Annotated in this window: 56 protein-coding genes, 1 other RNA gene and 1 other annotated feature (2 of these 58 running past the window's edge); of the genes, 23 read left to right on the forward strand and 34 right to left on the reverse strand. The window is 52.3% G+C overall.

All coding sequences use genetic code 11. The features are described from left to right. Window positions 1-757, reverse strand: the 5' portion of a protein-coding gene (gene gsk / locus ACU8YC_RS11025; RefSeq protein ID WP_151218776.1) for an inosine/guanosine kinase. 548 nt of this gene lie to the left of the window's left edge; the window shows 757 of its 1,305 coding nt (coding positions 1-757); the start codon lies at window positions 755-757; its stop codon lies off the left edge, out of view. A gap of 151 nt (window positions 758-908) precedes the next feature. Here gsk and aes point away from each other — a divergent pair, with 151 nt between their 5' ends. Continuing rightward, entirely contained in the window at window positions 909-1,868 is a 960-nt protein-coding gene (gene aes / locus ACU8YC_RS11030; protein ID WP_286540120.1) for an acetyl esterase, read from the forward strand. Here aes and hemH read toward each other — a convergent pair. From hemH to ACU8YC_RS11070, 8 genes are all read right to left on the reverse strand, one after another. Beyond that, window positions 1,865-2,827, reverse strand: coding sequence for a ferrochelatase (gene hemH / locus ACU8YC_RS11035; protein ID WP_446895333.1), 963 nt, complete (start codon window positions 2,825-2,827; stop codon window positions 1,865-1,867). The two genes, aes and hemH, sit on opposite strands and share 4 nt — an antisense overlap. Window positions 2,828-3,007: 180 nt before the next feature. Then, entirely contained in the window at window positions 3,008-3,652 is a 645-nt protein-coding gene (gene adk, locus ACU8YC_RS11040; protein ID WP_003021773.1) for an adenylate kinase, read from the reverse strand. Between the two features lie 177 nt (window positions 3,653-3,829). Continuing rightward, window positions 3,830-5,704 (reverse strand): molecular chaperone HtpG, encoded by a 1,875-nt coding sequence (htpG, locus tag ACU8YC_RS11045; protein ID WP_151224877.1) that lies wholly within the window; start codon window positions 5,702-5,704, stop codon window positions 3,830-3,832. A gap of 110 nt (window positions 5,705-5,814) precedes the next feature. After that, window positions 5,815-6,420: a recombination mediator RecR gene (gene recR, locus ACU8YC_RS11050; protein ID WP_003021767.1), complete on the reverse strand. Its 606-nt coding sequence runs from the start codon at window positions 6,418-6,420 to the stop codon at window positions 5,815-5,817. Continuing rightward, window positions 6,420-6,749: a YbaB/EbfC family nucleoid-associated protein gene (locus tag ACU8YC_RS11055; protein ID WP_003021764.1), complete on the reverse strand. Its 330-nt coding sequence runs from the start codon at window positions 6,747-6,749 to the stop codon at window positions 6,420-6,422. The genes recR and ACU8YC_RS11055 overlap by 1 nt, the downstream gene beginning before the upstream one ends. A 57-nt stretch (window positions 6,750-6,806) precedes the next feature. Then, entirely contained in the window at window positions 6,807-8,735 is a 1,929-nt protein-coding gene (gene dnaX, locus ACU8YC_RS11060; RefSeq protein WP_151218652.1) for a DNA polymerase III subunit gamma/tau, read from the reverse strand. Continuing rightward, window positions 7,410-7,474, reverse strand: a sequence feature (DnaX frameshifting element). It overlaps the preceding gene by 65 nt. A 118-nt stretch (window positions 8,736-8,853) precedes the next feature. Continuing rightward, window positions 8,854-9,405 (reverse strand): adenine phosphoribosyltransferase, encoded by a 552-nt coding sequence (gene apt / locus ACU8YC_RS11065; protein WP_005125198.1) that lies wholly within the window; start codon window positions 9,403-9,405, stop codon window positions 8,854-8,856. Window positions 9,406-9,599: 194 nt separating this feature from the next. Continuing rightward, window positions 9,600-9,977 carry a DUF454 family protein gene (locus ACU8YC_RS11070; protein WP_003847534.1) on the reverse strand — a complete coding sequence of 126 codons (378 nt, stop codon included), beginning with the start codon at window positions 9,975-9,977 and terminating at the stop codon, window positions 9,600-9,602. Window positions 9,978-10,046: 69 nt separating this feature from the next. Between ACU8YC_RS11070 and priC the strand changes: the two genes are divergently transcribed. Further along, window positions 10,047-10,574, forward strand: coding sequence for a primosomal replication protein N'' (gene priC / locus ACU8YC_RS11075; protein WP_187252903.1), 528 nt, complete (start codon window positions 10,047-10,049; stop codon window positions 10,572-10,574). 13 nt (window positions 10,575-10,587) lie between these two features. Continuing rightward, window positions 10,588-10,749 carry a pleiotropic regulatory protein RsmS gene (rsmS, locus tag ACU8YC_RS11080; RefSeq protein WP_151218650.1) on the forward strand — a complete coding sequence of 54 codons (162 nt, stop codon included), beginning with the start codon at window positions 10,588-10,590 and terminating at the stop codon, window positions 10,747-10,749. A 73-nt stretch (window positions 10,750-10,822) separates the two neighbouring features. Here rsmS and mscK read toward each other — a convergent pair whose 3' ends face one another. Together mscK and acrR are read right to left on the reverse strand one after the other, a co-directional pair. After that, window positions 10,823-14,188, reverse strand: coding sequence for a mechanosensitive channel MscK (gene mscK, locus ACU8YC_RS11085; RefSeq protein ID WP_210904728.1), 3,366 nt, complete (start codon window positions 14,186-14,188; stop codon window positions 10,823-10,825). Window positions 14,189-14,314: 126 nt separating this feature from the next. Continuing rightward, window positions 14,315-14,965, reverse strand: a complete 651-nt coding sequence (acrR, locus tag ACU8YC_RS11090; RefSeq protein ID WP_003021744.1) for a multidrug efflux transporter transcriptional repressor AcrR — start codon at window positions 14,963-14,965, stop codon at window positions 14,315-14,317. A gap of 141 nt (window positions 14,966-15,106) precedes the next feature. Here acrR and acrA point away from each other — a divergent pair, with 141 nt between their 5' ends. From acrA to ACU8YC_RS11120, 6 genes are all read left to right on the forward strand, one after another. Beyond that, complete coding sequence (gene acrA / locus ACU8YC_RS11095; RefSeq protein WP_151218648.1) at window positions 15,107-16,300, forward strand: multidrug efflux RND transporter periplasmic adaptor subunit AcrA; 1,194 nt, start codon at window positions 15,107-15,109, stop codon at window positions 16,298-16,300. A gap of 22 nt (window positions 16,301-16,322) precedes the next feature. After that, window positions 16,323-19,472 carry an efflux RND transporter permease AcrB gene (gene acrB, locus ACU8YC_RS11100; protein ID WP_187252904.1) on the forward strand — a complete coding sequence of 1,050 codons (3,150 nt, stop codon included), beginning with the start codon at window positions 16,323-16,325 and terminating at the stop codon, window positions 19,470-19,472. Between the two features lie 488 nt (window positions 19,473-19,960). Beyond that, entirely contained in the window at window positions 19,961-20,335 is a 375-nt protein-coding gene (tomB, locus tag ACU8YC_RS11105; protein ID WP_151218646.1) for an Hha toxicity modulator TomB, read from the forward strand. Window positions 20,336-20,362: 27 nt separating this feature from the next. Continuing rightward, window positions 20,363-20,581: an HHA domain-containing protein gene (locus tag ACU8YC_RS11110; protein ID WP_002892050.1), complete on the forward strand. Its 219-nt coding sequence runs from the start codon at window positions 20,363-20,365 to the stop codon at window positions 20,579-20,581. Between the two features lie 178 nt (window positions 20,582-20,759). After that, the gene (gene maa / locus ACU8YC_RS11115; protein ID WP_187252905.1) at window positions 20,760-21,311 is read left to right on the forward strand and encodes a maltose O-acetyltransferase; all 552 of its coding nucleotides are present in this window, start codon (window positions 20,760-20,762) and stop codon (window positions 21,309-21,311) included. A 116-nt stretch (window positions 21,312-21,427) separates the two neighbouring features. Continuing rightward, window positions 21,428-21,895 carry a YlaC family protein gene (locus tag ACU8YC_RS11120; RefSeq protein WP_187252906.1) on the forward strand — a complete coding sequence of 156 codons (468 nt, stop codon included), beginning with the start codon at window positions 21,428-21,430 and terminating at the stop codon, window positions 21,893-21,895. Between the two features lie 81 nt (window positions 21,896-21,976). Here ACU8YC_RS11120 and ykgO read toward each other — a convergent pair whose 3' ends face one another. Both ykgO and ACU8YC_RS11130 read right to left on the reverse strand, forming a co-directional pair. Continuing rightward, window positions 21,977-22,117, reverse strand: a complete 141-nt coding sequence (ykgO, locus tag ACU8YC_RS11125) for a type B 50S ribosomal protein L36 (protein ID WP_005125190.1) — start codon at window positions 22,115-22,117, stop codon at window positions 21,977-21,979. A gap of 1 nt (window position 22,118) precedes the next feature. Next, window positions 22,119-22,379 (reverse strand): type B 50S ribosomal protein L31, encoded by a 261-nt coding sequence (locus ACU8YC_RS11130; RefSeq protein WP_016152070.1) that lies wholly within the window; start codon window positions 22,377-22,379, stop codon window positions 22,119-22,121. A 188-nt stretch (window positions 22,380-22,567) separates the two neighbouring features. On the opposite strand from ACU8YC_RS11130, the gene ACU8YC_RS11135 reads away from it, so the two are divergent. Beyond that, window positions 22,568-24,121 carry an EAL domain-containing protein gene (locus ACU8YC_RS11135; RefSeq protein ID WP_446895334.1) on the forward strand — a complete coding sequence of 518 codons (1,554 nt, stop codon included), beginning with the start codon at window positions 22,568-22,570 and terminating at the stop codon, window positions 24,119-24,121. Window positions 24,122-24,172: 51 nt separating this feature from the next. Here ACU8YC_RS11135 and ACU8YC_RS11140 read toward each other — a convergent pair whose 3' ends face one another. Together ACU8YC_RS11140 and yczE are read right to left on the reverse strand one after the other, a co-directional pair. Continuing rightward, complete coding sequence (locus tag ACU8YC_RS11140) at window positions 24,173-24,526, reverse strand: DUF1428 domain-containing protein (RefSeq protein WP_151218644.1); 354 nt, start codon at window positions 24,524-24,526, stop codon at window positions 24,173-24,175. 64 nt (window positions 24,527-24,590) lie between these two features. Further along, on the reverse strand, window positions 24,591-25,220 hold the full coding sequence (gene yczE, locus ACU8YC_RS11145; RefSeq protein WP_151218643.1) for a membrane protein YczE: 630 nt from the start codon (window positions 25,218-25,220) through the stop codon (window positions 24,591-24,593). Between the two features lie 87 nt (window positions 25,221-25,307). Between yczE and yczR the strand changes: the two genes are divergently transcribed. Next, window positions 25,308-26,735 carry a MocR-like transcription factor YczR gene (gene yczR / locus ACU8YC_RS11150; protein WP_446895335.1) on the forward strand — a complete coding sequence of 476 codons (1,428 nt, stop codon included), beginning with the start codon at window positions 25,308-25,310 and terminating at the stop codon, window positions 26,733-26,735. A 59-nt stretch (window positions 26,736-26,794) separates the two neighbouring features. Here yczR and ACU8YC_RS11155 read toward each other — a convergent pair whose 3' ends face one another. From ACU8YC_RS11155 to ffs, 3 genes are all read right to left on the reverse strand, one after another. Further along, window positions 26,795-27,013: a hypothetical protein gene (locus ACU8YC_RS11155; RefSeq protein ID WP_151218641.1), complete on the reverse strand. Its 219-nt coding sequence runs from the start codon at window positions 27,011-27,013 to the stop codon at window positions 26,795-26,797. Beyond that, window positions 27,010-27,261 carry a hypothetical protein gene (locus tag ACU8YC_RS11160; RefSeq protein WP_278238044.1) on the reverse strand — a complete coding sequence of 84 codons (252 nt, stop codon included), beginning with the start codon at window positions 27,259-27,261 and terminating at the stop codon, window positions 27,010-27,012. The genes ACU8YC_RS11155 and ACU8YC_RS11160 overlap by 4 nt, the downstream gene beginning before the upstream one ends. A gap of 198 nt (window positions 27,262-27,459) precedes the next feature. Next, window positions 27,460-27,556: signal recognition particle sRNA small type (ffs, locus tag ACU8YC_RS11165), an RNA gene on the reverse strand. Between the two features lie 162 nt (window positions 27,557-27,718). Between ffs and ACU8YC_RS11170 the strand changes: the two genes are divergently transcribed. Continuing rightward, the gene (locus ACU8YC_RS11170) at window positions 27,719-28,030 is read left to right on the forward strand and encodes a methylated-DNA--[protein]-cysteine S-methyltransferase (protein ID WP_151218774.1); all 312 of its coding nucleotides are present in this window, start codon (window positions 27,719-27,721) and stop codon (window positions 28,028-28,030) included. 31 nt (window positions 28,031-28,061) lie between these two features. Here ACU8YC_RS11170 and ACU8YC_RS11175 read toward each other — a convergent pair whose 3' ends face one another. Continuing rightward, window positions 28,062-28,631, reverse strand: a complete 570-nt coding sequence (locus ACU8YC_RS11175; protein ID WP_446895336.1) for a YbaY family lipoprotein — start codon at window positions 28,629-28,631, stop codon at window positions 28,062-28,064. A gap of 212 nt (window positions 28,632-28,843) precedes the next feature. Between ACU8YC_RS11175 and tesB the strand changes: the two genes are divergently transcribed. Continuing rightward, window positions 28,844-29,704 carry an acyl-CoA thioesterase II gene (gene tesB, locus ACU8YC_RS11180; protein ID WP_151218638.1) on the forward strand — a complete coding sequence of 287 codons (861 nt, stop codon included), beginning with the start codon at window positions 28,844-28,846 and terminating at the stop codon, window positions 29,702-29,704. A gap of 72 nt (window positions 29,705-29,776) precedes the next feature. Here tesB and amtB read toward each other — a convergent pair whose 3' ends face one another. The 5 genes from amtB to ACU8YC_RS11205 form a co-directional block, all read right to left on the reverse strand. After that, complete coding sequence (amtB, locus tag ACU8YC_RS11185; RefSeq protein WP_151218637.1) at window positions 29,777-31,063, reverse strand: ammonium transporter AmtB; 1,287 nt, start codon at window positions 31,061-31,063, stop codon at window positions 29,777-29,779. Window positions 31,064-31,094: 31 nt separating this feature from the next. Continuing rightward, window positions 31,095-31,433: a P-II family nitrogen regulator gene (gene glnK, locus ACU8YC_RS11190; protein WP_003021657.1), complete on the reverse strand. Its 339-nt coding sequence runs from the start codon at window positions 31,431-31,433 to the stop codon at window positions 31,095-31,097. Between the two features lie 202 nt (window positions 31,434-31,635). Then, window positions 31,636-33,414: a SmdB family multidrug efflux ABC transporter permease/ATP-binding protein gene (locus ACU8YC_RS11195; protein ID WP_187252910.1), complete on the reverse strand. Its 1,779-nt coding sequence runs from the start codon at window positions 33,412-33,414 to the stop codon at window positions 31,636-31,638. Continuing rightward, window positions 33,407-35,179 (reverse strand): SmdA family multidrug ABC transporter permease/ATP-binding protein, encoded by a 1,773-nt coding sequence (locus tag ACU8YC_RS11200; RefSeq protein WP_151218634.1) that lies wholly within the window; start codon window positions 35,177-35,179, stop codon window positions 33,407-33,409. The genes ACU8YC_RS11195 and ACU8YC_RS11200 overlap by 8 nt, the downstream gene beginning before the upstream one ends. A 44-nt stretch (window positions 35,180-35,223) precedes the next feature. Then, entirely contained in the window at window positions 35,224-35,682 is a 459-nt protein-coding gene (locus ACU8YC_RS11205) for an Lrp/AsnC family transcriptional regulator (protein ID WP_003021649.1), read from the reverse strand. A 116-nt stretch (window positions 35,683-35,798) separates the two neighbouring features. Between ACU8YC_RS11205 and ACU8YC_RS11210 the strand changes: the two genes are divergently transcribed. After that, window positions 35,799-36,854 (forward strand): PLP-dependent cysteine synthase family protein, encoded by a 1,056-nt coding sequence (locus ACU8YC_RS11210; protein ID WP_219608505.1) that lies wholly within the window; start codon window positions 35,799-35,801, stop codon window positions 36,852-36,854. Window positions 36,855-36,904: 50 nt separating this feature from the next. Here the strand turns inward: ACU8YC_RS11210 and cof are convergent, their stop codons facing one another. After that, window positions 36,905-37,723: an HMP-PP phosphatase gene (gene cof / locus ACU8YC_RS11215; protein WP_187252912.1), complete on the reverse strand. Its 819-nt coding sequence runs from the start codon at window positions 37,721-37,723 to the stop codon at window positions 36,905-36,907. Between the two features lie 145 nt (window positions 37,724-37,868). On the opposite strand from cof, the gene ACU8YC_RS11220 reads away from it, so the two are divergent. Then, complete coding sequence (locus tag ACU8YC_RS11220; protein ID WP_187252913.1) at window positions 37,869-39,569, forward strand: SgrR family transcriptional regulator; 1,701 nt, start codon at window positions 37,869-37,871, stop codon at window positions 39,567-39,569. Window positions 39,570-39,633: 64 nt separating this feature from the next. Beyond that, on the forward strand, window positions 39,634-40,329 hold the full coding sequence (gene queC / locus ACU8YC_RS11225) for a 7-cyano-7-deazaguanine synthase QueC (RefSeq protein ID WP_003021638.1): 696 nt from the start codon (window positions 39,634-39,636) through the stop codon (window positions 40,327-40,329). 57 nt (window positions 40,330-40,386) lie between these two features. On the opposite strand, the gene fadM is transcribed toward queC, so the two are convergent. The 9 genes from fadM to bolA all read right to left on the reverse strand — a co-directional run bounded on the left by fadM (window position 40,387) and on the right by bolA (window position 50,807). After that, window positions 40,387-40,785, reverse strand: coding sequence for a long-chain acyl-CoA thioesterase FadM (gene fadM / locus ACU8YC_RS11230; RefSeq protein ID WP_003021636.1), 399 nt, complete (start codon window positions 40,783-40,785; stop codon window positions 40,387-40,389). A gap of 106 nt (window positions 40,786-40,891) precedes the next feature. Beyond that, window positions 40,892-41,266, reverse strand: coding sequence for a helix-hairpin-helix domain-containing protein (locus ACU8YC_RS11235; RefSeq protein ID WP_151218629.1), 375 nt, complete (start codon window positions 41,264-41,266; stop codon window positions 40,892-40,894). Between the two features lie 146 nt (window positions 41,267-41,412). Beyond that, the gene (gene ppiD / locus ACU8YC_RS11240; RefSeq protein WP_370618840.1) at window positions 41,413-43,287 is read right to left on the reverse strand and encodes a peptidylprolyl isomerase; all 1,875 of its coding nucleotides are present in this window, start codon (window positions 43,285-43,287) and stop codon (window positions 41,413-41,415) included. Between the two features lie 267 nt (window positions 43,288-43,554). Then, window positions 43,555-43,845 (reverse strand): nucleoid-associated protein HU-beta, encoded by a 291-nt coding sequence (hupB, locus tag ACU8YC_RS11245; protein ID WP_219352570.1) that lies wholly within the window; start codon window positions 43,843-43,845, stop codon window positions 43,555-43,557. A 190-nt stretch (window positions 43,846-44,035) separates the two neighbouring features. Then, a complete protein-coding gene (lon, locus tag ACU8YC_RS11250; RefSeq protein WP_016152052.1) occupies window positions 44,036-46,390 on the reverse strand; it encodes an endopeptidase La in 2,355 nt (784 codons plus the stop codon). A gap of 184 nt (window positions 46,391-46,574) precedes the next feature. Further along, entirely contained in the window at window positions 46,575-47,849 is a 1,275-nt protein-coding gene (gene clpX / locus ACU8YC_RS11255) for an ATP-dependent protease ATP-binding subunit ClpX (protein WP_003831013.1), read from the reverse strand. A gap of 126 nt (window positions 47,850-47,975) precedes the next feature. Beyond that, complete coding sequence (clpP, locus tag ACU8YC_RS11260) at window positions 47,976-48,599, reverse strand: ATP-dependent Clp endopeptidase proteolytic subunit ClpP (RefSeq protein WP_003021624.1); 624 nt, start codon at window positions 48,597-48,599, stop codon at window positions 47,976-47,978. Between the two features lie 247 nt (window positions 48,600-48,846). Further along, a complete protein-coding gene (gene tig / locus ACU8YC_RS11265; protein WP_446895337.1) occupies window positions 48,847-50,145 on the reverse strand; it encodes a trigger factor in 1,299 nt (432 codons plus the stop codon). Window positions 50,146-50,489: 344 nt separating this feature from the next. Then, a complete protein-coding gene (bolA, locus tag ACU8YC_RS11270; RefSeq protein WP_003021619.1) occupies window positions 50,490-50,807 on the reverse strand; it encodes a transcriptional regulator BolA in 318 nt (105 codons plus the stop codon). Between the two features lie 306 nt (window positions 50,808-51,113). On the opposite strand from bolA, the gene ACU8YC_RS11275 reads away from it, so the two are divergent. The 7 genes from ACU8YC_RS11275 to cyoE all read left to right on the forward strand — a co-directional run. Then, on the forward strand, window positions 51,114-51,692 hold the full coding sequence (locus ACU8YC_RS11275; RefSeq protein WP_151218626.1) for a lipoprotein: 579 nt from the start codon (window positions 51,114-51,116) through the stop codon (window positions 51,690-51,692). A gap of 44 nt (window positions 51,693-51,736) precedes the next feature. Continuing rightward, window positions 51,737-53,212: a muropeptide MFS transporter AmpG gene (ampG, locus tag ACU8YC_RS11280; RefSeq protein WP_151218625.1), complete on the forward strand. Its 1,476-nt coding sequence runs from the start codon at window positions 51,737-51,739 to the stop codon at window positions 53,210-53,212. A gap of 458 nt (window positions 53,213-53,670) precedes the next feature. Beyond that, window positions 53,671-54,618 (forward strand): cytochrome o ubiquinol oxidase subunit II, encoded by a 948-nt coding sequence (gene cyoA, locus ACU8YC_RS11285; RefSeq protein WP_151218624.1) that lies wholly within the window; start codon window positions 53,671-53,673, stop codon window positions 54,616-54,618. Between the two features lie 19 nt (window positions 54,619-54,637). After that, a complete protein-coding gene (cyoB, locus tag ACU8YC_RS11290) occupies window positions 54,638-56,629 on the forward strand; it encodes a cytochrome o ubiquinol oxidase subunit I (protein ID WP_151218623.1) in 1,992 nt (663 codons plus the stop codon). Further along, window positions 56,619-57,233: a cytochrome o ubiquinol oxidase subunit III gene (locus ACU8YC_RS11295; protein ID WP_003021608.1), complete on the forward strand. Its 615-nt coding sequence runs from the start codon at window positions 56,619-56,621 to the stop codon at window positions 57,231-57,233. Before cyoB ends, ACU8YC_RS11295 begins: the two co-directional genes overlap by 11 nt. Beyond that, entirely contained in the window at window positions 57,233-57,562 is a 330-nt protein-coding gene (locus ACU8YC_RS11300; protein WP_003021607.1) for a cytochrome o ubiquinol oxidase subunit IV, read from the forward strand. The genes ACU8YC_RS11295 and ACU8YC_RS11300 overlap by 1 nt, the downstream gene beginning before the upstream one ends. Window positions 57,563-57,573: 11 nt before the next feature. Continuing rightward, a protein-coding gene (cyoE, locus tag ACU8YC_RS11305) for a heme o synthase (RefSeq protein ID WP_286543130.1) crosses the window boundary here: on the forward strand, window positions 57,574-57,671 show its beginning. It continues 793 nt past the right edge of the window; only the first 98 of its 891 coding nucleotides appear in the window; it begins with the start codon at window positions 57,574-57,576; its stop codon lies beyond the right edge, outside the window.

Here is a 57,671-nt window from a genome sequence, read left to right on the forward strand (position 1 = left end):
TCGCCAGAATAGAGACATGCTCTTTCAGAAATGCTTGCCACCACTGCGGATTATCGGCAATAACGAATTTGGTGCCCAGCGTCAGTACCACCGGCACATTGTGTTTTTTGGCATATTCAATCGCCTTCATGGTTGCTTCCGGCATCGGCTCGCCCGGTTCGCAGCGCACCAGATAGGACGTCAGCACCAGCGCGGACGCACCAGCAATGACGGATTCAGGGATGCTATCCGCTCGCAGTTTGTTCATATGTCCGGGGCTGATGGCGAAGGTACGCTCTCCGGATTCGCCAATCAGCGTAAAGCAGCGGCCAATCGGTCCATTAACGCCTTGCAGGTAGTTCAGATCGGTACGGCTGGAGGTATTGCACAAATAGCGGTACGCATAGCTGCCGATCTCGATATTGCTGCACATCACGCCCAGTAGCACCGAGCGGTCATCCGCCAACACGGAGTAGTTGTGCATAGTGTTACCGATAGTACCGCCCGCAAACTGATGGGTGATCAAATTTTCGCGCACCAGCTCCTGGTAGAGCGCTTCAGCGACATCATCGGCAATTACCAGAGAGTGCCCGGCGCTTAATCCATAACGTTTGACAAAGCCATCATCCACTTTGGCTTCAATATCCACCAGCGTCTGGTCGATGCCCACCACCCAGGCAGCGCTGGTTTCATTTTCTGGTTGAATTTGTTGCAGCAACGGATCGCGCGCGCTGACGGGAAAATAGTGTTTGGATTTACGTTTACCGGGAAATTTCATGGTCGATTTTAGGGTGGTTAACTGAGCGAAGCATGGTAGCACATTCCCTGCTGCGCATGCGATGCGGCGCTGAGTTTCAATATCGGACGGTGAGATCGCAGTTTGTCCAGGATTAATTTCTACAATAACTCACCTTTACAAGGAGTGTTTTATGAAACCGGAAAACAAAATCCCCGTACTCGACAAAATTTCGGATGAAATGAAAAGCGTGGTGAATTTTCATCGCGACGATTTGCCGCCATGGCCCGCTGCCGATGACTTCGTGGCTCAGCGCCAACACTACATTCATGAGCGGCAACTGTGGAATGCCGATGCCCCGCAGATGGATACCCGAGAATGCGTGATTTCTACCGCGTGCGGTCCCGTTGCCACACGAATTTACGCTCCGCAGCCCCAAAGCCAGGCGACGCTGTATTACCTGCACGGCGGCGGTTTTATTCTCGGTAATCTGGATACCCACGACCGTATTATGCGCTTACTGGCGCACTACACCCAGTGCACGGTGATCGGCATTGACTATTCGCTGGCGCCGGAAGCCCGCTACCCGCAAGCCATTGAAGAGATAGTCACCGTTTGCCAGTACTATCATCAACACGCTGGCGACTATTCCCTCAATGTAAATACGATTGGTTTTGCGGGCGATTCCGCCGGAGCGATGCTGGCGCTAGCCAGCACTCTGTGGCTGCGAGATAAAAACATTGCCTGCGGCAAAGTCGCTGGCGTGCTGTTGTGGTATGGCCTTTACGGCCTGCAAGATTCACTAAGTCGACGGCTGATGGGCGGCGCGTGGGATGGTTTAACCCGCGAAGATCTGCAGATGTACGAAAACGCGTACCTACGCAGCGCTGACGATCGCGAGTCACCGTACTATTGCCTGTTTAATAACGATCTGACGCGCGACGTACCGCCATGTTTTATCGCCGGTGCGGAGTTCGATCCACTGATCGACGATAGCTGCTTATTATTCCAGACGTTACAAGCGCATCAGCAGCCTTGCCAGTACAAAATGTATCCCGGCACGCTGCACGCCTTCCTGCACTATTCGCGGATGATGAAAACCGCCGACGATGCCCTGCAGGACGGCGCGCGTTATTTCAGGGCGCAGCTTTAAAGGTAGGCGGCGGTCAGTTTAACCATCATTTCGATATGTTCCGGTGTGGCATTCAACGCCGGAATATATTCATATTGCTTACCGCCAGCCTCAAGGAAAATCTCCTGGTTTTGCACCGCTATCTCTTCCAGCGTTTCGAGACAATCAGCCGCGAAGCCCGGACACATAACCTGGATATGTCGGGTTCCTTTCTCCGCCAGCATTTTTAACGTTTCATCGGTATACGGCGTCAGCCACGGTTCGCGGCCAAAGCGAGACTGGAAGGTCATCATGACTTTTTCCGGCGGCAGACCAAGCGCCGAAACCAGCTCACGCGTCGTGTCGCGACAGCGCTGCGGGTAGTCATCGCCCTCATCGGCGTAGCGCTGCGGAATGCCGTGGTAGGAGAGCAGCAGCAAATCAGGTTCGCCATGTTGAGCGAATGAATCCCGGGCACTTTTGGCCAGCGCATCAATGTAGCTGCTATCATCGGCGTAATCTCGAATAAATGAGACACCAGGAATAGCGCGTTTGCGCGCTAAGATGCGCGCCAGCTCATCCCAGACTGCTGCAACCGTCGAACAGGAATATTGCGGGTACAGCGGTAACACCACCATGTGTTCCACTCCGCTTGCCAACAGTTCATCAACCGCGCTTTCGAGCGACGGCGAACCGTAGCTCATCCCCAGCGCGACAGGCGTATCAGGCAGACGTTGTGCCAACGCCTGCTGTTGCGCCTTGCTGTAGACCATTAGCGGGGAACCGTCTTCCATCCAGATTGACTGGTACAGCTTTGCCACACGCGGCGCTCGCAACGGCAAGATCACACCACGCAGCAACGGCCACCACAGCGCAGGGGACGTATCGACTACGCGTTGATCGCTTAAAAACTGGCGAAGGTAGCGCTTAACGGCTTCGGGGGTTGGGGCATCGGGAGTGCCGAGGTTTGCCAGCAGGATACCGGTTTTCGTCTGACGCATTACCGCCTCTTATCGATTCAAATTGTTGATAATTGTAGCGGAAAAGCGGTAAAGAAGAACTAATTGCTGTGAAAGGTAAGACGAGAATTTGCCTGATGGCGCTACGCTTATCCGGCCTACAAAGAATCGTAGGCCGGATAAAGTGTATCCACCGCCATCCGGCATTAACTGCGTTAAAAATTAACCGAGGATTTTTTCCAGCGCTGCGCGAACGTCAGCCACGGCCTGAGTGCCGTCAACTTTCGCGTATTTAGTGTTACCCGCCTGTGCTTCTTTCGAGTAGTAGCCGATCAGCGGTGCGGTCATCTGATGGTATTCCACCAGGCGCTTACGTACGGTCTCTTCCTGATCGTCTTTACGGGTGGTCAGCTCTTCGCCGGTCACGTCGTCTTTACCTTCAACCTTAGGCGGATTGAATTTGATGTGGTAAACGCGGCCAGAAGCAGCGTGTACGCGACGACCTACAATACGGTCAACGATCAGCTCGTCCGGAACGTCGAATTCCAGAACGTAGTCCACGTTGATACCCGCTTCCTTCATGGCATCTGCCTGCGGAATAGTGCGCGGGAAGCCATCAAGCAGGAAACCATTACGGCAGTCTTCCTGAGCAATACGCTCTTTTACCAGCGCGATCACCAGCTCATCAGTCACCAGCTTACCGGCGTCCATGATGTCTTTCGCTTGTTTGCCCAGCTCGGAGCCAGATTTCACGGCGGCACGCAGCATATCACCGGTGGAGATTTGCGGAATACCATACTTCTCCATGATGAACTGAGCCTGAGTTCCTTTACCCGCGCCCGGAGCGCCAAGCAGAATGATACGCATTACGAAAATCCCCTTAAAGGTTGTCGATATTTTTTAAAAAGCGCTAAACGATACCACCATCACGCAATTGGCTCAAGGAAGGTGCCTGCGCTGAAACGGTTAATGATGGAAAATTGAGTTCAGAAGGCGAAAAAAAGCCGGATGGCGCTAGCGCCATCCGGCATCACATTATCGCTATCAGGATACCAGCAACTGGTTCATACGGCGGATGAACTGGTTCGGATCTTCCAGCGTGCCACGCTCGGCAAACAGCGCCTGATCCAGCAGCAGTTCAACCCACTCTTTGAACTGCGCTTCGTCCTGAGTATCCGCCGTGCGTTTTACCAGCACGTGGTCCGGGTTCAGTTCAAAGATATATTTCACTTCCGGTACCGCCTGGCCCGCAGCGGCGAACAGTTTCGCCATCTGGGTGCTCATTTCATCCGCATCGGTGGTGACGATAGCCGGTGTGTCGGTCAGACGGTGAGTTAGACGCACTTCTTTTACGCGATCGCCCAGCAAGGTTTTCACGCGCTCAACAAACGGCGTCAGCGCTTTTTCCGCTTCTTTTGCCGATTCGTCAACTTCATCCGCCAGTTTGTCGATGGACTCGTCGGCTTTGGCCACGGACTGGAATGGTTTGCCATCGAACTCGGTCAGGTAGTTCATCATCCACTCATCGATGCGGTCAGAAAGCAGCAGCACTTCGATGCCTTTCTTACGCAGCAGTTCCAGGTGCGGGCTGCTCTTCGCCGCCGCATAGCTGTCTGCGGTGATGTAGTAGATTTTCTCCTGCCCTTCTTTCATCCGCGCAACGTAGTCTTCCAGCGACACGGTCTGTGCGGAGGAGTCAGTATGCGTAGACGCGAAGCGCATCAGTTTGGCGATAGTTTCCTGATTAGCATGGTCTTCCGCCGGGCCTTCTTTCAGAACCAGACCAAACTGTTTCCAGAAGGTCTGGTATTTTTCCGCGTCGTCTTTCGCCAGTTTTTCCAGCATCTGCAGTACGCGTTTGGTCAGCGCGCTGCGCAGGTTACGGGTGACGGTGCTGTCCTGCAGGATCTCACGGGAGACGTTCAGCGGAAGATCGTTAGAATCTATCAGACCACGGACAAAGCGCAGGTAGTTCGGCATGAACTGCTCTGCATCGTCCATGATGAATACACGCTGGACGTACAGTTTCAGACCATGCTTGTGATCGCGGTTCCACATATCCCACGGCGCCTGCGATGGGATATACAGCAGGCTGGTGTACTCCTGCTTACCTTCCACACGATTGTGGCTCCAGGTCAGCGGGTCGGTGAAATCGTGGGCGATATGCTTATAGAATTCGTTGTATTCGTCGTCTTTGATTTCCGACTTGTTACGCGTCCACAACGCCTGCGCCTTGTTGATCTTTTCCCAGGAAACCACGGTCTCGCCGTCTTTCTCTTCGGTTTTTTCGATCTCTACCGGCAGCGCGATATGGTCGGAATATTTGCTAATGATGGAACGTACGCGCCAGTCATCGAGGAACTCGTCTTCGCCTTCGCGCAGATGCAGAGTGATTTCGGTGCCGCGATCGTCTTTGGTGATATCAGCAACGGTGTACTCACCCTCGCCCGCAGACTCCCAGAACACGCCGTTTTCCGGTTTATCACCCGCAGCACGGGTACGCACGGTGACTTTGTCCGCCACGATGAAGGCTGAGTAGAAGCCAACCCCGAACTGACCGATCAACTGGCTGTCTTTCGCCTGATCGGAACCCATGGATTCGAGGAAAGATTTGGTGCCGGATTTCGCAATGGTCCCCAGATGATCGATAACGTCATCACGGTTCATCCCCACGCCGTTATCGGCAATGGTCAACGTACGCTTATCTTTATCGAAGGAAACACGCACACGCAGCTCACCGTCACCTTCATACAGATCCGGGTTAGACAGTGCGCGGAAACGCAGCTTGTCTGCCGCATCCGAGGCGTTAGAGATAAGCTCACGCAGGAAGATTTCTTTATTGGAATACAGAGAATGGATCATCAGGTGCAGAAGCTGTTTTACTTCTGACTGAAAACCACGAGTTTCTTGTCCTTTCATGTAGATCTACCTCAACAATGCCATTTTCAATGGTAAAAACACGTTGAGGGTGAAATGGGGACAAGCGGGAAGGATTTCAAGCGGAAGCCGCCGTCGCGGCCTCCGTTTGTTCAGAATTTAATCTTGTGCCGTCCTGCCAGAGAGTGCGATAGCGTGGTGCCATCGACCATTTCCAGCTCGCCGCCGACCGGAACGCCATGGGCGATACGGCTGGCTTCAACGCCATACTGCATGCAAAGCTCAGCAATATAGTTGGCGGTCGCTTCTCCTTCGACCGTGGGATTAGTCGCAAGGATCAGTTCGTTGATTTGCTCAGACGCCAGTCGCTGTTCAAGACGATCCAGCCCGATGTCATCCGGCCCGATACCGTCCAACGGCGACAGGTGTCCCATAAGCACGAAGTAACGTCCGGAAAATTGCCCGGTTTGCTCAATGGCGTAGATGTCCGCCGGACTCTCCACCACGCAAATCTGACCGTTTTCCTGGCGACGCGGGTTCGAGCAGATGTTGCAGACGTCCTGCTCGGTGAAAGTGCGGCAATCGGCACAGTGGCCGATTTCCGACATCGCCTTCGTTAACGCCTGCGCCAGACGCATCCCGCCGCTGCGATCGCGCTGAAGCAGCGTGAACGCCATGCGCTGCGCAGACTTCGGACCAACGCCCGGCAGACAGCGCAGTGCTTCCATAAGCTGAGTTAACAGCGGGCTGGTTTGCATCAGAACGGCATCTTAAAGCCAGGCGGCAGCTGCATTCCGGAGGAAACAGAAGCCATCTTCTCTTTCTGCGTCTCTTCAATACGACGCGCCGCGTCGTTGAATGCCGCAGCAACCAGGTCTTCCAGCATCTCTTTGTCGTCTTCCAGCAGGCTTGGATCGATCTCCACGCGACGGCAGTTATGCGCGCCGTTGATGGTCACTTTTACCAGACCCGCGCCAGATTCGCCGGTCACTTCCAGCTTGGCGACTTCTTCCTGCATCTGCTGCATTTTTTCTTGCATCTGCTGGGCCTGTTTCATCAGGTTACCCAGACCGCCTTTACCAAACATAGGCTTCTCTCTCAATCACGTTAAGGGATGACGACCGTCAAACCATTTGGCTGACGATCAAATGGGGCGAATACTTTCTTCATCCAGGTCCGCATCGAAAAAACGACGCAGCGTCTGGATGTTATTATCCGCAATAATCGACTCACGCGCCTGCGCGAGCTTCTCTTCATAGATGGCCTGACGCCACTCCAGCGGCGTGCGCACCGCAGGATTATCATCTTCAACGATGGTCAATTCAACCGTTGACCCCGTTAAGGTACTCAATGCTTCGGCCAGTTTTTGCTGCGCGCCACTGGAATTAAGGTGCCGCTGCGTGGAACGCAGGTGCAGGCGCACCATGTTGCCATCCTCTTCTTTCCAGGCATTAAGCGCCACCTGCTCCACAAGTTTAGGTAGCGAGAGCTGGCTTACCTGGGCGGCCCACGGATCGCGTTCAATAGCTTCAGCCGCAAGCTTTGCCGCCAGTTCCGGCGTTTTTTCATGCTCAAGCGCTTTTTTCAGTGCTTTCGGCGTGGCAACGACGTCTTTAACTTCTGCAACAGGATTGGTCGCCTTCCAGCGATACGCTTCTTTCTTCGCCGGAGCCTTTTCCAGCGCAGAGACCGCCGGACGCGCCTGAACACGTTCCGACACCGAAGCCAGTCTTTCCAGCGCAGCATTATTCACCGGCCGCGCGCGGGAAGCGGCTGCCGGTTCACTCTTTTTTGGTTTGGTTGCTCCCTGGGCGCGTTGCAGCTGGCTACGTGCAGCCAGCACCTGGCTGGTAGCATCGGAGAGCGGCACATTCTGTTGCTGTTGCGCTGACGCAGGCTGCTGCGGCACCTGCGTTGGGGTTATCACCGCAGTGGGTGCGACCGGGGCAAACGACTGACGCGGAACTTCAGGTTCCGGGAGCGGCATGCGCGGATGAAAAGCCAGCGCACGCAGCAGCGTCATTTCGACGCCCATTCGTCTGTCCGGCGCATACGGCAGCTCTTTGCGCCCGATTAACAGGGTCTGATAATAAAGCTGCACATCGGTTGGCGGGACGATTCGCGCCAGTTCACGCATACGCTGTTCAATGGCGGCCATATCGCTGCCGAGCGCGGCAGGTGAAAGCTGAACCATGGCAATACGATGCAGTAAAGCCGACATTTCTACCAGCAACGCTTCCCATTCAATACCGCGCGCGGCAGCGTCGTTAACTAACGTCATCACGCGTTCGCCGTCGGCGGCCACAACCGCTTCAACAAGCGAGAGTGCCTGGTCGTCGTCCAGCGTGCCGAGCATGGTGCTGACCGCGTCGGTCGAGACCTGACCATCGCCGCTGGCGATCGCCTGATCGGTCAAACTTAGCGCATCGCGCAGGCTGCCGTCCGCGGCGCGAGCCAGCAGTTGCAGCGCACGCGGTTCATGGGCGATATGCTCTTCTTTGAGAATATGCTCAAGCTGATGGCGAATCTGTTCGACATCCAGCGCTTTAAGATGGAATTGCAGACAGCGCGACAGGATGGTCACCGGCAGCTTCTGCGGATCGGTAGTCGCCAGCAGGAACTTGACGTGCGCGGGCGGCTCTTCGAGCGTTTTCAGCAAGGCATTAAAGCTGTGGCGCGACAGCATGTGCACTTCGTCGATCAAATAGACCTTAAATCGCCCGCGCGCAGGCGCGTACTGGACGTTATCCAGCAGATCGCGAGTGTCTTCGACTTTGGTGCGTGAGGCGGCATCGATTTCAATCAAATCGACAAAACGCCCCTGCTCAATTTCCCGGCAGTTATCGCACACGCCGCACGGCGTCGCGGTGATGCCGGTTTCACAGTTTAATCCCTTCGCCAGCAAGCGGGCGATAGAGGTTTTTCCGACGCCACGGGTGCCGGAAAACAAATAAGCATGATGAATACGCCCTAACGACAAGCCGTTCGCCAGTGCCGTCAGCACATGTTCCTGGCCGACGACGTCAGCAAAGGTTTGTGGGCGCCATTTTCGGGCTAAGACCTGATAACTCATTGGCAGGCTCTGAAAGGCTGGAGGGTGGATTCACAGGAGGGTAATGCTAACACAACCTCGCAGCGACGGCGAGGTTGTGTGTCTCGGTATTACTTCAGACGGGAAAAGATAGCCCGACTTAGTGGCCCGGGAATGGTACCAGGCTGTAACAGGTCAGCCCCTGCTTTTCCAGACGCTGTTCGCCGCCCAGATCAAACAGGTTAATGATAAAGGCAGCATCGGTCACTTCGCCACCCAGACGGCGGATCAACTTCACGGTCGCTTCAATCGTGCCGCCGGTTGCCAGCAGGTCGTCTACAACCAGGACTTTATCGCCCGGTTTGATGGCATCAACGTGAATTTCCAGCTGATCGGTGCCGTATTCCAGCTCATAGCTCTCAGCTATCACCTCACGCGGAAGCTTACGGGGTTTACGTACCGGAACAAAGCCGACGCCCAGACCCAACGCTACCGGCGCGCCAAACAGGAAGCCACGCGCTTCGGTGCCAACCACTTTAGTGATACCCGCATCTTTATAGCGTTCAACCAGCAATTCAATGCTGAGGGCGTAGGCTTTCGGATCTTCCAGTAAACTGGTGACATCACGGAAAAGAATGCCCGGTTTTGGGTAATCGTGGATGCTTTTGATGCTATTTTTGAGAAACTCAAGCTGCTGTGCAGTCGCGGTCATAAGTTTGTGCCTGATTGATACAGTATTACTTCACGGCGCACTATAGACTTCATCTTCGACGTATCTTGAATGATTTTGTGTCTATATTAAGGGTCAGGGTTACACTTGCTTAACCTTTGACCATCTGCGCCTGTGCTCGAAAACGGTCGAATTTACTGGCTGCGAGAGACAATTGCAACAGCGATTATTGCGGTTTACTGCTTTTGTTGTTTTTCATCAATCACCGGGATCCGCCACATAAAAATCAGTAAACAGGCGAGAATAACCAGCAGCAGGCCGCGCACCCACATCATATTGACCAGCCAGAGTGAAATAGCAAACGTCACCAGGATTAACAAAATTGCGCGTGGCTTCGCTCCAGGCGGCATCGCGCGGTGTTTTTGCCAGTGACGCAGATACCCGCCGAACCACGAACGGTACAGCAGCCAGTCGTGAAAGCGCGGCGATGAGCGGGCAAAACACCAGGCGGCCAGCAGGATAAATGGCGTCGTGGGCAGCAACGGCAATACAACGCCCAGCGTGCCTAACACTACCGCTATCCAGCCAATGATGATTAGAATAATGCGTTGCATAATATCAGTACTTAACACAGAGAATCGCTACTTTAGCATAACAGTTCTCATTTTCATCGGAGTGTTGTCGTGAAAACCGTCATGCTGCTACAGACGCTCGAAAACCAGCTTAACCGCCTGCGCCAGCAGTGTGCCCCGCTGGCGCATCACGCCACGCTGAGCGCCCGCTTTGACAGGCATCTGTTTCACACTCGCAGCACGTTGCTCCAAGCTTATCTGGTTGAAGCTGAAGATAATCTCGCAGCCTTGCGGCGCGCAGTTGAACAGCAACAACTACCACAAATTAGCTGGCTGGCGGAACACCTTGCCTCACAGTTAGAGGCGATTTCGCGTGAAACCGCCAGTTGGTCACTCCGCGAGTGGGACTGCGCATCTCCAGGCCTGGCGCGCTGGCAGCGCAAGCGAGTTCAACACCAGGAGTTTGAACGCCGACTGGTGGAAATGACGCATGAACGCAAAAAGCGTCTGGCTCAGGCAACGGGTTTTGAAGAACAGCAAAAACTGCATCGTGAAGTAGAAGCATTCGAGGCGCGACTGGCACGCTGTCGCCATGCCCTGGCGAGAATAGAAAACGTGCTGGCGCGTTTAACCCGTTAATCCCGGAGAATTTATGTCATTAGAGAACGCCCCGGACGAGATCAAACTGGCCGTCGATCTGATTGTCCTGCTTGAAGAGAATCAGATGGAGCCTGAAATTGTGCTGAAAGCGCTGGAGATTGTGAAGCAGGATTACGAGAAGAAACGGCTCTCTTTATCTAAAAAAGATCTGTAACTGAAAACCTGATGGCATTGCACTTATCAGGCCTACGAATGAATCGAAGCTCGCAGGCCTGATGATTTTTCTATTAACCTACCGAAGGCGTCGGGTCATCACCTTTAATGATGTCACGCTTAACCTCGGTCACGGTGTCGCCCTTCGCGTTGTGCAGGTGCACTTCGAGCTGGTTAAAGGCAATATCAATGTCGTTTTCACGGCACAAACGATCGACCGCACGGTTAAGCTCATCAACCGTATGGCTACGATCGCGCAATTCGCGCACGTATAAACGCAGCTCATGATCCAGCGTGCTGGCGCCGAAGGCGGTAAAGAACACCGCTGGTTCCGGATCGTGCATCACTTTCGGGTGCTCCATCGCCGCCTGCAGCAGCACCTTCTTAACTTTGTCCAGATCCGAACCATAGGCCACGCCAATGCGAATCACCAGGCGCGTGGTAGTATCGGAGAGCGACCAGTTGATCAAGCGCTCCGTCACGAACGCTTTGTTCGGGATAATCACCTCTTTGCGATCGAAGTCGGTAATGGTGGTGGCACGAATTCGAATCTTGCTGACCGTTCCTGAGAACGTACCGATGGTAACGGTATCGCCGATGCGGACCGGGCGTTCAAACAGGATAATCAGGCCGGAAACAAAGTTACCGAAAATTTCCTGCAAGCCAAAACCCAGACCAACCGACAGGGCGGCGGCCAGCCACTGTAGCTTATCCCACGAAACACCGAGCGATCCGAAGACCGTCATTGCGCCGATGGCGATGATCGCGTAGTTAAGGATCGTAGTGATCGCATAGGAAGCACCCTGGCGCATTTTCAGTCGCGACAGCACCAGCACTTCCAGCAGCCCTGGTAAGTTGCGGATCAACGCCCACGCCACCATTGATGCAATAATCGCAAACAACAGGCTGCCCATGGTGACGTCTTTCACCACTGCCGCACCCGCTTCGGTGCCGTTGTAATGCCAGAGCGTAATGCTGTCGAGATAGCTGAACACGGTGATCAAATCAGACCAAATGGCCCAGAACAAGACACCAAACAGGGCAACCATTACCAGCATAGTTATACGCAGCGTTTGTTGGTTAACCTGCTCCAGCGCGATGGTCGGCTCTTCCTGCGGCTCTGCACCCTCCGCCCCTTCTTTCACCAGGTTCTGACGACGCGCCAGCGCGCGACGCCAGGCGATACGACGTGCCGCGACGCTCAACCCACGCAGCACGGTCTGGTACAACAGGTTCCAGAGAATGACCAGATAAACCGTTTCAATCCAGCGTCCCGCCAGGCGCAGCGTGGTGTAGAAATAGCCGGTCGCCGTCAGCACCATTAATGCTATCGGGATAATAGACAGCACGGTAATCGTCACCAGACGCAGACCATGCGACTCTTTATCACGCCAGCTTTCGCGGCACATTGGCCATACCAGGAAGGCGATCAGCAGCAGGTTGAGGAAAATGACCGCCTGCCCAAGCACATCGTCCATTAAATTAAGCGGCGACAACTCAGCAATAACCGACCAGAAGTTCAACGGCAACAGTGCGAGGCTGATGCGCACAATCTGACGACGCCAGTGGCTGGTCTGCTTCGCAGGCATGCCAAAATGACGAATCGCTACGCCATCCTTTTCCAGCACCTTCCAGCACAAACCAAACACCAGCCAGAAGACAGTCATCTTCTTGCTGAACGCCCACAGCAGGTCGCTGATATTCAACTGCATAGTCAAAAGAATCAGACCTACCGCGAGGATAATCAGGCACGCCGGCAAGGCTCTGATGAGATCGATCAGAATCGCTTTTGGTGTATTGAGCTGACTGTCATTACGCAGGTTACCCACCGCAGCGGCTAATTTCGCCTGATACTCTTTCAACCATTTCAGACGCCAGCGGATTAACCCGGCAATGAGCAATAGCGGCAATCCCGCCAGGAACGCAATAAACACCGCGGGCCATGCTTTCTCCCAGTTAACCGTGATTTTCATCGACTTAAACTGGTCTTTAAGCGTTTGCGGGAAAGCTTTGATCCAGTCCCAGTCCATCGGACGGTTACTGTTAACCCAGAAAATCTGCTGCGTGAGGATCCCTCTCAGGTTTTTCGACACACTCATTAACTGCTGCTGGTTAATTTGCAGATTAATCGCCATCATCAGCTGATTGCCAAGCTGCTTATTTAGCTGATCCAACAGTTCACGACGCATATCCACGACCTGCAGTAAGGCATCATGGACTTCGCCGTTCACTTCGTTGCGGTGCCCTTCTTCCAGTTTGGCGACAAACGCATCATTCTGGAAAAGCGCGTCGCGCTGCTGGTTGACCTCAAACTGCTCCAGACGCAAGTCGGCGATCCGGTTGGTCATATCGGCAAGTTCATCCGCAGACGGCAGTGTTTGTTGTTGCTGATACAGAATACGCGACAGCAGCAGACTGCCCTTCAGAACGGCGATCTGTTCTTTAATGTTGCGTTCGGATTGCAGCGCGCGGTCAAGCCAGTTTTTAACTTTGATATTTTGCTGCATCAGGCTGTTGCCATTTTCGGTCGCGGCAATCAGACGCTGGCTGAGCTGATGGTTAACATCAAGCTCCTGCTTCACTAACGGATTGGATTGAATACGCTCGGCCTCGTCAGGATTGACCGCTTCCTGCGCCGTTTTTTCGGTTAACGTCAGTCGCTTGCTGTTCACCGCTTCCTGCAGGAGCTGGAGCTGATGCTCAAGGCGGTTACTGTTCGCCGTCACGTAATCACGTTGTTTTTGCAAGGTATCCTGCAAAATCGTATTCCCTTCGAGGCTCTTACGCTGTTGGTCGATCTGCGCATTCAGCAGCGCCTGCTGCGCCTGTAACAGCACCTGCTGGCTGGGGCGTAAAGCTCCTTCGCCTACATTAGTGCCATCAAGTCGGTTGCGGATTTGCTGCATCTGCTGTGACGCGGTGTACATCGCATTTTGTACGCGCTCTGGCTGGGTCTGCAGTGATACCAGTTGGCTGTTATACGTGGCCAGATCGTTTTGCGAGCTTTGCAGGTCATCCAGGACCTGCGCTACGCGCGACTCAAGTTGTCGTAAGGAAAGCGTGCTCAGCGTTTTTCGCGTTTCGTCGTCATTATCGACATCGCTGAGTGAATTTAGCGCATCCGTCGCCTGGCGCATTTTCTCTGGCGCCTGGGCCACTTTCTGGCGAAGCTGTACGGTTTCATCTTTCACGCGATCGATTTTATCCAGCGTGGCAATGGTATCGATGAGATCCTGTTGGACCAGCTTATCCTGCGCGGAGAGATCTTTTTGTTTATTCAGCGTGTCTAACTGGCTCTGAATATCAGCTTTCGTCGGCAGTTCACCACTCTGTTGCGCCCGCGCAAACGCAGATGACTGGCAGGATAACAATAGAATGAAGAAAAGAATGCTAATAGCAATTACATGCTGTGAACGTTTATAGAGCTGCAACATAGTCATGAGAATGAATGTTTCTGAACCAGGAAAGTGACCGGAAATAGTCAAGTGACAAGAATATCACGGCTGTGAACAGCAGAATAGCAGAAGGCAAAATGACCAGGAGAATTCCTGGTGCAGAATGGCAAACTAGCTTGTCTCTCCTGCCTGCAGACGCAAGCTTGGACAAAGCAGACACATCTCCAGCAGTACCGCCACGTACTGGCGAGCCTCATTCTTCAGATCAAATGATTCGGGAGCAAATAACCAGTTCTCCATGATCCCGGAAATATAGCTACGCATTAACACCGCTACACGACGTGTGTTCAGGTTTTCCGGCAACATGTTGACATCCATACAGTGGCGTAACGTTTTCTCTATGCGGTCATAGTTTTCCAGACACAGGCTACGTTCGACTAACTGAACTGATGCTATTTCCCCGACAAATTCGCATTTGTGGAATATAATCTCCATCAATAAACGTCGGCGTTCTTCTGTCACGGTAGTTTCAAGAACGTAAATTAAAATTTCTCTTAATACTGATAGTGGATCGTCAGGGAATTTTGCCTGATACTCAGTCTCTAACTCATCAATGTTAGGTTTTGCTAGCTCCCAGATTTCACTGAATAAATCCGATTTGTTTTTGAAATGCCAATAGATTGCACCGCGCGTCACACCAGCGGCTTTTGCGATCTCAGCCAGCGAGGTGGATGAGACCCCTTGTTGCGAAAACATACGCAGAGCGACATCGAGAATGTGTTGTCGTGTTTCCTGTGCTTGTTGTTTGGTTTTTCGTGCCATAGGTCAGTGAATTTACAGGCGTTAGATTTACATACATTTGTGAATGTATGTACCATAGCACGACGATAATATAAACGCAGCAATGGGTTTATGGGCTTTAAGCCATTGATCAATTTGAAATCGGACACTCGAGGTTTACATATGAACAAAAACAGAGGGTTAACGCCTCTGGCAGTCGTTCTGATGCTCTCAGGCAGCTTAGCGCTAACAGGATGTGACGACAAACAGGCCCAACAAGGGGGCCAGCAAATGCCAGAGGTTGGAGTTGTTACGCTCAAAACTGAACCTCTACAGATCACAACCGAACTTCCGGGTCGCACCAGTGCGTTTCGTATTGCTGAAGTTCGTCCTCAGGTTAGCGGGATTATCCTGAAACGTAATTTCACGGAAGGTGGTGACATCGAAGCGGGTGTATCTCTCTATCAGATTGATCCTGCTACTTACCAGGCCGCTTATGAAAGTGCAAAAGGTGATCTGGCCAAAGCACAAGCCGCAGCAAATATCGCTCAACTGACGGTGAAACGTTATCAGAAACTGTTGGGTACGAAATACATCAGCCAACAGGACTACGATAGCGCGCTGGCTGACGCACAGCAGGCAAACGCCGCCGTTGTTGCCGCGAAAGCCGCGGTAGAAACTGCACGCATCAATCTGGCTTACACCAAAGTGACGTCGCCGATCAGCGGTCGCATTGGTAAATCATCCGTTACGGAAGGCGCTCTGGTACAAAACGGTCAGGCGACCGCACTGGCGACCGTTCAGCAGTTGGATCCCATCTATGTAGACGTGACGCAGTCAAGTAATGACTTCCTGCGCCTGAAACAAGAGCTGGCCAACGGCACGCTGAAGCAAGAGAACGGTAAAGCGAAAGTTGAGCTGGTGACCAATGACGGCATTAAATACCCGCAGTCCGGTACGCTGGAATTTTCTGATGTGACGGTAGATCAAACCACTGGGTCGATTACGTTACGTGCAATTTTCCCGAACCCGGATCATACCTTACTGCCGGGTATGTTCGTCCGCGCACGTCTGGAAGAAGGGATTAACCCAACTGCATTACTGGTTCCACAGCAAGGCGTTACCCGCACACCGCGTGGCGATGCCAGTGCATTGGTTATCGGTGCTGACAACAAAGTTGAAACGCGTCAAATTGTCGCCGCACAAGCGATTGGCGACAAATGGTTAGTCACTGATGGACTTAAGCCAGGCGACCGCGTGATTGTTACTGGGCTGCAAAAAGTACGTCCTGGCGCGCAGGTAAAAGCGCAGGAAATAACCGCAGATAACAACCAGCAAGGCGCAAGCGGTAGCCAGTCTGAACAGTCCAAGTCTTAACTTAAACAGGAGCCGTTAAGACATGCCTAATTTCTTTATCGATCGCCCAATATTTGCGTGGGTGATCGCCATTATCATCATGTTGGCAGGGGGGCTCGCGATCCTCAAATTGCCGGTGGCGCAATATCCAACTATTGCACCGCCAGCAGTGACGATCTCCGCGACCTACCCTGGCGCTGATGCCAAAACAGTACAGGATACTGTTACGCAGGTTATCGAACAGAATATGAACGGTATCGATAACCTGATGTACATGTCCTCTAACAGTGACTCAACCGGTACGGTTCAGATCACCCTGACTTTCCAGTCAGGCACTGATGCTGACATTGCGCAGGTTCAGGTGCAGAACAAACTGCAACTGGCGATGCCGCTGCTGCCGCAGGAAGTACAACAACAGGGCGTGAGCGTTGAGAAATCGTCCAGTAGCTTCCTGATGGTTGTCGGCGTTATCAACACCAACGGCACCATGACGCAGGAAGATATTTCCGACTATGTGGGCGCCAACATGAAGGACGCGATCAGCCGTACTTCAGGTGTGGGTGATGTGCAGCTGTTCGGTTCCCAGTACGCGATGCGTATCTGGATGGATCCTAACAAACTGAACAACTTCCAACTGACCCCGGTTGATGTGATCAGCGCCATTAAAGCGCAGAATGCCCAGGTTGCAGCCGGTCAGTTAGGCGGTACGCCGCCGGTGAAAGGCCAGCAACTTAACGCGTCGATCATTGCGCAAACCCGTCTGACCTCCGCAGATGAGTTCGGCAAAATTCTGCTGAAAGTAAATCAGGATGGTTCCCAGGTGCGTCTGCGCGACGTCGCGAAAGTCGAACTGGGTGGCGAAAACTACGACATCATTGCGAAGTTCAACGGTAAACCGGCTTCCGGTCTGGGTATCAAGCTGGCGACAGGCGCGAACGCCCTCGACACCGCTAACGCTATCCGCGAAGAGCTGAAGAAGATGGAACCGTTCTTCCCGTCAGGTCTGAAGATCGTATACCCGTATGACACTACGCCATTCGTAAAAATCTCTATTCACGAAGTAGTGAAAACGCTGGTTGAAGCAATCATCCTCGTATTCCTGGTTATGTATCTGTTCCTGCAGAACTTCCGCGCGACGTTGATTCCGACTATCGCTGTGCCAGTAGTGTTATTGGGTACGTTTGCCGTCCTTGCGGTTTTCGGCTTCTCGATAAACACACTGACGATGTTCGGTATGGTGCTCGCCATCGGCCTGTTGGTGGATGACGCCATCGTTGTGGTCGAGAACGTTGAACGTGTAATGGCTGAGGAAGGTCTACCGCCGAAGGAAGCAACGCGTAAATCAATGGGCCAGATTCAGGGCGCACTGGTGGGTATCGCGATGGTACTGTCAGCGGTATTTATCCCGATGGCGTTCTTCGGAGGGTCTACCGGTGCAATCTACCGTCAGTTCTCCATCACCATTGTTTCGGCAATGGCGTTGTCAGTGCTGGTGGCATTGATTCTGACCCCTGCCCTGTGTGCGACCATGCTCAAACCGATTGCAAAAGGCGATCACGGAGAAGGTAAAAAAGGCTTCTTCGGCTGGTTTAACCGCATGTTTGATAAGAGCACGCACCATTACACCGACAGCGTAGGCGGTATTCTGCGCAGCACCGGTCGTTATCTGGCGCTGTATCTGATCATCGTCGTGGGCATGGCCTATCTGTTCGTTCGTCTGCCAAGTTCGTTCCTGCCGGATGAAGACCAGGGGGTATTCCTGTCAATGGCTCAGCTGCCAGCGGGTGCAACGCAAGAGCGTACCCAGAAGGTGTTGGACGAGATGACGGATTACTATCTGACCAAAGAAAAAGCAAACGTTGAATCGGTGTTTGCCGTTAACGGTTTCGGTTTTGCGGGTCGTGGTCAGAACACCGGTATCGCGTTCGTCTCGTTGAAAGACTGGAGTGAACGTCCCGGCGAAGAGAACAAAGTTGAGGCCATTACTCAACGTGCGATGGGCGCATTCTCGCAGATTAAAGATGCCATGGTCTTTGCCTTCAACCTGCCAGCAATTGTGGAGTTAGGTACTGCTACCGGTTTCGACTTCCAGTTGATTGACCAGGCGGGCCTGGGCCATGAGAAACTGACGCAGGCACGTAACCAGCTGTTTGGTGAAGTCGCGAAGCATCCTGACCTGCTAGTCGGCGTACGTCCTAACGGTCTGGAAGATACGCCGCAGTTCAAGATCGATATCGATCAGGAAAAAGCGCAGGCTCTGGGTGTTTCCATTAGCGACATTAATACAACGCTGGGTGCGGCATGGGGCGGAAGCTACGTGAATGACTTCATTGACCGTGGTCGTGTGAAGAAAGTTTACGTCATGTCTGAAGCGAAATACCGTATGTTGCCGGAAGACATTGGAAACTGGTATGTCCGCGGCAGCGATGGACAAATGGTACCGTTCTCTGCCTTCTCGACCTCACGCTGGGAATACGGTTCACCGCGTCTGGAACGCTACAACGGTCTGCCTTCCATGGAAATCTTAGGCCAGGCCGCACCGGGTAAAAGTACCGGTGAAGCCATGGCAATGATGGAGCAACTAGCCAGCAAACTGCCATCTGGTATCGGCTATGACTGGACCGGTATGTCCTACCAGGAACGACTGTCCGGCAACCAGGCCCCTGCCCTGTATGCCATTTCACTGATTGTCGTATTCCTGTGTCTGGCGGCATTGTACGAGAGCTGGTCCATTCCGTTCTCCGTTATGCTGGTGGTACCGTTGGGGGTAATCGGCGCATTGCTGGCAGCAACATTCCGCGGCCTGACCAACGACGTTTACTTCCAGGTGGGCCTGCTCACAACCATTGGGTTATCGGCGAAGAACGCGATACTTATCGTCGAATTCGCCAAAGACTTGATGGATAAAGAAGGCAAAGGTCTGATAGAGGCGACACTGGACGCGGTCCGCATGCGTTTACGTCCGATCCTGATGACCTCGCTGGCCTTTATTCTGGGCGTAATGCCACTGGTAATCAGCTCCGGCGCAGGTTCCGGCGCGCAGAACGCCGTTGGTACTGGCGTAATGGGCGGGATGGTGACGGCAACCGTGTTGGCTATATTCTTTGTGCCGGTGTTCTTTGTGGTGGTACGCCGCCGCTTTAGCCGTAAAAGCGAAGATATTGAGCATAGCCACTCAGTAGACCATCATTGATACCTTTCTAAACATAAGGCCGCGCAAGCGGCCTTTTTTCTGAAAAATCATAAAATTCACGTATTGCGATTTCGTTTATTTTCTCCAGGTTAAATAATCGATATAATCCTTGTAGCCTTAAAGGCTATTCTTAAAAAATGATTAAGAGTACTTATTAACCTTAATAAATATTAAGATTATTCCTGGTAAGCAGCTCACATTGTTGGCAGTGGCCTTGCATTTGTTAACCTAATCAAGATAACCCGATGATTGCCCGAAGAATAAAGAAGTTGTCCCATTTCGAATAGCGGCAGAGATCTGTTAAAATGTAAAAATGACCCTGCATCATAATTTTGCATAATTGTAATTTTTCGTGATATGACGATGAAATCTTTTTTAGAGTAGATTATAGTTAAATCATCAGGAGTCGCGGGCAAGTTCCAGGTAGTTTGTTGTATCCATCCCGAAAGGTGTTCGGTTAGTTTAAGCCACTAAGAAGGGGATGCGTTATGGATGAATACTCACCCAAAAGACATGATATCGCACAGCTTAAATTTCTCTGTGAAACCCTGTATCATGACTGTCTTGCAAACCTTGAACAAAGTAACCATGGCTGGGTTAATGACCCTACCTCTGCCACCAGCTTGCAGCTCAATGAACTGATAGAGCATATTGCAACCTTCGCACTTAATTATAAAATTAAGTACAATGAGGACAATAAGCTGATTACGCAGATAGATGAATATCTGGATGACACTTTTATGTTGTTCAGCAGTTATGGTATTAATATGCAGGATCTGCAGAAATGGCGGAAGTCAGGTAATCGACTGTTTCGCTGTTTTGTCAATGCCACCAGGGCTAATCCTGTTAGTTTGTCTTGTTAAAAATTATTACAATCATAGGTAAGAGTTATGTCCGATAAACCATTAACTAAAACTGATTATTTGATGCGCCTGCGACGTTGCCAGACAATTGACACCCTTGAGCGCGTTATTGAAAAAAATAAATATGAATTGTCCGACAACGAACTGGCTGTATTTTACTCAGCAGCAGATCATCGCCTTGCTGAATTGACCATGAATAAGCTCTACGACAAGATTCCAACTTCTGTTTGGAAATTCATTCGCTAATACTCACAGGTTAAGTCAGGTATCGCGGCACATTTGTCTGGCTGACCATTTTCGTATTTACAATGATTATTTAATTCAAATCACGTGACTACGATCACAGCGAAGAAACGGGAACGTTCCCCTTGAGTGCATTGCGTTTTACTGTGTTGAAATGACTACCAGACACAGGGAATTCGTAATGAGTAATGAAAAGCAAAAAATGATCGCTGGCGAACTTTATAGCCCTGCAGATGAAACGTTACGCCACGACCGGCTACGCGCTCGTCAGTTGACCTGGCGCTACAATCTTACCGCTCCTGATGAAAAAAGTGAGCGACAGGCTATTCTGCATGAACTGTTGGGCCAGAGTAAAGGCGCTTACATTGAACCCTCTTTTCGCTGTGATTACGGCTACAACATCTATCTCGGTAAAGAATTTTACGCCAACTTCGACTGCGTTATGCTCGACGTCTGCCCAATCCATATTGGCGACAACTGCATGTTAGCTCCAGGAGTCCATATCTATACCGCGACCCATCCGCTGGATGCCACCGAGCGAAACAGTGGCATGGAGCTTGGCAAACCTGTGACTATTGGCAACAACGTATGGATAGGTGGATGCGCGGTGATAAACCCTGGCGTAACGTTGGGTGATAATGTGGTTGTGGCCTCAGGCGCGGTGGTTACGAAAAGCGTTCCAGCAAATAGCGTGGTCGGGGGCAATCCCGCCAGGATTATCAAAACGCTGTGATCTTAAATGTAACTGTTATGCTAAATTGTGGTTAATCTGTTACTTTCATCAAAAGGTATCCCCTTTTAAAATAGGGCGATCGTACCTGAACATCGCAGACACCACGAAGGCAAGAGATGACAGAAATACAGCGCCTGCTTACCGAAACCATCGACGACTTAAATATTCGCGAAAAACGCGACAACAAACCGCGCTTTAGCATCAGCTTTATTCGCAAATATCCTGGCCTGTTTATCGGCATGTATGTTGCGTGGTTTGCCACGCTGGCGGTGATGCTACAGTCAGAAACGTTAGTCGATTCAGTATGGCTGCTGGTGGTTCTGTTCGTCATACTCAACGCGTTTTTCTTTTTCGACGTTGCGCCAAGATACCGCTTTGAAGATATCGACGTACTGGATTTCAGAGTTTGCTATAACGGCGAATGGTATAACACGCGCTTTGTTCCCTCTTCACTCATAGATACCATCATGCACTCACCTTCCGTCGATAGCGAACATAAAACGCAGTTGCAAAAGATGATATCCCGTAAGGGCGAGCTCTCTTTCTACGATGTGTTTACGCTAACCCGGTCCCAGAACAGTTAGTAAGGGCGTCTCAGCGCAGATAAAAAAAGTGCGTCCCTGTAAAGGGAACGCACTTTATTCCCTGAAATGCTGGCAAAGAAACTAACGTCTTTTTTTACGTCCTTGAACCGCTTTAAAGCGCGGATTCGTTTTGCAGATAACGTACAAACGCCCTTTGCGTTTCACTATCTGGCAGTCGGGATGACGCTGTTTTGCACTACGAAGTGAATTAAGTACCTGCATCTTAACCTCGCTTAGTGCCAATAAAATGACCAAAACGCTTCTGGAAACGTGCTGCACTGCCTTCGTTATCAAAGGTTTTTTGTTTCCCGGTGTAGTACGGATGCGATTTGGAAGAGATATCCAGAGTCACATACGGGTACATTTTCCCCTCAAACTCAATCTCACGCTCCGTTTTGATGGTCGAACCGACCTTAAAGAATTCATTGGCGCTGGTATCGTGAAACACCACGGTACGGTAAAAAGGATGAATATCCGGTTTCATGGTAACCTCAAATTGTTATGTTATAACATACAAACAAAAATACACCACTCTTGTACGAATCTCAACCCGATTTACGTTGTGGTTTTTTTAACGGGACGATAAATGGCCGTAAATATATGATGCCAATCGGATTGCTTTTTCGGCTTTCAGATATACTTTCCCTACGCTGTGTAAATAAGGATATCACCGTGACAACACGACATCTGATAAGCCTGGTGACAGGGGTACTGTTTCTTTCCATCCTCGCCCCCGTAGGTTTAAGCCTGTGGCTGGCGCATCGTCAGGTTGAAACGAAATTTATCGATGAACTCGATATGTTCTCCATGCGCGCTGCATTACGTACGGAACGCGTTGGCGAACAGGCCAAAAAAGCCTTACGCAGTATCGAGTCCTTTCAGGGCGTGCCATGCAGCGACGAACACTTGCTGGAAATGCGTCGTTTATCATACAGTTACCGTAACATTCAGGAAGTGCTGTACCTTAAAGATAACGTTCCACAATGCTCATCCCTGGAAAAAAGAAGCCAGGCGGTCGCGTTTCCTCCGGCAATGAAAGTCACGCCAGATGGATATCGCGCGTGGCTGACCACGCAAAACGATTTGGGCATCAAACGTTTTATGGCGGCATTAGGTAGCCAGCATTACGTCGTGATGATCGATCCCGGTTCTTTTATTGACGTCATCCCGTTTGGATCCTGGCCGATTGAAGTCGCCATCATTGGCACCGCGCGTAACATGGTGGTAGCCAGTAGCGCCGATCTGCCATCGGACGTTTTACACCATGTGCAACAAGAGCGTTCGATTACCCATTTTCAGAAAGATGGCAGTATTTATAACGCCCGCCCTTTCCCCGAGTTGGGCATTACGGTTGTAACATGGGCATCCACATTACCTGTGCAAAAAAGCTGGCATAGACAGGCGCTGATCTGGCTGCCGGCAGGGATTCTTATCGGTTTACTCACCGCCGCCTTTATTCTGCGTATTTTACGCCGTTTACAGTCTCCCCATCACCAATTGCAGGACGCTATCCAGCATCGGGATATCAAGGTTCACTACCAGCCGATTATCTCGCTTAAAATGGGCAAAGTGGTCGGGGCAGAAGCGCTGGCTCGCTGGCAGCAAGCCGACGGAAGCTATCTGTCGCCGGAAATTTTCGTCGCAATGGCACAAGAAACCGGGCTTTCTGAGCCGCTTACTCTTTTGATTATTGAAAGCGTATTTGACGATCTTGGAAGATGGCTGCGTCAACATCCTGACCAGCATATCTCCATTAACCTTGAGTCAGCCGATCTGACCTCGGAAACGCTTCCTGCGCTGTTGAGCCGCAAGGTGAATCAATGGCAACTAAAGCCTGAGCAAATCGCGCTGGAGCTGACCGAACGCGAGTTTGCCGACCCGAAAAACAGTGCGCCCTTTATTGCCAAATACCGTCAGGCTGGTCATTCAATTTATATTGATGACTTTGGCACCGGCTATTCCAGTCTGAGCTATTTGCAGGATCTGGATGTGGACATCCTGAAGATAGACAAATCGTTTGTCGATGCGCTGGAGTACAACAACGTCACACCGCATATCATCGAGATCGCGAAAACACTGAAGCTGGAGATGGTGGCTGAAGGTATTGAAACCGAGAAGCAGGAAGCCTGGCTACGCCAGCATGGCGTACAGTATGGTCAGGGCTGGCTTTATAGCAAAGCGCTGCCGAAGGCGGCATTTATTCTGTGGGCGGAAAAACGGCTTTAACGTAGCGGTTGATACTGAGATGGCTGGCGGCACGCCGCACAGCCAGTCACATCACTCTTCCATGATGGGCGCAAATCCACCGTAGATCATCCGCTTGCCATCAAATGGCATAGATTCCCCGAATTCCTTCATCCGGGGATCGGACATCATCTTCTGATTCGCCGCGTCACGGACCTCTTTGGAAGGGTATTCAATCCAACTGAATACCACCTCTTCATGATCCAGGGCTTTCACTGCCATGCGAAAATCGGTCAGTTTGCCGTCGGGAACATCATCTGCCCAACACTCCACCACGCGCAATGCGCCGAACTCCTTGAAAAGCGGAGCTGCTTTTGCCGCCATCGCAATGTACGCCTCCTTGTTTTCAGCGGGTACGGCAACCACAAAGCCATCAACATACTTCATGAGAAAAACCTCCGAAGTGTACTGCGCGGCAAGCCGATTCCGGCCGCGTCAGTCGAGACTAAGTTTAGTCGCCAGCAGACGATCGTGCCCCAGGCGCATTCCTGGGACGGATTCGCGACTGCGGCTGATGGCGAAACCACGGCAGGCAAATCTGAATGAGCGGCCCGATAGCCAGCGCATACAGCACCGTCCCAACCCCGACGGTTCCCCCCAGCAGCCAGCCGATAAGCAGAACAGACACTTCAATTGCGGTGCGAATTCGTCGTACTGGCCAGCCGGTACGCGCGTGAATACCAGTCATCAGACCATCACGCGGGCCTGCGCCAAAACCGGCGCCAATGTACAGACTGGTGGCTAACGCATTCAGGATCACCGCTGACACCAGCAGCCCGCTGCGCGCCATCAGGGATTCAAATCCCGGTATCACCACCAGTGCGACATCTGCCGCCAGCCCGATCATAATCACGTTGCTCAACGTGCCAAACCCCGGGCGCTGGCGTAGCGGTATCCATGCCAGCAGCACCATTACGCCCACGGCGATAATCACGACACCGATATTCATCGACACTAAATTTGCCACGCCCAGGTGAAATACGTTCCACGGATCGGCCCCTAGATCGGCACGGACAAACATCGCCGTCGACACACCGTACAGCGTCAGCCCGATAAACAGCTGAAGTAAACGACGCAGCATGTTATTTCCCTCTTACTCTCAGATGGCTTTCATCTTCACCGCAATTGGCACTATGATTAATGTCCAGTTTTCAAAAAGTGGACTGTTATGTCATCTCGCCGTTACGGAAGTCAATCTTTGCAGCGCCTGCTCGGGCACTGGCAGGAAAGCCCCTCACGAACGCCTATCTGGCGACAGCTGGCGGAAGCATTACGTCTGCTGATCCTTGATGGTCGACTGGCGCTGGATAGTCGCTTGCCCGGTGAGCGCGAGCTCGCCGCCGTTCTGGAAGTAAGTCGAACCACCGTCGCCAGCGCCATGGCGCAACTGCGTGAAGAGGGATATCTGGAAAGTCGTCATGGGAGCGGCTCACGGGTGATCCTGCCGGAACACATTCGCCATGTGCCAACGCGAACCAGCACCGGCACAGCGCTTGATTTGTCCACGGCGGCACTGAGTGCTGGCCCTGAAATTCACCAGGCTTACCAGCAAGCGCTGTTTGCGATGCCGCAGCATTTGCTCAGCTCTGGGTATCTGCCACAGGGACTGGCTGTTTTGCGTGAATCCATCGCCCGGCATTATTGCGAACGCGGACTCCCGACACAGCCCGATGAAATAATGGTCGTGAACGGCGCGGTCAGCGGACTGGCGCTGATCCTGCGTTTACTCACCGGTCCCGGCGATCGCGTAGTGGTCGATCATCCCACTTATCCGCTGGCGATTGCAGCAATACAAGGGGCGTCATGTCGCCCCGTCGGCGTGTCGCTGCCTGAGCACGGTTGGGATACGGCGGGTCTGGTTGCCACTCTCGCGCAAACCGCCCCGAGAATGGCCTATCTGATGCCGGACTTTCACAACCCGACCGGCCGCTGTATGGACGCCGCAACTCGCCAGGTCGTGGCGGATATTGCTGAAAGGACACGCACCACACTGGTGGTCGATGAGACCATGGTGAACCTGTGGTATGACGCCCCGCCTCCACCGCCACTTGCTGCATTCAATCGCGATGCACCGATAATTCTGCTGGGTTCGGCAGGGAAAAGTTTTTGGGGCGGATTACGTCTGGGCTGGATTCGGGCCTCGTCGCGTACCATTGCCGCGCTGGTACAAACCCGCGACACCTTCGATTTGGGCTCTCCGGTGCTGGAACAACTCGCCACCAGCTGGTTGCTGGATAACGCCGCCGACTTTCTTCCTGGCAGAAGACGCCTGCTCACATCGCAGCGAGACTTGTGCTCGAGCCTGATGAACTCACATTTCCCGGAGTGGCAATTTACCCAGCCACAGGGAGGACTCTCTTTCTGGGTTGAACTACCCGATACGCTGGCAACGCTCTTTGCCACGCGCGTCGAAAGCGCTGGCATCCAGTTGGGTACCGGTACGCGATTTGGCCTTAATGGCGCATTCGATCGCTTTTTGCGTATGCCCTTCACGTTACCGGATGACACTGCGCGCGCCGCCTTCAGAGTATTGCAACCCATTTGGGATAATCTGCGTTTACAGGCCAGCAGCGGGAAAATGCGTAAAATAATCTAAGCCACGAGTCAACGGACTCGCCCAGGAATGCCGCAATGGACGAGGAAGTCCCGGCAATATTACCGCTGAGGGGGAACCGGAAATCCCTTCAGCGAAATGACGAAATTCTCACCATCTTTTTTAATTTTTGCCCCTGCATCACACCAGTCGGAGGCAATACGAAAGAACTCATCGCTGCCGACATTCCAGCTCAAACGAACATGTTTCACATAACCGGAGCGCAGCATTTCACAGGCTTCGCTGTAATTACAGGCGGTTGAGAGCGGTTGTTGTTTCATTTTTTCTTCTTCAGCAATCTTCGCAATGCTTTGATTTCTTTAGGAGTCAGAGCGTCAACTACGGATTCTTCCGTATGCTGGCTATCGATATCCTCAGCAGAGACTCCTGCCTCTTCAACGGCGGAAAATGCGATTAGCAGCAGTTTTTCCGTTGCGATACTTAAATTCTCGTTATGTACTTCAGCGTAATGGCGAAGCTTTTCTTTTAGCGCCTCATCAATTTTGACATTCAATACAGCGGTCGACATCGTAAAAAATCCTTGTGGTCAGCCAAAAGACATCGGATGTAGGGCCCATGGCATTACAACGCGATGGCAGCGGCAAAAGCATCAAATAACATCCCCGAAACACATTGACAGCATTTGATGACATTAAAATGACAATACGATGACAAAAAAAGTAGATAAGCAGAAGGAAAATTGCCGGACGGCAGAATTGGGTGGGGGCCCTGCCAGCTACATCCCGGCACACACGTCATCTGCCTTGGCTGCTTCCTTCCGGACCTGACCTGGTAAACAGAGTAGTGTTGCGGGAGAACCAACAGAGCCCCCATTGAGAGCGTTGTTAACCAACGCGCAGGCGCATTATCACTGCTGCACCCTGTAATTGCAACCCATCCAGCACCGGATGCTGTTTTCTTGCGCAATGCGGCTTCACTCCTTCACCATTCGGCATTATGCTGAAGGATTAGCGCAGGAATAAATGATGGATATACAAGACACTTTCCCCCAACGCGTCTGGCAAATTGTCGCGTCAATTCCCGAAGGTTTCGTCACCACTTATGGCGATGTGGCCAGGCTTGCGGGATCGCCTCGGGCTGCGCGTCAGGTAGGCGGCGTGCTTAAACGTCTTCCCGAAGGGAGTAGCCTGCCCTGGCATCGGGTGGTCAATCGCCATGGTATTATTTCGCTGACTGGGCCTGACCTGCAACGCCAACGTCAGGCGTTACTGGCAGAAGGGATCGTGGTTTCAGGAAGCGGACAGATCGATTTACAGCGCTATCGCTGGGTGTACTAACCCTCCCCAGGCGGAGAGGGTTATGAAAACCTTAGTACTGCGTGGGAGCAGGAACCGCAGAAGACGGATTCATCTGGGTTGGTGACGTTGACGGCACCGTGGTTGCAGAGCCACCACCCGCCTGAACCGGTACTGCCGTTTGCTGCACAGGCACCAGCGTCAGGTCGGCTTTCTTACCACCCTGATTAATCACCGGCTGAACGGTATCGGTGATAAAGACCAGTTTGTCATTAACCGTAATGGCCGCACTCAGCAGGATACGCGCGTTAGGCTGAATATCTGCCGGGTTAAACGGTAATACGAAGCTGAACGGTGCTTGCTTACCTTCAGTACGAACCGCTTTTTGCGACAGCACTTTTGACGGCGCATCAGCCAGTGACGCATCCGACAGCGTCACGGTCAGCACCGCATCAGGTGGCAAGGCCACTTTCTGACGGATCCATACTGTACCGGAGACATTCGGCTGTTGAATTTTAGACTGTGCGTCAGCAATTGACGTATTAGGGCTTGGCGCAGGTGTCTGAATATCCGCGCTTTTATCAGCACAGGCCGCTAAAGCGACCGCAACCGCTAAACCACTTACCATGTGCACGAGTTTCATTAAATTCTCCTTATCATCTATGCACCAGCGAGAACTTTCCTCGCCAGAAGAGTGGTTAACAAAAACATAACGTGACTAAGTGTGGCACAAGACAGCTGGTTTTGCCTGTAATCGGCCAGTAATTCAGACAATTGCACCCATCGGACCACTTTTAAAATTGCGTTATACTCTGCCTACCTCGCTGCGACATCGATATCACCTGGAGAGCACGTATGAGTCTGGCACTGAAAAATTTGCTGACATTGTTAAATCTGGAAAAAATTGAAGAAGGACTCTTTCGGGGCCAAAGTGAAGACTTAGGGTTACGTCAGGTTTTTGGGGGACAGGTTGTCGGTCAGGCGCTATATGCCGCAAAAGAAACCGTACCGGAAGAGCGCCTGGTGCACTCCTTTCACAGTTATTTTTTACGCCCCGGCGATAGCCAAAAGCCGATCATCTATGATGTGGAAGTCCTGCGTGATGGTAACAGCTTTAGCGCACGTCGCGTTGCCGCGATCCAGAATGGTAAACCCATTTTTTACATGACTGCTTCGTTTCAGGCACCGGAAGACGGATTTGAACATCAGAAAACCATGCCAAAGGCACCGGGTCCCGATGAGCTGAAATCAGAAACGGAAATTGCCCGCTCAGTGGCGCATTTGCTGCCGCCGTTGTTGAAAGAAAAATTTATTAACGATCGTCCGTTGGAAGTGCGACCAGTGGAGTTTCATAATCCCTTAAAAGGTCACGTCGCACCTCCGGCGCGTCAGGTGTGGATCCGAGCCAACGGAACACTACAAGACGATCTGCGCGTTCATCAGTATCTGCTGGGGTATGCCTCAGATCTGAACTTCCTGCCTGTTGCGCTGCAGCCCTACGGGATTGGCTTCCTGGAGAAAGGGATTCAGATCGCCACCATTGACCATTCCATGTGGTTCCACCGTCCGTTCAATATCAATGAGTGGCTGCTGTATAACGTCGAGAGTACTTCGGCCTCCGGTGCCCGGGGCTTTGTTCGCGGAGAGTTTTATACCCAGGACGGCGTGCTGGTCGCTTCTACCGTCCAGGAAGGGGTAATGCGTAATCGCAATTGATGTCTTATCCGGCCTACAGACTAAATCATCGTAGGCCGGATAAGCGTTTAGCACCATCCGGCAGTTTGAGATTCAGGCGTTATAAGCGTTCTCACCATGGCTGTTCACATCCAGACCTTCGCGCTCCTGCTCTTCCGGTACGCGCAGACCAACCGTCATGTCCGCCAGCTTATAACCAATGAAAGCCACCACACCGGACCAGACGATGGTGATCGCCACGCTTTCCAGTTGTATCAGCAGCTGATGCCCCATGGTCACACCCTCGGCAAAGCCCACGCCTCCCAGAGAACTTGCAGCGAAAACTCCGGTCATGATGCAGCCGACAATGCCGCACACACCGTGAACGCCAAACACGTCACACGGGTCATCCACGCGCAGAAAACGCTTCAGCATGGTTACGCCCCACAGACCTGCCAGCCCCGCAACGACACCAATAATCAGCGCACCGCCAACACCGATATAGCCACATGCAGGTGTTACGCCTACCAGACCGGCAATGGCGCCAGAACACGCGCCCAGCAGAGACGGTTTGCCACGCAGCGCCCATTCGCCGAAGATCCATCCGAGGATGGCGGCCGCGGTGGCAACCACGGTATTGACGAAGGCCAGTGCAGCGATTTCATTCGCCATACCCGCAGAACCAGCGTTAAAGCCAAACCAACCAATATAAAGGATAGCGGTACCGGTGAAGACCATCGGCAGATTGTGCGGTTTAAAGGCTTCTTTACCAAAACCGACGCGTTTGCCAATCAGATACGCCCCCACCAGGCCGGCAATCGCCGCGTTGATGTGCACCACTGTTCCACCTGCAAAATCCAAGGCGCCATGGGAAGCCAGCAAGCCGCCGCCCCAGACCATATGGGCAATGGGAATATAGGATAGCGTTAGCCACACCACCACAAAAATCAGCACCGCAGAGAAGCGAATACGTTCAGCCAGTGCCCCAACGATAAGTCCCACGGTGATGCAGGCGAACGAGCCCTGAAAAGCAACGTGAATGTACTGGTAGAAGCTCCCCGTGACCGCCGTCAGCGCGATGTTCTTCAGCAATACCCAGTTAAAGTTGCCGAAGAAATTATTCCCTTCACCAAAGGCCAGTGAGTAGCCATAAACCACCCATAAAATACAAACCAGAGCAAATGTCACTGTAACCTGGGTCAGCATCGACAACACGTTCTTACCGCGAATCAAACCGCCGTAGAACAGCGCAATGCCTGGGATAGTCATAAACAGCACCAGTGCGGTACAGATCATCATAAAAGCATTATCCGCTTTATCCGCAACAGCCGGTGCCGCCATCGACAGCCCCGGCAGCAGCGCCAGTGAAGCAATACCCGTTTTCATCGTCGCTATCTTCATTTTTTGGTTTCCTATCACTGTGTGCCAGAAATTACAGTGCGGCTTCGTCGGCTTCGCCGGTACGAATACGAATCACACGTTGCAGTTCGGCGACGAAGATTTTGCCGTCGCCAATTTTTCCGGTGTAGGCCGCCTTACTGATGACATCAATCACGCCATCCAGTTGGTCGTCGGCAATCGCCACATCAATCTTCACCTTTGGCAGAAAGTTGACGCTATATTCTGCCCCACGGTACAACTCAGCATGACCTTTCTGTCGGCCAAACCCCTTCACTTCGGTGACGGTTAGCCCCTGAATACCAATAGACGACAATGCTTCACGGACGTCTTCGAGTTTGAACGGTTTGATTACCACGGTAACCAGCTTCATAGATCCCCTCCAGTCAGAATTCAGTAGTGGCTGCAGATACACCTGTTGAATGTTGCAAGGGATGTGCCAGGAATGAAAAATGCGGAATAGTTCAGGCTTACAGGGTACTGTCGAGGGAGAAAAAGAAAAAACGCACTATGGCGGTGCATAGTGCGTTACATTTTTGCACCAGATTGTTGATTGTCGTATCAGAGCTACGCTATCAGGCGAGCACAGAATCCTCTTGCGTGCTGGCGGCTAACTCCTCACCCGCCAGCTGCAGCTGGTACATCTGCCAGTAACGGCCTTGTGCCGCGAGTAATTGCTGGTGCGTACCACGCTCAACCGCCTGCCCACGATGCAGCACCAGAATGGTATCCGCATCGACAATCGTCGATAACCTATGCGCAATCACCACCAGCGTGGTGTGTTCACGTATCGCCGCCAGCGCGTGCTGTATGGCCTGTTCAGTGCCGGAGTCAATACTGGCCGTGGCTTCGTCGAGGATCAGCACCTGCGGCGTTTCAACCAATACCCGTGCCAGCGCCAGCAGCTGTTTCTGCCCAACAGAGAGATTATTGCCCTGCTCGCCCAGCCGGGTATGAATCCCCTCACTTAGACCCCGCGCCAGTTCCGCTAGCTGTACGGTTTCCAGCGCCTGCCACACCCGTTCTTCTGAGATATCACGACCCAGCGTGACGTTTGCCAGGAAAGTATCTGCCATCACCACCGGATCCTGCTGCACCATCGCGATGCCCTGACGCAATGCACTGTGGCTCAGTGAAGACAACGGCCGTCCATCAAGACGGATTTCACCCTGCGTCAGAGGGTAGTACCCCATCAGCAGGCTGGCGAGCGTACTTTTGCCGCTGCCAGTGTGTCCGACCAAAGCCACAAAACTGCGCGATGGTACGGACAGGCTGATGTTTTGCAGCACCAGATTGTCGTCACGATAGGCAAATGAAACGTTATCCACCTCAATGTCCCCGCTCTTCAGCGGTCGCTCATCGTCACCATAGCGCTGACGTGGTCCGTCCATCAGCTCGAACACTCGCTCACCGGCGACAACCGCCTGTTGCAACATGGATTGCTGGGTAGTCAACTCAATCAGCGGTTCGTTCAAACGGCCAAGATAGCTGATAAACGCGTACAGCACGCCAACCTCGATGGCGCTGCCAGAGGTAAAGCTGAACAACATCAGCAAACCGCAGAGGATCAGCGCCGAGAAAAGGCTCAACAGCGGACGCAGCAAAAAGCCATCCAGGCGCAGAGTCTGCATACGCGCCATATAGTGCGAACGGCTGGCCTCGCCCATTCTCTCGCCAAATCGCGCCTGCTGGCGGAACTGTTGGATAACGCTCATGCCGTTGATAACTTCGTTAAAGCCATCGTTAATATCCGCCAGATAAGCGCGAACCCGGCGCACAATCGGGGTGCTGTAACGTTGATAAATCACCATCACCACCAGCACAGCCGGGAAAATGGCCATCGCCACCAGCGCCATACGCCACTCGAGGCTAAACATCGCTACCAGCATGGCGCCGATTAAGGCCGCGCTGCGCAGCACCGTTGCAACCACCGTCACGTACAAATCGCGAATAACTTCGGTGTCATTGGTCACGCGGGAGATAAGCTGCCCGACAGGTTGCGTATCAAAGGCGCTCAGCGGCTGGCGTAACGCCGCGTCCATTACGTCGGTGCGTAACTGTTGTACTACGCCAACCGCCGCCTGGTTAAACAGCAATGACTGTGCGTAATGCAGGCCTGCCGCCAGCAGTTGCAGGCCGATATACGCCGTAACCAGCCCGGCGACCATTGCCAGCGGCAGATTATTCTTCGCCACCATGTTATCGATAAAATAGCTAATCAGCAGCGGGCCGCTGACTTCCGCCGCCGCCGCCACCCACAGCATGACCACCGCAATTGCCAGCTGTTTTCGCCACGGAGAGCCGTACGCCAGTAGTCTTTTCAGGGTCGGCCATAGCTGCCCAAAACTACGCATTAGCCGCCTCCTCGTTTATTTCTGGTGTATCAGACAGCGCCGCTTCCAGTTGCTGATAGCGGTACATATCGCGATACCAGCCTGGCTGTTGCACTAAGGCCTCATGTTCGCCGCGCTGGGCAACATGCCCATGTTGCATCACAATAATCTCGCTGGCCTCCGTCAGGGCGGATAAGCGGTGGGCGCTGATAATCACGGTTCGGCCTTCGCCCCACTGGCGCAGGTTATGCAGGATCTGATGCTCGGTACGACCATCTACTGCCGACAGCGCATCATCCAGAATCAGGATTTCAGCGTTCAGCAGTAGCGCTCGGGCGATAGAAATACGCTGTTTTTGTCCACCCGACAGCATCACCCCGCGTTCGCCTACTTCGGTGTTATAGCCTTGTGGAAGACGTAAAATATCCTCATGGACGCTGGCGAGGCGCGCCACATGTTCGATCTCTTCCTGCGTGGCTTGCGGACGCCCTAACGCGATGTTGTTGCCGACGGTATCCGAAAACAGGAATGGCGTCTGGCTGACAACCGCCAGTCGGCTGCGCCAGCTATCCAACTGTAAGCGCGTCAGCGGGATATCATGAAAGCGCACATCGCCCTCGGTGATATCAAAATGACGCTGGATCAGCGACAACACCGTACTTTTCCCCGCGCCGGTCGGACCACAAATGCCCAGCATTTGCCCTGGATTGAGCTGGAAGTTCACATTTTCCAGTGCCGGGTGGGTGGTTTGCGGGTAGCAAAATTCGCGAATCGCCACCGCCAGTTCGCCGCGTCCTTCCGGCACGGGTTCTGTGCCGTCATCCACCACCGGTGCCTCAGCCAGCATGGCGCGAATACGGCTGTAGGCGGCGCTGCCACGCTCGACGATGTTAAACATCCATGCCAGCGCCAGCATCGGCCAAATCATCAGGCCGAGATACATCATAAAGCTGGTGAGCTGGCCGAGCGTCAGCGAACCGTGTACCACCATCCAGCTTCCTCCGGCAATCGCCAGTAGATTAGCCATCCCAATGGCGATATAAATTGTGGGATCAAAGCGAGCGTCAATGCGTGCCACGCGCAGGTTTTTCTTACCGGTATCTTCGGCATCTGCGGCAAATAATGCCGACTGCCGATCCTCGAGACCAAAGGCCTTGATCATGCGAATACTGGTCAGACTTTCCTGAGTACGATCGTTGAGACTGGAAAACGCCGCCTGAGCCAGCTTAAAGCGGTTGTGGAGTCGATCGCCGTAACGCTTGATCATTAACGCCATCACCGGCATCGGCAGCAGCGCAATGAGCGTGAGCTGCCAGCTGATCTGCGTGGACATCACGATCAGCACCGCGCATCCCATGACCAGAGAATCTACGAGCGTCAGCACGCCTTCACCAGCGGCGAATACCACGCGATCGACATCGTTGGTGGCACGCGCCATCAGATCGCCCGTGCGGTGACGCAGATAAAACTCTGGATGCTGGCGACTCAACTGACGGTAATAATCTTCCCGCAGCTCAACCGCCAGTTGGTAGGATGCGCCAAACAATAGCACGCGCCAGACATAGCGCAGCAAATAAACCACCACGGCGATCAATGCAATGGTTCCCACCCACATCAGCAGCCGCTCGGTGGTGAAGCGTTGAGTGGTTACCCCATCGACAATGATCCCAACCACTTTCGGCGGAATAAGCTGAAGAATAGCGATGATGATAAGCAGGGCCACCGCCCCGAGGTAGCGACGCCACTCCCGGCGGAAGTACCAGCTTAATTGAGCAAATAATCGCACGCGTAATGTCCTGACAAAATTTTCGGCAATAAGCGCCGGGAGAATTATTCAATAGGGAGAGCTGTTGTGTATTTAATCTGTTCCATCGCAAAGCTGGAGGTGACGTCAGACAGGCCCGGTACGCTGTTCACCAGGCGTTTATAAAATTCATCGTAGCTTTTCATATCAGCAACCTGCACTCGCATCAGGTAGTCATACTCCCCTGCCATACGCCAGAACCCCAGTACTTCCGGCATACCGGTGACTTCGGTAACAAAGCGGCAATACCATTCGCTGCTGTGGTGCTGAGTTTTGATCAGCACAAACGCGGTTAAGCCCAGCCCCAGTTTTTCGGGGTCCAGCAAAGCGACTCTACCCAGCAGAACACCGTCATCCTCGAGCCGTTTGAGGCGTTTCCAGCAGGGGGTGGTAGTCAGATTAACGGCATCTGCTAACGCCTGCAAAGAAAGGGTGCAGTCCTGTTGCAGTAAGCCAAGCAGCTTACGGTCAATTTTGTCTAACATATCCACTCCACAGAGAAGAATTTTCTCCTTACATTCTATTTTAAAGGCTAAATGGCAACAATTTTTTCCGTGCTTTTCGCTATTCTGGGCACAAAATGACAAATGGATATCCATTAATTATGAATAGCTCCTGGGTTAAAAACGCCATCAATGAAATCAACGCGGATTATCAGCGTTCTGCGGATACGCATCTCATTCGTCTGTCGCTACCGGCGTTTCCGGGTATTCAGCTCTATTTGAAAGATGAGAGCACGCATCCTACCGGGAGCCTGAAGCATCGTCTGGCGCGTTCACTGTTTTTGTACGGACTGTGCAATGGCTGGATCAAAGAAGGCACCACCATTATTGAATCATCGTCCGGTTCAACGGCGGTCTCTGAGGCTTATTTCGCCCGACTGTTAGGACTGCCGTTTATTGCCGTCATGCCTTCCTGCACCGCGAAACGTAAAATTGAACAGATTGAATTTTACGGCGGTCGCTGTCATTTCGTGGAAAGCGCCTGCGAAATCTATGCAGCCTCTGAACAGCTGGCGCGTGAGCTGAACGGTCATTACATGGACCAGTTCACTTATGCTGAGCGCGCCACCGACTGGCGCGGCAATAACAATATTGCCGACAGCATTTTCCGTCAGATGCAGTGCGAGCCCAACCCCGTCCCCCGTCATATCGTAATGAGCGCCGGAACCGGCGGCACTTCAGCAACCATTGGCCGTTATATTCGCTGTCAGGGCTACGACACTCGTCTGATGGTAGTAGACCCGGAGAACTCGGTTTTTCTGCCCTTCTGGCAGGAGCGCGATGCGACATTGCGCAGCCCGGTCGGAAGCAAAATCGAAGGCATCGGCCGCCCGCGTGTCGAACCGTCCTTTATTCCTGACGTAGTTGATGAAATGCTGCGCGTACCGGATGCCGCAAGCGTGGCGACCGCGCACTGGCTGGAAACGCAGTTGGGTCGTAAAGTCGGCGCCTCAACCGGCACCAACATGTGGGGAACGCTGCAACTTGCCGCGCGCATGCGCAACGCCGGAGAAACGGGTTCACTGGTGACGCTGCTGTGTGACAGCGGCGAACGTTATCTGGAAACCTACTACAACCCGCAGTGGGTCGACGCGCACATTGGTGATTTAACGCCGTGGAAAGCAGAACTTGCCCAGTTGCTGAATACACACTGAGCAGACAAAAAAAAGCCAGACGCGAAGTCTGGCTTGCTGGAAGGGATCTCTCATTCGGGGGAATAAGGTAGATGCGGATTGTCCAGCCAATGCGTCAAAAAGTGTGACACCGCCTGATTACGGCAATGCCCAATCACCGATAAATGAGGCAGTTCAGCCATCAGTTGCGGCATTGCGTTACCCATAATAAGACCACGCCCAACGCTGCCTAACATTTCGCGATCGTTCATAGCATCACCAAATGCCATACACTCGGCCATTGAATACCCTAAGTGGTCACTCAACACCGCCAGCGCGGATCCTTTGTTACAGCCCAGCGGCAGCACCTCGAGGCAATCAAACGCGGAGAAACAGAGATGCGCCTGTTCTCCCAGCGCTTCATTCAGTTGAATGCGCAATTGGATCAGAGACTCATGATCGCCACAGAAACAGACCTTCGTTACCTGATGAGCCGGAATACGTTTCACATCGACGATCTGGTAGCGAAATCCGCTATATACATGCGCCTGTAACAGCGAGGGGATCTCTTGTCCGGTGAACCAACCGTTGTCATTAAAGACATGCATGCTGGCGGTGGTATCCCATTTCTGATGTAACACGATATCCGCAACATTCGGATCCAGATCCTGTCGGTGCAACACATCGCCCTCCTGGGAGTGAATGCGCGTGCCGTTACCGGTGATCAAAAAGGCGTCCAGTGAGATCGAACCCAAAATATGGCGCATTTCCAGCACATGGCGGCCGGTGGCAAATGTCAGGGTGATATCGCGTTCACGCAGGCGCGCCAGCGTTGAAAGCGTTTCGTCACCTAAATGGTGATTCGGCATCAAAAGGGTGCCATCCATATCAAATGCAGCCAGACGAGCCATTTCTTTCTCCACACTGTGACGCGGTTAACTTGTGATTCAGTATCACTTGAGATATACGGAAGTAATAGTGAATAGATAAAATGAATTGTTCCGGGTTTATCTGCGCAAAAACCGTTAACGGGCCATCCTGAAGGATCAAGTATCAATGCGTCTGCTTAATCGCCTGAACCAGTACCAACGCCTGTGGCAACCGTCGCACGGCGAACCGCAGTCGGTGACCGTAGGGGAACTGGCCGAACGTTGTTTTTGCAGCGAGCGCCACGTACGCACCCTGCTAAAGCAAGCACAGGATGCTGGCTGGCTGGAGTGGCACGCCCAGTCGGGGCGCGGGAAACGCGGGCAGTTACGCTTTTTGGTGACGCCGGATTCCCTGCGCAACACCATGATGGAACAGGCGCTACAAAAGGGAGAACAGCTTAGCGTGCTGGAGCTGGCTCAACTGGCACCGGGAGAATTAAGAACGTTGCTACAGCCGTTTATGGGCGGTCAGTGGCAAAACGACACGCCAACCCTGCGTATTCCCTATTACCGCCAGCTTGACCCTTTGCACCCTGGATTTCTCCCCGGCCGCGCGGAGCAACACCTCGCCGGACAAATTTTCTCTGGCCTGACCCGGTTTGACAGTAATACGCAACGCCCCTGCGGTGATTTGGCCCACCACTGGAATATCTCCGCCGACGGTCTGCGCTGGGATTTCTATATTCGTTCCACCTTGTACTGGCATAACGGCGATGCGGTCAGCAGCACGCAGCTACATCAACAATTGCTGAAGCTGTTAGCGCTACCGGCATTGAATAAGCTGTTTATCAGCGTAAAGCGTATTGAGGTGACGCATCCCCAGTGCCTGACCTTTATTTTGCATCGCCCCGATTACTGGCTGGCGCATCGTCTGGCAAGCTACAGCAGTCACCTGGCGCATCCTGCATACCCGGTTGTGGGTACTGGCCCGTTTAGGTTGACACTATTTACTCCTGAGCTGGTGCGTATCGAGAGTCACGATCACTACCATTTGAGACATCCGCTACTAAAAGCCATTGAATACTGGATAACCCCGCAGTTGTTCTCTCAGGATTTGGGCACCAGCTGTCGCCATCCTGTGCAAATTGCAATTGGTAAACCCGAAGAGCTGCCAATGCTAAGCCAGGTGAGCAGCGGGATCAGCCTCGGTTTTTGTTATCTCACGCTCAGAAAAAGCGCACGCCTGAATACGCAGCAGGCCCGTCGGCTGGTCAATATTATCCATCGTTCTTCCCTGCTACAAACGCTTGAGGTGGATGAAAATCTGATCACGCCAAGCAATGCGCTGTTGCCAGGATGGACTATCCCACAATGGGATGAGCTGGACGAGGTAGCGCTACCGGAAAAACTGACGCTGGCTTATCACCTGCCGGTAGAACTGCACGCCATGGCTGAACAGCTTCGACTGGCGCTGGCACAGCTCGGCTGTGAATTAACCCTTATTTTTCATAATGCTAAAAACTGGGATGGCGAGCATCCTTTAGCTCTGGCCGACCTGATGATGGGCGACAGATTAATTGGCGAAGCACCTGAATATACGCTCGAGCAGTGGCTGCGCTGCGATCAACTCTGGTCACACGTATTGAGCGCACCAGCATTTACTCATCTGCAAACTACCCTGGATGCCCTGCAAATCCAGGCCGATGAAGACGATCGTCATGCGGCCTTACAACAAGTTTTCGCCACGCTGATGCATGACGCAACCCTGACGCCGCTGTTCAATTATCACTATCGTATCAGCGCGCCACCGGGCGTGAACGGCGTACGCCTGAATCCTCGCGGCTGGTTTGAGTTCACCGAAGCCTGGCTACCGCCCCCGTTGGCATGAAGAAGCTGGTCGGCGACACACCCAGACGCTACTATAAGGGTTTTGTTATTTGTCAGGAAAAGCCATGAAACGTGCCGTTGTTGTATTCAGTGGGGGCCAGGACTCCACGACCTGTCTGGCGCAAGCGCTACATCAATATGATGAAGTACATTGCGTAACCTTCGATTATGGTCAGCGCCATCGCGCTGAGATCGATGTCGCACGTGACCTGGCCTTAAAACTCGGCGCACGCGCGCACAAGGTACTTGATGTCACGCTGCTCAGCGAACTGGCCGTCAGCAGCCTGACCCGCGATAATATTCCGGTACCTGATTACGAACCGGATGCGAACGGCATTCCCAACACCTTTGTGCCAGGACGCAATATTCTGTTTTTAACGCTGGCAGCAATTTACGCATATCAGGTACAGGCAGAGGCGGTCATTACCGGCGTGTGTGAAACGGATTTCTCTGGATACCCGGACTGTCGCGATGAGTTCGTCAAAGCGCTGAACCATGCCGTGAGCCTGGGGATGGCGAAAGATATCCGCTTTGAAACCCCGCTGATGTGGATCGATAAAGCCGAAACCTGGGCGCTGGCTGACTACTGGGGTAAGCTGGATCTGGTACGTGAAGAAACGCTGACCTGCTATAACGGCATCAAAGGTGACGGTTGCGGACACTGTGCGGCGTGTAATCTGCGCGCCAACGGCCTGAACCATTATCTTGCAGATAAACCGGCGGTGATGGCGGCAATGAAGCAGAAAACCGGGTTAAAGTAATGTGTTGAGTGATGCCGGATAGCTTTTGCTTATCCGGCCTGCAGACACTTGCAGCCACTACTGCACCATCTGCTCCAGCTTTTCGCGTAACTCCCCTTCCAGCGGCAGCGCTTTTTGCGTTTTCAAATCAATACAGACGAAGGTTATCAATGCGTCTGCCACCACCTGCCCTTCCGGCTCCAGGGTAATTGTCTGGTTTAACACCCCGCTTTTGCCATTTAATTGCTGAACCTGGCTGGTAATGGTCAGCAGGTCGCTGAGTACCGCTGGACGGCGGTAGTTAATATTTATATTCACGACCACAAAAGCGATATTGTGCGCAGTCATCCATTGAAAGCTGTCGCTGTTTTCCAGACCATCCCAGCGGGCTTCTTCCAAAAACTCGAGATAGCGGGCGTTGTTGACGTGCTGATAGACATCAAGATGAAAACCACGGACTTTGATTTGTGTTTGCATAGCGCAGAAACCTTAGGTTGTTTTTATAAGAACATACTTTAGGGTAGAGAGGTCATAACTGGTATGACCTCTCTAGTCTGGCAAATTTTCAGCGCTGTGCAAGTTATTAAAGTGTTAAAACTGCCAGGTTACGCTCCACCAGCGAACTGCCCATACCCGGTACCTGCTTTAAGTCCTCCACCGTTTTAAACGGCCCGTACTCCTCACGATAGCTCACAATCGCCTGTGCTTTCTTCAGGCCGACACCGTTCATGACTCGCGCTAAATCCTCCGCGGAAGCGCTGTTGATGCTTACCCTGGTGCCTTCATCGTCACTTGCCTTAGTCGGCAGTGTGGCTTTGCTTTGTGCCGCCCCTGAGGTCTCCGCTTTAGTTTGTACCGCCTGACTTTTGGCGACAGGCTCTGCAGCCAGTGCGCTTTGAGCCATGCCAGCACAGGTCAATGAAAGGGTGATAAGCAGAGCTTTGATTCCATGTTTCATACTGTTTTCTCCTTGTTTGTTAACAGTGGAATCACGATAGCGAGGTGCAGTACGGCAGACAAACAGCAAATATCAGAATTGGAAAAGGCCGCGAAAGCGGCCTTTGGGGGATACAACTTTTTGCAATTTTTTGCGAGCAGCCTCGGTTATTGCTGCTGATCCAGCGCATCACCGATTTTAATTTTTGCCGCTTTGCGCAGGTTGCTCATTAGCGCTTCGAAGACAATCTGCGCGTTGTTCTGGGTAATCCCCTGTACCATCGCTTTCTTCTGCGCTTCAGGCATAGAACCGGCTTTCACCTCGTCCAGCGCCAGCAGAACAACGTTGCCCTGCATGTCGTTTGCCACGCCGTAGCTCGGTTTATCCTTCGTCGGCAGAGGCAGACTAAACGCAGCCTGGCTCAGCGGATCCTGACCAGTACGGCTCAGGGTTTTCGCTTCACCAAAGCTCAGACCCGCCGCTTTCATGGCTTCATCGCCTTTACCGGCCTTCAGATCCACCAGCAGTTTATCAGCATCCAGCTTCGCCTGTTGCACTGCTTTATTGTGCTTAACAAGCGCAGTTACCTGCTCTTTCACTTCCGCCAGCGGCTTAACGGCTTCGGCTTTGTGCTCTGCAATACGCAGGACAAATGCGCGATCGCCATCCACGGTGATGATGTCAGAGTTGCTGCCAGGCGTTCCGTTCTCGCCAACCAGACCGCCATTGAAAATGATGTCTGAAACAGGTTTGAAATTCAGCTCTTCCGGCAGGCTGTCACGGCTAAACCAGCCCGTTTCAACCGCTTTCACGCCCGCAGCCTGCTCCGCGCCAGCCAGGGATTCATTGTCGTTGCTGGCGGCATCGCTCACTTTCTGCTGCAGCGCATAGTAAGCATCCAGCGCTTTTTCCTGCTTCACTTTCGCCGCAATGTCGTCACGGGCTTCGCTCAGCGGTTTAACCTTCGCAGGCTGTACGTCATCAAGACGCGCAACGAGGAAACCAACGGAAGACTTAATCACGCCAGACAGCTGACCTTTTTCTTTCAGACCGGCATTCTTCAGCTCGTCCGGGGTGGTGGAATCTTCCAGCCATCCCATGTCCCCGCCTTTGCGCGCAGAGATGATGTCAGCAGATTTTTCTTTTGCCAGTGCAGCGAAATCACCACCTTTGTTCAGCGCGTCCAGTACCGCTTTGGCTTCATCTTCCGTTTTGGTCTGAATGATGCTGTAGCGGTTACGCTGCGGCTGCGTGAACTGGTCCTGATGCTGGTCATAGTAAGACTGAATATCAGCATCGCTGGCCGTCTCCTGCATTGCTGCAGCATCCAGCTTGATGTAGCTCACACGGAACTGTTCCGGCGTCATAAAGTTATTTTTATTCTGCTCGTAGTAGCTGGCAACTTCCTGCTCGGTTACAGACTGCTTCGCGGCCAGAGCGTTAACGTCAATTGTCGCCTCGCGCACGATACGCTGCTGTGCAACCAGCGCTGCCAGCTCATCCGTTTCACCTTTGAGCATAAAGTCCGTACCGGCAACGCCGTTAATCAGCTGCTGGGTAGTAAGCTGATTACGTAATGCCTGTGCGTACTGATCCGCGGTCATGCCCATCTGATTAACAATCGCGTTGTAGCGGTTGTTATCAAATTTGCCATCGACCTGAAAAGCAGGCGTGGCAAAAATAGCCTGCTTAATCTGATCGTCGCTGATATTGAGCTTAAGCTCGCGGGAATACTGATCCAGCAGCGCTTCGTCAACAAGACGATTCAGCACCTGCTGACGCAGCGTTTTCATGTAGCCTTCGTTCGCGGCCAGCTCGGAGTATTGATCGCCCAGCTGTTGCTGCATGCGGTTACGTTCACTGTTGAACGCATTCTCGAACTGCCCGCGGCTGATCTCCTGGCCATTCACTTTGGCGGCGAAGTTATTGCCCCCGCCAATCAGGTAACCACTCACGCCGGTCAAAATGAACGACACGATAATGATACCGAAAATAATCTTGAGCACGAGACTGTTAGCAGCCGTGCGTAAGCTGTCCATCATGGTGTAACCACACTCCGCTGTAGATGACTATACGCGTTATCTCTCAAGCCGCCTGCGCGTTGACACAACAACGGCGGCAAGGATTTTGAGTATATATGCTTCACGCAGCATAGCGTTTCCTGAACGCTGCGCACAAAGGCCTATTGTGACAAGAAACAGGGGTAATTGTCAGCCCACAACACGTAGAAAGTACCGGAATTACAAATAAAAAAGGCACATCAGTCGATGCGCCCTTGTACTTCGTCACATCCCCAAAGGGGGAATCACTTAGTTTACCGCGTCTTTCAGTGCTTTACCTGCACGGAAGCCCGGTACTTTAGCCGCGGCAATGGTGATCTCTTTACCTGTTTGCGGGTTGCGACCAGTACGGGCAGCACGCTCTTTAACGGCAAAAGTACCAAAACCTACCAGCGCTACGTCATCACCTTCTTTCAGAGATTCGGTAACAGAAGCAATAATTGCATCTAACGCACGTCCAGCCGCAGCTTTAGAGATATCAGCCCCTGCAGCAATTTTGTCGATCAGTTGAGATTTATTCACTCTTCTCTTCCTCTTTATAATTTATATCGCACATGAATCCTTCAAAGTGCGAACGCGCAGCAGTTATATCAGGCCTGCCATGCCCTTACAACACCCGTTAATGATGGCAAGCCCAATCCGTCATCTAAATTAGCTATACAAAAAAAGGCTGGCAAGTCCGAAATGGCCTGCCAGCCCAGTTTTTATTAGTGCTCTTTGCGCGAGGTCACTATTTTGCGGTCACAACCTGCATTCCGGAGGGTTCATTTTGCAACGCGAGAGTCAGTACTTCCTCAATGCGTTTCACCGGATGGATGTCCAGATCGGCAATCACGTTGTCCGGAATCTCTTCCAGGTCACGTTTGTTTTCGTCTGGAATTAAGACCGTTTTAATACCACCACGGTGTGCCGCCAGCAGTTTTTCTTTCAAACCACCGATCGGCAGAACCTGGCCACGCAGGGTGATCTCGCCGGTCATCGCCACGTCGGCGCGGACCGGGTTACCGGTCAGGCAAGAAACCAACGCGGTACACATGGCGATACCCGCACTTGGACCATCTTTCGGCGTCGCCCCTTCTGGAACGTGAACGTGGATGTCGCGTTTTTCGTAAAAATCCGGATTAATACCCAGTTTTTCCGCACGCGCACGCACCACAGTCAGCGCAGCCTGAATGGATTCCTGCATGACTTCACCCAGCGAACCGGTGTAGGTCAGCTTACCTTTACCCGGTACGCAGGCGGTTTCGATGGTCAGCAGATCGCCGCCCACTTCCGTCCACGCCAGACCGGTCACCTGGCCCACGCGGTTTTCGTTGTCCGCACGGCCATAGTCAAAGCGCTGTACGCCCAGGTAGTCGTGCAGGTTGTCGCCGTTGATCTCAATATGTTTCAGTGACTTATCAAGCAGCAGCTGTTTCACCGCTTTGCGGCACAGTTTGGAGATTTCGCGCTCCAGACTACGCACGCCCGCTTCACGGGTGTAGTAACGAATAATGCCTACAATGGCGCTATCGTCGACCGTCAGTTCACCTTTTTTCAGCGCGTTACGCTCAATCTGTTTCGGCAACAGGTGACGTTTAGCAATGTTCAGCTTCTCGTCTTCGGTATATCCAGACAGACGGATCACTTCCATACGATCCAGCAACGGGGCCGGAATATTCATGGAGTTAGAGGTCGCAACAAACATCACGTCGCTGAGATCGTAGTCCACTTCCAGATAGTGATCGCTGAACGCCACGTTCTGCTCTGGATCCAGCACCTCAAGCAGTGCGGAAGCCGGATCGCCACGCATGTCAGAAGACATTTTGTCGATCTCATCAAGCAGGAACAGCGGGTTTTTCACGCCTACTTTGGCCATTTTCTGGATCAGTTTACCCGGCATTGAACCGATGTAGGTACGACGGTGACCGCGGATTTCAGCCTCGTCACGCACGCCGCCCAGGGCCATACGGATGTACTTACGTCCGGTCGCTTTGGCGATGGACTGTCCCAGAGAGGTTTTACCCACCCCCGGCGGTCCTACCAGACACAGAATTGGGCCTTTGATTTTGTTTACACGGCTTTGTACCGCGAGATACTCAAGGATACGGTCTTTGACGCGTTCCAGACCGTAATGGTCGGTATCGAGGATTTCCTGCGCCTGACGCAGGTCTTTTTTGACCTTACTACGCGCATTCCACGGCACCTGTACCATCCAGTCGATGTAACCACGCACCACGGTCGCTTCCGCCGACATCGGAGACATCATTTTCAGCTTCTGCAGTTCTGCTTCCGCTTTCTCTTTTGCCTCTTTCGGCATTTTCGCCGCGTCGATCTTACGCTTCAGCGCTTCGTTTTCGTCCGGCGCGTCGTCCATCTCGCCGAGCTCTTTCTGAATCGCTTTCATTTGCTCATTCAGATAGTACTCACGCTGGGATTTTTCCATCTGCTTTTTCACGCGGTTGCGAATGCGCTTCTCAACTTGCAGCAGATCGATTTCAGACTCCATCATCGCCATCAGATATTCCAGACGTTCGTTAACGTCGGACATCTCCAGCACGGACTGTTTGTCAGCCAACTTCAGCGGCATGTGCGCTGCGATGGTGTCCGCCAGACGCGCAGGATCGTCAATGCTGTTCAGCGACGTCAGCACTTCTGGTGGGATTTTCTTGTTCAGCTTGATATAGCCTTCGAACTGGCTGATAGCAGTACGTACCAGCACTTCCTGTTCGCGCTCATCAATAGCAGGCGAGTCAAGGTACTCCGCTTTCGCAGAGAAGTGCTCGCCGTTGTCAGACAGCGCTGAAATACGCGCGCGCTGTAACCCCTCGACCAGCACTTTTACGGTGCCATCAGGCAGTTTCAGCATCTGCAAAATAGAGGCCACGGTCCCGACGGTGAAAAGATCGTTTACACCCGGCTCATCCGTTGACGCTTCTTTCTGCGCGACCAGCATGATTTTTTTATCATGGTCCATAGCCGCTTCCAGACAACGGATAGATTTTTCCCGCCCTACAAATAAGGGTATGACCATGTGCGGATAAACCACCACATCGCGCAACGGCAATACGGGGATTTCAATGCGTTCAGAACGCTCAGGATTCATAGAGCTCTCTCTTAGTTTAGTTTCCGCCAGGTAATCAGGTGGTACGACTGTGCTCCACACCACCTTTAACATGTATGTCAGTATATGGGGATGTTTCCCACACATTCAACGCCATGTTTACGGAAAAATAAAAGGGGAGATAAAATCCCCCCTTTTAAATTAAATGTCTGTATGAATTGATGAATTATTCGCCAGATGCCTGCTGTGCTTCCGGCTTACCGTAAATCAGCAATGGCTTGCTCTGGCCGCCAATCACCGACTCATCGATCACCACTTTTTCGACGTCTTCCATAGAAGGCAGATCGTACATGGTGTCGAGCAACGCAGCTTCGACGATAGAACGCAAACCACGCGCACCGGTTTTACGCGCCATCGCTTTCTTGGCGATCGCATCCAGCGCTTCCTCACGGAATTCCAGATCAACACCTTCAAGATTGAACAGCGCCTGATACTGCTTGGTCAGGGCATTTTTCGGCTCTTTGAGGATCTGGATCAGCGCTTCTTCGCTCAGTTCGCTCAGCGTTGCCACAACCGGCAGACGACCGATGAACTCAGGGATCAGACCAAATTTGATCAGATCTTCCGGTTCCACCTGCGACAGCAGTTCACCTTCGCTGGCTTTGTCAGACTGCGCTTTTACCGTTGCGCCAAAACCAATGCCGGAGCCGGTTTCAACACGATTAGCAATGACTTTATCCAGACCGGCAAATGCCCCACCGCAAATAAACAGGATCTTGGAGGTATCAACCTGCAGGAATTCCTGCTGAGGATGTTTACGCCCCCCCTGCGGCGGAACGGCGGCAACCGTACCTTCAATCAGTTTCAACAGCGCCTGCTGCACGCCTTCGCCAGAAACGTCACGGGTAATAGACGGGTTGTCAGACTTACGAGAGATCTTGTCGATTTCATCGATATAGACAATCCCGCGCTGTGCTTTCTGCACGTCGTAATCGCACTTCTGCAGCAGCTTCTGAATAATGTTTTCAACATCTTCACCCACATAACCGGCTTCGGTCAGCGTGGTGGCATCAGCCATGGTGAACGGAACGTCCAGCAGGCGCGCCAGCGTTTCAGCCAGTAGCGTTTTACCGGAACCCGTTGGGCCAATCAGCAGGATGTTACTTTTGCCCAACTCGACGCCATTGCTGGTGTCGCCGTTGCGCAGACGTTTGTAATGGTTGTATACCGCGACCGCCAGCACTTTCTTCGCCTGCTCCTGGCCGATAACATAATCGTCCAGATGGTTGCGAATTTCATGTGGCGTCGGCAGCGCACTGCGTTCACGGTGCGGTGCTACTTCCTTAATCTCTTCGCGAATGATGTCGTTACATAAATCAACACATTCGTCGCAGATATACACGGATGGTCCGGCAATCAGCTTACGCACTTCATGCTGGCTTTTGCCGCAAAAAGAGCAGTACAACAATTTGCCCGAGCCATCTTTGCGTTTATCTGTCATGGGTCAAAACCTCTTCTTTGTTCTTTGTGCCGCACACGACGACGCAAATGCCATTCTCAGGCGCAAGACGCTAGTCAGCGTTGTGCCGCTCCAGGTAATTATAACGGCACACATGCGCGCTGGGCATTAATTACGATGGGTCAAAATCGAGTCGACCAGACCGTACTCTACCGCTTCAGAAGCAGAGAGGAAGCGATCGCGCTCGGTATCACGTTCAATCTGCTCAAGAGATTGACCCGTATGATGCGCCATAAGTTCGTTCATGCGCCCTTTTACCTTCAGGATTTCACGGGCATGAATTTCAATATCCGTTGCCTGGCCCTGGTAACCGCCCAGAGGTTGGTGGATCATGACGCGAGAGTTAGGCAGGCAAAAACGTTTACCCTTCGCCCCGGCGGTCAGCAGGAACGCGCCCATTGAGGCCGCCTGGCCCATACAAATGGTGCTGACGTCCGGCTTAATAAACTGCATGGTGTCATAGATAGACATCCCGGCAGTGATCACCCCACCAGGGGAGTTGATGTACAGGTAGATATCTTTTTCTGGGTTTTCTGCTTCCAGGAACAGCATCTGCGCCACGATCAGGTTAGCCATATGGTCTTCGACCTGGCCGGTCAGAAAAATGACGCGTTCCTTAAGTAGACGAGAATAGATATCAAAAGAGCGCTCACCACGTGAGGTCTGTTCAATGACCATCGGCACCAGCGCCATATGGGGTGCAAAGTTATCTCGTTCGCCGCTGTATGACATTTCCGTCTCCTGGATAAAATTTGAAAAAACCTGCTGTGCTGATTGTAACCTTATGGACGGATTATCAGCTAGTCCCTCAGTAATGGGTACGACATCGCCATAATTCAAGCATAACAATCTTTTGTTGTAACGCTAACACTGAAACGCTGTTTTCGCACTCTTCCCATGCAAAATGCGTGACAAAAAAAAACCCGCCACCAAAAGGTGACGGGCTTGCGTAGGAAATTCGTGCTAAAAAAGCAACGAATTACGCCTGCTGGTTCATCAGTTCGTTGAAGGAAGTGGCTTTTTCAGTCACTTTCGCTTTCGCCAGAACGGCTTCAACAGCCTGCTCTTCCAGAGCGACGTTACGCATGTTGTCCATCAGCTCTTTATTTTTGCTGTAGAACTCAACAACTTCTTTCGGATCTTCGTAAGCAGAAGCCATCTCTTCGATCAAGCCTTTAACGCGATCTTCGTCAGCTTTCAGCTCGTTGGTGCGAATCACTTCGCCCAGCAGCAGACCAACAACTACACGACGCTTAGCCTGTTCTTCGAACAGTTCACGCGGCAGTACCAGCGCTTGTTTCTCGTTACCGCCAAAACGCTGTGCAGCCTGACGACGCAGAACGTCGATTTCGCTGTCGATCAGCGCAGCCGGAACGTCGATGTCGTTAGCTTTTACCAGACCTTCAATCGCCTGAGACTTAACGCGGTTACGCACTGCGCCTTTCAGCTCGCGCTCCATGTTTTTACGTACTTCAGCGCGCAGACCCGCGACGGAACCATCTTCAACGCCGAAACGTTTGATGAATTCTTCAGTCAGTTCCGGCAGTTCACGTTCTTCAACTTTCTTCAGGTTGATAACGAACTTAGCGGCTTTACCTTTCAGGTTTTCAGCGTGGTACTCTTCCGGGAAGGTCACGTCGATAGTGAACTCTTCGCCAGCTTTGTGGCCTTTAACGCCTTCTTCGAAACCTGGGATCATACGACCCTGGCCCATCGCCAGAACGAAGTCAGACGCTTTGCCGCCTTCGAACTCTTCGCCGTCTACAGAGCCGGTGAAGTCGATGGTTACACGATCTTCTGCATCAGCAGCGCCGTCTTTGTCTTTCCAGGTTGCCTGCTGCTTACGCAGGGTGTCCAGCATCACGTCAACGTCAGCGTCAGTAACTTCAACAACCGGTTTTTCAACTTCGATTGCTTCCAGGCCAGTCAGCTCAACTTCCGGGTAAACTTCGAACTCTACCGCGTAAGTAAAATCTTCACCCAGCTTGTATTCACCCGGAACGTAGTTCGGTGCGCCAGCCGGATTGATTTTTTCTTTGATGATCGCGTCAACGAAGTTGCGGCTCATCAGGTCGCCCAGAACGTCCTGGCGAACAGACGCGCCATAACGCTGAGCAACAACATTCATCGGTACTTTTCCTTTGCGGAAACCGTCAATACGCACTTTCTTCGCTACGTTGACCAGCTCGCTTTTCACAGCGGTCTCGATGCTGTCAGCAGCGATAGTAATCGTTACACGGCGGCCAAGGCCTTGAGTGGTTTCAACTGAAACTTGCATCTTGTTACCTCAAAAAATCACAGTGCTCGGTCAACTCTTCTCCGCAAGCACAGGTTGTTGGCTTCGCGGAACTGGGATGTTCTCATAATCAATCACATTCCCTGTCGTCAGAATCATCCCGAAGACATTCCGAAAAATAAGACGCGCATTATAGCGGCATCACTTTTATGAGTCGAGAACGGTTATCGCGCGTTGCTGCGGCTTTTTTCACAATTCCCGGCTAATTTTTGTCTGAATACTGTACGACACCCCCAGAATTCAGACAAAACAAAACGGCCCGCAGGCCGTTTTCACATAATCTGTAGCAACATACTGGAAAAGCGTCGGTTGTTGCAAATCCGTTTTTACGCGATGCTTCCCGCCCCACGACACGGAGGCGATGCAAAGATCGTATCCTGCAACGCTTCCCACTCCTTAATGGTGTAGGTATGCAGGGCAAGGGCATGAACGGTTGTGGAAAGCTCCGCCGTTAACGTGCTGTAAATCATCCGATGGCGATTAAGAAAACGTTCACCTGTAAAGCGATCGCTAACCAGCACAACCTTAAAGTGGCTTTCAGAACCGGCCGGGACATTGTGACGATAGCTTTCATCCACAACTTCGAGGAATACGGGTTCGAACGCTGCCCTTAATTTTTCTTCTATTTGCTCACGAATCATCATGAAATTTTTCCTCCGACAACGCTGAGATGTCACCCATCCCTTTAAATACTAGCCGCTTTTACCGTTTTCATTACACCTTAGCAACAAAAAATTAGCGCTTGTCTGATTTTCTCAGCCAAACGGATGAAGTTCACTGAATCCTCACTTCGATTTATTGCAAAAATCCCGTTTATGGTCTTTAGAAAGTCATAAAACGGACAACACAATGAATTTACATGCGTTACCCACTTCCCCTCATCGTTGGCGATGTTATGATGGCGGGAATTTTCTCCAACCATACAATTTAGATTCGCTGAGAGCCCTGGCATGTTTAAAAAAATCCTCTTCCCGTTAGTCGCGCTGTTCATGTTAGCTGGATGCGCAACGCCGCCAACCACTATTGAAGTCTCCCCGAAGATTACGCTGCCGCAGCAGGACCCAAGCCTGATGGGCGTGACCGTTAGCATCAACGGTGCCGACCAGCGTCAGGATCAAGCGCTGGCAAAAGTCACCCGCGACAACCAGCTGGTTACCCTGACCGCGTCCCGCGATCTGCGTTTCCTGCTGCAAGAAGTGCTGGAAAAACAGATGACCGCACGCGGCTATATGATTGGACCAAACGGCGCTGTAAACCTGCAAATCATTGTTAGCCAGCTGTACGCTGACGTGTCTCAGGGTAGCGTGCGCTATAACATTGCCACCAAAGCAGATATCGCCATCATTGCGACCGCTGCTAACGGCAACAAGATGACCAAAAACTACCGCGCAAGCTATTCTGTTGAAGGCGCACTGCAGGCCTCTAACAAAAATATCGCTGACGCCGTTAACAGCGTGCTGACCGACACCATCGCTGATATGTCTCAGGACACCAGCGTTCACGATTTCATCAAGCAGAACGCGCGTTAATTTCTGCCCATATGGCCCGGCGTTCGTCGGGCCTATAGAAGCCCATGTCCAGTCATTACTTACGTATTTTTCAGCAACCACGTTCAGCTATCCTGCTCATTCTGGGGTTTGCTTCCGGTTTACCGCTCGCACTGACCTCAGGTACGCTTCAGGCATGGATGACGGTTGAGAATATAGATCTTAAAACCATTGGTTTCTTTTCTCTGGTCGGCCAGGCCTACGTGTTTAAGTTCCTCTGGTCCCCGCTTATGGACCGCTACACGCCGCCATTTTTAGGTCGACGCCGCGGTTGGCTGCTGGCAACCCAGGTACTGTTACTCATTTCTATCGCCGCGATGGGCTTTCTTGAGCCCGGCACACAACTGCGCTGGATGGCCGCACTGGCCGTGGTGATCGCGTTTTGTTCAGCATCGCAGGATATCGTCTTCGACGCCTGGAAAACCGACGTGTTACCTGCCGAAGAACGTGGCACTGGCGCAGCAATCAGCGTGTTGGGCTATCGTTTAGGGATGCTGGTTTCCGGTGGGCTGGCTCTGTGGATGGCCGATCGCTGGCTGGGCTGGCAAGGCATGTACTGGCTGATGGCGGCGCTGCTGATACCTTGCATCATTGCCACATTGTTAGCGCCCGAACCGACTGATGCCATTCCGGTGCCCAAAACGCTGGAGCAGGCAGTGGCGGCTCCGTTGCGCGACTTCTTTGGTCGTAACAACGCCTGGCTTATCCTGCTGCTTATTGTGTTGTATAAGCTTGGGGATGCCTTCGCCATGAGTCTGACCACCACCTTTTTAATCCGCGGCGTCGGATTTGATGCGGGTGAAGTCGGCGTGGTGAATAAAACGCTCGGGCTTCTGGCAACCATCGTTGGTGCATTGTACGGTGGGATCCTGATGCAGCGTCTTTCGCTGTTCCGCGCATTGCTGATATTTGGCATTCTGCAAGGGGCGTCAAATGCAGGCTACTGGCTATTGTCCATCACTGACAAACACATGTTCAGTATGGCGGCCGCCGTCTTCTTTGAAAACCTGTGTGGCGGAATGGGCACGGCAGCGTTTGTCGCTTTATTAATGACGCTGTGCAATAAGTCCTTCTCAGCGACCCAGTTCGCCCTGCTCTCTGCGCTTTCAGCCGTTGGTCGCGTTTATGTTGGCCCGGTAGCGGGTTGGTTTGTCGAAGCGCACGGATGGCCGACGTTTTATCTGTTCTCGGTGTTTGCCGCGATCCCTGGTCTCATACTGTTGCTGGTTTGTCGTCAGACCCTGGAGCATAGTTGGCAAAATGAAAGCTTTCTTCCACGCACGGAATTTCGTGGAGCGTACGGTCTGGCATTAATGACGCTGGTAGTGGGTTGCTGTTTGCTGGCAGTCTGGCTGCTACTGCTGACGATGAACGCCCTCGATTACACTCACTTCTCCTTCCTGCCGGAACTGCTTGAAGTCTCAGTGACGGTCGCCGTCTGCGGGGTCATTTTTGGCGGATTGCTGGATTATCTGGCTCTGCGCAAAACCCGTCTGGCGTAAAAATCCGTATTAATAAGCCGTTGTAATCACCCTGCGTAATTATAACGGCTAAATAAACAACAATTGATAAAAATAATATTTGTTATTTTGTGCGCCAAAGAATTTGGAAATTATTGACGCCTTTTATATATTCTATTTTCCTTACTCGATTCAGCCACTACAGATTTATTTTTTGTTCCTGAGTTGTCTTTTTATTGATAATTAATTGTTAATTAATTGTTTTATTTTCGTATTGGTTATACCAATTACCCTCAGCATCTCCTCCGCCTGTCCGCTTTCGTTATAACGTGATGTTGCAACAGGTTCTTAAAGTCAAAGCGACATATATTGTAACATATGTGACACGCATGGCAGAACCCAGTAACACAGATCCAAGGATGTTTACAGTAATGTAACCTTCCCGTAAAATGCCCTCACACTTTAAACGCCACCCGGTCCCGTGGAATTGAGGTCGTTAAATGAGACTCAGGAAATACAATAAAAGTTTGGGATGGTTGTCATTAATTGCAGGCACTGCGTTACTCAGTGGCTGTAATTCTGCGCTGCTTGACCCTAAAGGACAGATTGGACTGGAACAACGTTCACTGATACTGACGGCATTTGGCCTGATGTTGATTGTCGTTATTCCAGCCATCTTGATGGCTGTTGGTTTTGCCTGGAAGTATCGTGCAAGCAATAAAGATGCGAAGTACAGCCCGAACTGGTCACACTCCAATAAAGTGGAAGCTGTGGTCTGGACGGTGCCGATCTTAATCATCATTTTCCTTGCCGTACTGACCTGGAAAACCACTCACGCTCTTGAGCCAAGCAAACCGCTGGCGCATGACGAGAAGCCCATTACCATCGAAGTGGTTTCCATGGACTGGAAATGGTTCTTTATCTATCCGGAACAGGGTATCGCTACCGTGAATGAAATCGCCTTCCCGGCGAATACTCCGGTTGAGTTCAAAGTGACATCTAACTCCGTGATGAACTCCTTCTTTATCCCGCGTCTGGGTAGCCAGATTTATGCCATGGCCGGTATGCAGACTCGACTGCATCTGATCGCCAACGAAGTCGGTACTTATGATGGTATCTCCGCAAGCTATAGCGGACCAGGCTTCTCCGGTATGAAGTTCAAGGCTATCGCAACAAAGGACCGCGCCGAATTCGACCAATGGGTTGCTAAAGCTAAACAGTCTCCGAACACCATGAGCGACATGGCTGCGTTCGAAAAAGTGGCTGTGCCAAGCGAATACAACCAGGTGGAATACTTCTCCAACGTGAAACCTGATTTGTTTAAAGACGTTATTAACAAATTTATGGCTCACGGTAAGAGCATGGACATGACCCAACCCGAAGGTGAGCACAACGCACACGAAGGCATGGAAGGCATGGACATGAGCCACGCGGAATCCGCTCACTAAGGGGCCGAGGAAGAATACGATGTTCGGAAAATTGACGCTGGATGCAGTGCCGTTCCATGAACCCATTGTCATGGTTACGATCGCTGCCATTATCATCGGTGGTGCGGCCTTACTGGGCCTAATCACTTACTTCGGTAAGTGGACCTACCTATGGAAAGAGTGGCTGACTTCGGTTGACCACAAACGCCTTGGCATCATGTATGTCATCGTCGCAATCGTCATGTTGATTCGTGGCTTTGCAGATGCCGTCATGATGCGTAGTCAGCAAGCGCTGGCTTCAGCAGGTGAAGCGGGTTTCCTGCCACCTCACCACTACGACCAGATCTTCACGGCTCACGGCGTGATTATGATCTTCTTCGTGGCAATGCCATTTGTTATCGGTCTGATGAACCTGGTGGTTCCGCTGCAGATCGGCGCACGTGACGTTGCGTTCCCATTCCTGAACAACCTGAGCTTCTGGTTCACCGTTGTCGGCGTAATCCTGGTTAACCTGTCTCTGGGCGTAGGTGAATTCGCTCAGACCGGTTGGCTGGCATATCCGCCGCTCTCGGGAATAGAGTACAGTCCAAGCGTCGGGGTCGATTATTGGATATGGGCAGTCCAGTTGTCCGGTATTGGTACAACGCTGACTGGTATCAACTTCTTTGTGACCATCATTAAGATGCGTGCGCCAGGAATGACCATGTTCAAGATGCCGGTATTTAGCTGGGCGTCTCTGTGCGCGAACATCCTGATTATCGCTTCTTTCCCAATCCTGACGGTTACCGTCGCGTTGCTGACCCTGGATCGCTATCTGGGCACCCATTTCTTTACCAATGATATGGGCGGCAACATGATGATGTACATCAACCTGATTTGGGCCTGGGGCCATCCGGAAGTGTACATTCTGATCCTGCCAGTATTCGGGGTATTCTCCGAAGTCGCTGCAACCTTCTCGCGTAAGCGTCTGTTTGGTTACACCTCGCTGGTGTGGGCAACCGTGTGTATCACCGTTCTGTCGTTCATTGTTTGGCTGCACCACTTCTTCACCATGGGTGCCGGCGCAAACGTAAACGCCTTCTTCGGTATTACCACCATGATTATCGCCATCCCGACCGGGGTGAAGATCTTCAACTGGCTGTTCACCATGTATCAGGGCCGTATCGTATTCCACTCAGCAATGCTGTGGACGATTGGCTTTATCGTGACCTTCTCAGTCGGCGGCATGACCGGCGTACTGCTGGCGGTTCCGGGTGCCGACTTCGTACTGCACAACAGTCTGTTCCTGATTGCGCACTTCCATAACGTTATCATCGGCGGCGTGGTATTTGGTTGCTTCGCGGGGATGACCTACTGGTGGCCGAAAGCGTTTGGCTTCACGCTGAACGAGACCTGGGGTAAACGCGCATTCTGGTTCTGGATCATCGGCTTCTTCGTGGCATTTATGCCGCTGTACGTGCTGGGCTTTATGGGTATGACCCGTCGCCTCAGCCAGCAGATTGACCCGCAGTTCCATCCGATGCTGGTTGTTGCCGCTTGTGGTGCCGCGCTGATTGCACTGGGTATCCTGTGCCAGTTCATTCAGATGTACGTGTCCATTCGCGACCGCGAGCAGAATCGTGACCTGACCGGTGACCCATGGGGTGGTCGTACGCTGGAGTGGGCAACCTCTTCCCCGCCTCCGTTCTATAACTTTGCCGTTGTGCCGCACGTTCACGAGCGTGATGCCTTCTGGGAAATGAAAGAAAAAGGTGAAGCGTACAAGCAGCCTGCGCACTATGAAGAGATTCATATGCCGAAGAACAGCGGTGCCGGTATCGTCATTACCGCCTTCGCAACACTGTTTGGTTTCGCCATGATCTGGCATATCTGGTGGCTGGCGATTGCAAGCTTCGCAGGCATGATCATCAGCTGGATTGTGAAAAGCTTTGATGAAGACGTGGATTACTACGTGCCGGTCCCGGAAATCGAAAAACTGGAAAACCAGCATTTCGATGAGATTACTAAGGCAGGGCTGAAAAATGGCAACTGATACTTTAACGCACGCGACTGCCCACGCGCACGAACACGGGCACCACGATGCAGGCCAGACCAAAATCTTCGGATTCTGGATCTACCTGATGAGCGACTGCATTCTGTTCTCTATTCTGTTTGCAACCTATGCCGTTCTGGTGAACGGCACCGCAGGTGGCCCGACAGGTAAGGACATTTTTGAACTGCCGTTCGTTCTGGTTGAAACATTCCTGCTGTTATTCAGCTCCATTACTTACGGCATGGCAGCGATTGCCATGTACAAGAACAACAAGAGCCAGGTTATCTCCTGGCTGGCGTTGACCTTCTTGTTCGGTGCCGGATTCATCGGGATGGAACTCTATGAATTCCATCACCTGATTGTTAACGGCATGGGCCCGGATCGTAGCGGTTTCCTGTCTGCGTTCTTCGCGCTGGTCGGCACGCACGGTCTGCACGTCACCTCCGGTCTTATCTGGATGGCAGTTCTGATGGTGCAAGTCGCTCGTCGCGGCCTGACCAGTACTAACCGTACCCGCATCATGTGCCTGAGCCTGTTCTGGCACTTCCTGGATGTGGTATGGATCTGTGTGTTCACTGTTGTTTATCTGATGGGGGCGATGTAATGAGTCATGCTAACGAGAGCGGCGGCGCATCCCATGGCAGCGTAAAAACCTACATGACAGGTTTTATCCTGTCGATCATCCTGACGGTTATTCCGTTCTGGATGGTGATGACAGGTTCTGCCTCTCCGGCCGTCATTCTGGGAACTATTCTGGCAATGGCAGTGGTACAGATTCTGGTGCACCTGGTGTGCTTCCTGCACATGAATAGCAAATCTGATGAAGGTTGGAACATGACGGCCTTTGTCTTTACTGTGCTAATCATCGCCATCCTGGTTGTGGGCTCCATCTGGATTATGTGGAACCTTAACTACAACATGATGATGCACTAAGAGCGGCGATTATGATGTTTAAGCAATACCTGCAAGTAACGAAACCAGGCATCATCTTTGGCAACCTGATCTCGGTGATTGGGGGGTTCCTGCTGGCCTCGAAAGGCAG

This window comes from Citrobacter sp. VF227, from assembly GCF_052950715.1.

Coding starts and splice junctions, on each gene's coding strand:
- apt (WP_005125198.1), bottom strand. CDS start 9,405: ATGACCGCGACTGCACAGCAGCTTGAGTTTCTCAAAAATAGCATCAAA.
- ampG (WP_151218625.1), top strand. CDS start 51,737: ATGTCCAGTCATTACTTACGTATTTTTCAGCAACCACGTTCAGCTATC.
- glnK (WP_003021657.1), bottom strand. CDS start 31,433: ATGAAGCTGGTTACCGTGGTAATCAAACCGTTCAAACTCGAAGACGTC.
- clpP (WP_003021624.1), bottom strand. CDS start 48,599: ATGTCATACAGCGGCGAACGAGATAACTTTGCACCCCATATGGCGCTG.
- ACU8YC_RS11235 (WP_151218629.1), bottom strand. CDS start 41,266: ATGAAACATGGAATCAAAGCTCTGCTTATCACCCTTTCATTGACCTGT.
- ACU8YC_RS11070 (WP_003847534.1), bottom strand. CDS start 9,977: ATGCAACGCATTATTCTAATCATCATTGGCTGGATAGCGGTAGTGTTA.
- amtB (WP_151218637.1), bottom strand. CDS start 31,063: ATGAAGATAGCGACGATGAAAACGGGTATTGCTTCACTGGCGCTGCTG.
- maa (WP_187252905.1), top strand. CDS start 20,760: ATGAGTAATGAAAAGCAAAAAATGATCGCTGGCGAACTTTATAGCCCT.
- cyoA (WP_151218624.1), top strand. CDS start 53,671: ATGAGACTCAGGAAATACAATAAAAGTTTGGGATGGTTGTCATTAATT.
- queC (WP_003021638.1), top strand. CDS start 39,634: ATGAAACGTGCCGTTGTTGTATTCAGTGGGGGCCAGGACTCCACGACC.
- acrR (WP_003021744.1), bottom strand. CDS start 14,965: ATGGCACGAAAAACCAAACAACAAGCACAGGAAACACGACAACACATT.
- ACU8YC_RS11170 (WP_151218774.1), top strand. CDS start 27,719: ATGGATATACAAGACACTTTCCCCCAACGCGTCTGGCAAATTGTCGCG.
- ACU8YC_RS11275 (WP_151218626.1), top strand. CDS start 51,114: ATGTTTAAAAAAATCCTCTTCCCGTTAGTCGCGCTGTTCATGTTAGCT.
- dnaX (WP_151218652.1), bottom strand. CDS start 8,735: ATGAGTTATCAGGTCTTAGCCCGAAAATGGCGCCCACAAACCTTTGCT.
- ACU8YC_RS11205 (WP_003021649.1), bottom strand. CDS start 35,682: ATGTTAGACAAAATTGACCGTAAGCTGCTTGGCTTACTGCAACAGGAC.
- tomB (WP_151218646.1), top strand. CDS start 19,961: ATGGATGAATACTCACCCAAAAGACATGATATCGCACAGCTTAAATTT.
- ACU8YC_RS11155 (WP_151218641.1), bottom strand. CDS start 27,013: ATGAAACAACAACCGCTCTCAACCGCCTGTAATTACAGCGAAGCCTGT.
- ACU8YC_RS11140 (WP_151218644.1), bottom strand. CDS start 24,526: ATGAAGTATGTTGATGGCTTTGTGGTTGCCGTACCCGCTGAAAACAAG.
- ACU8YC_RS11110 (WP_002892050.1), top strand. CDS start 20,363: ATGTCCGATAAACCATTAACTAAAACTGATTATTTGATGCGCCTGCGA.
- acrA (WP_151218648.1), top strand. CDS start 15,107: ATGAACAAAAACAGAGGGTTAACGCCTCTGGCAGTCGTTCTGATGCTC.
- cof (WP_187252912.1), bottom strand. CDS start 37,723: ATGGCTCGTCTGGCTGCATTTGATATGGATGGCACCCTTTTGATGCCG.
- recR (WP_003021767.1), bottom strand. CDS start 6,420: ATGCAAACCAGCCCGCTGTTAACTCAGCTTATGGAAGCACTGCGCTGT.
- ACU8YC_RS11120 (WP_187252906.1), top strand. CDS start 21,428: ATGACAGAAATACAGCGCCTGCTTACCGAAACCATCGACGACTTAAAT.
- ACU8YC_RS11055 (WP_003021764.1), bottom strand. CDS start 6,749: ATGTTTGGTAAAGGCGGTCTGGGTAACCTGATGAAACAGGCCCAGCAG.
- ACU8YC_RS11220 (WP_187252913.1), top strand. CDS start 37,869: ATGCGTCTGCTTAATCGCCTGAACCAGTACCAACGCCTGTGGCAACCG.
- cyoB (WP_151218623.1), top strand. CDS start 54,638: ATGTTCGGAAAATTGACGCTGGATGCAGTGCCGTTCCATGAACCCATT.
- fadM (WP_003021636.1), bottom strand. CDS start 40,785: ATGCAAACACAAATCAAAGTCCGTGGTTTTCATCTTGATGTCTATCAG.
- hemH (WP_446895333.1), bottom strand. CDS start 2,827: ATGCGTCAGACGAAAACCGGTATCCTGCTGGCAAACCTCGGCACTCCC.
- ACU8YC_RS11175 (WP_446895336.1), bottom strand. CDS start 28,631: ATGAAACTCGTGCACATGGTAAGTGGTTTAGCGGTTGCGGTCGCTTTA.
- yczR (WP_446895335.1), top strand. CDS start 25,308: ATGTCATCTCGCCGTTACGGAAGTCAATCTTTGCAGCGCCTGCTCGGG.
- ACU8YC_RS11130 (WP_016152070.1), bottom strand. CDS start 22,379: ATGAAACCGGATATTCATCCTTTTTACCGTACCGTGGTGTTTCACGAT.
- rsmS (WP_151218650.1), top strand. CDS start 10,588: ATGTCATTAGAGAACGCCCCGGACGAGATCAAACTGGCCGTCGATCTG.
- ppiD (WP_370618840.1), bottom strand. CDS start 43,287: ATGATGGACAGCTTACGCACGGCTGCTAACAGTCTCGTGCTCAAGATT.
- bolA (WP_003021619.1), bottom strand. CDS start 50,807: ATGATGATTCGTGAGCAAATAGAAGAAAAATTAAGGGCAGCGTTCGAA.
- ACU8YC_RS11300 (WP_003021607.1), top strand. CDS start 57,233: ATGAGTCATGCTAACGAGAGCGGCGGCGCATCCCATGGCAGCGTAAAA.
- lon (WP_016152052.1), bottom strand. CDS start 46,390: ATGAATCCTGAGCGTTCTGAACGCATTGAAATCCCCGTATTGCCGTTG.
- yczE (WP_151218643.1), bottom strand. CDS start 25,220: ATGCTGCGTCGTTTACTTCAGCTGTTTATCGGGCTGACGCTGTACGGT.
- tig (WP_446895337.1), bottom strand. CDS start 50,145: ATGCAAGTTTCAGTTGAAACCACTCAAGGCCTTGGCCGCCGTGTAACG.
- clpX (WP_003831013.1), bottom strand. CDS start 47,849: ATGACAGATAAACGCAAAGATGGCTCGGGCAAATTGTTGTACTGCTCT.
- aes (WP_286540120.1), top strand. CDS start 909: ATGAAACCGGAAAACAAAATCCCCGTACTCGACAAAATTTCGGATGAA.
- htpG (WP_151224877.1), bottom strand. CDS start 5,704: ATGAAAGGACAAGAAACTCGTGGTTTTCAGTCAGAAGTAAAACAGCTT.
- ykgO (WP_005125190.1), bottom strand. CDS start 22,117: ATGCAGGTACTTAATTCACTTCGTAGTGCAAAACAGCGTCATCCCGAC.
- tesB (WP_151218638.1), top strand. CDS start 28,844: ATGAGTCTGGCACTGAAAAATTTGCTGACATTGTTAAATCTGGAAAAA.
- adk (WP_003021773.1), bottom strand. CDS start 3,652: ATGCGTATCATTCTGCTTGGCGCTCCGGGCGCGGGTAAAGGAACTCAG.
- mscK (WP_210904728.1), bottom strand. CDS start 14,188: ATGACTATGTTGCAGCTCTATAAACGTTCACAGCATGTAATTGCTATT.
- ACU8YC_RS11160 (WP_278238044.1), bottom strand. CDS start 27,261: ATGTCGACCGCTGTATTGAATGTCAAAATTGATGAGGCGCTAAAAGAA.
- acrB (WP_187252904.1), top strand. CDS start 16,323: ATGCCTAATTTCTTTATCGATCGCCCAATATTTGCGTGGGTGATCGCC.
- ACU8YC_RS11295 (WP_003021608.1), top strand. CDS start 56,619: ATGGCAACTGATACTTTAACGCACGCGACTGCCCACGCGCACGAACAC.
- ACU8YC_RS11195 (WP_187252910.1), bottom strand. CDS start 33,414: ATGCGTAGTTTTGGGCAGCTATGGCCGACCCTGAAAAGACTACTGGCG.